The sequence below is a fragment of the Modestobacter sp. VKM Ac-2982 genome, from assembly GCF_026967935.1.
In the GTDB taxonomy this organism is placed as follows: domain Bacteria; phylum Actinomycetota; class Actinomycetes; order Mycobacteriales; family Geodermatophilaceae; genus Modestobacter.
In genome coordinates, this window is record NZ_JAPVBL010000007.1 from 1 (window position 1) to 56,636 (window position 56,636).

General features: G+C 73.7%; 55 protein-coding genes. 27 read left to right on the forward strand and 28 right to left on the reverse strand.

Translation table 11 applies throughout. From position 1 onward, the window contains the following. Positions 1-610, reverse strand: a 610-nt coding sequence (locus O2W20_RS21510; RefSeq protein WP_331254135.1) for a sigma-70 factor domain-containing protein, incomplete at its 3' end; no start/stop codon positions are given. 331 nt (positions 611-941) lie between these two features. Next, positions 942-1,685, reverse strand: a complete 744-nt coding sequence (gene ppgK, locus O2W20_RS21515) for a polyphosphate--glucose phosphotransferase (protein WP_269173879.1) — start codon at positions 1,683-1,685, stop codon at positions 942-944. A 62-nt stretch (positions 1,686-1,747) separates the two neighbouring features. On the opposite strand from ppgK, the gene O2W20_RS21520 reads away from it, so the two are divergent. Then, the gene (locus O2W20_RS21520) at positions 1,748-2,575 is read left to right on the forward strand and encodes an inositol monophosphatase family protein (protein WP_269173878.1); all 828 of its coding nucleotides are present in this window, start codon (positions 1,748-1,750) and stop codon (positions 2,573-2,575) included. A 22-nt stretch (positions 2,576-2,597) separates the two neighbouring features. On the opposite strand, the gene O2W20_RS21525 is transcribed toward O2W20_RS21520, so the two are convergent. Together O2W20_RS21525 and O2W20_RS21530 are read right to left on the reverse strand one after the other, a co-directional pair. After that, a complete protein-coding gene (locus O2W20_RS21525; protein WP_269173877.1) occupies positions 2,598-3,146 on the reverse strand; it encodes a LytR C-terminal domain-containing protein in 549 nt (182 codons plus the stop codon). 58 nt (positions 3,147-3,204) lie between these two features. Then, positions 3,205-4,251, reverse strand: a complete 1,047-nt coding sequence (locus tag O2W20_RS21530) for a phosphotransferase family protein (RefSeq protein WP_269173876.1) — start codon at positions 4,249-4,251, stop codon at positions 3,205-3,207. Positions 4,252-4,583: 332 nt separating this feature from the next. On the opposite strand from O2W20_RS21530, the gene O2W20_RS21535 reads away from it, so the two are divergent. The 7 genes from O2W20_RS21535 to O2W20_RS21565 all read left to right on the forward strand — a co-directional run bounded on the left by O2W20_RS21535 (position 4,584) and on the right by O2W20_RS21565 (position 9,473). Further along, complete coding sequence (locus tag O2W20_RS21535) at positions 4,584-4,886, forward strand: DUF4193 domain-containing protein (RefSeq protein ID WP_036336978.1); 303 nt, start codon at positions 4,584-4,586, stop codon at positions 4,884-4,886. A gap of 90 nt (positions 4,887-4,976) precedes the next feature. Next, positions 4,977-5,924: a hypothetical protein gene (locus tag O2W20_RS21540; RefSeq protein ID WP_269173875.1), complete on the forward strand. Its 948-nt coding sequence runs from the start codon at positions 4,977-4,979 to the stop codon at positions 5,922-5,924. A 51-nt stretch (positions 5,925-5,975) separates the two neighbouring features. Next, the gene (gene dut / locus O2W20_RS21545) at positions 5,976-6,503 is read left to right on the forward strand and encodes a dUTP diphosphatase (protein WP_269173874.1); all 528 of its coding nucleotides are present in this window, start codon (positions 5,976-5,978) and stop codon (positions 6,501-6,503) included. A 2-nt stretch (positions 6,504-6,505) separates the two neighbouring features. Further along, positions 6,506-7,456 carry a DUF3710 domain-containing protein gene (locus O2W20_RS21550; RefSeq protein WP_269173873.1) on the forward strand — a complete coding sequence of 317 codons (951 nt, stop codon included), beginning with the start codon at positions 6,506-6,508 and terminating at the stop codon, positions 7,454-7,456. Then, positions 7,453-8,250 carry an alpha/beta hydrolase family protein gene (locus O2W20_RS21555; protein ID WP_269173872.1) on the forward strand — a complete coding sequence of 266 codons (798 nt, stop codon included), beginning with the start codon at positions 7,453-7,455 and terminating at the stop codon, positions 8,248-8,250. Before O2W20_RS21550 ends, O2W20_RS21555 begins: the two co-directional genes overlap by 4 nt. Beyond that, positions 8,247-8,648, forward strand: a complete 402-nt coding sequence (locus O2W20_RS21560; RefSeq protein ID WP_269173871.1) for an OB-fold nucleic acid binding domain-containing protein — start codon at positions 8,247-8,249, stop codon at positions 8,646-8,648. The genes O2W20_RS21555 and O2W20_RS21560 overlap by 4 nt, the downstream gene beginning before the upstream one ends. A 39-nt stretch (positions 8,649-8,687) precedes the next feature. After that, positions 8,688-9,473 carry a DUF3159 domain-containing protein gene (locus O2W20_RS21565; protein WP_269173870.1) on the forward strand — a complete coding sequence of 262 codons (786 nt, stop codon included), beginning with the start codon at positions 8,688-8,690 and terminating at the stop codon, positions 9,471-9,473. 27 nt (positions 9,474-9,500) lie between these two features. Here O2W20_RS21565 and O2W20_RS21570 read toward each other — a convergent pair whose 3' ends face one another. Further along, positions 9,501-10,169, reverse strand: coding sequence for a potassium channel family protein (locus O2W20_RS21570; RefSeq protein ID WP_269173869.1), 669 nt, complete (start codon positions 10,167-10,169; stop codon positions 9,501-9,503). Continuing rightward, on the reverse strand, positions 10,169-10,837 hold the full coding sequence (locus tag O2W20_RS21575) for a potassium channel family protein (protein WP_269160478.1): 669 nt from the start codon (positions 10,835-10,837) through the stop codon (positions 10,169-10,171). Before O2W20_RS21575 ends, O2W20_RS21570 begins: the two co-directional genes overlap by 1 nt. Before the next feature lie 188 nt (positions 10,838-11,025). On the opposite strand from O2W20_RS21575, the gene O2W20_RS21580 reads away from it, so the two are divergent. After that, a complete protein-coding gene (locus O2W20_RS21580; RefSeq protein WP_269173868.1) occupies positions 11,026-13,056 on the forward strand; it encodes an APC family permease in 2,031 nt (676 codons plus the stop codon). Beyond that, a complete protein-coding gene (locus O2W20_RS21585) occupies positions 13,049-14,338 on the forward strand; it encodes a class I SAM-dependent RNA methyltransferase (RefSeq protein ID WP_269173867.1) in 1,290 nt (429 codons plus the stop codon). Before O2W20_RS21580 ends, O2W20_RS21585 begins: the two co-directional genes overlap by 8 nt. A gap of 16 nt (positions 14,339-14,354) precedes the next feature. Here the strand turns inward: O2W20_RS21585 and O2W20_RS21590 are convergent, their stop codons facing one another. After that, positions 14,355-14,492: a hypothetical protein gene (locus tag O2W20_RS21590; RefSeq protein ID WP_269173866.1), complete on the reverse strand. Its 138-nt coding sequence runs from the start codon at positions 14,490-14,492 to the stop codon at positions 14,355-14,357. A 208-nt stretch (positions 14,493-14,700) separates the two neighbouring features. Between O2W20_RS21590 and O2W20_RS21595 the strand changes: the two genes are divergently transcribed. Continuing rightward, complete coding sequence (locus O2W20_RS21595) at positions 14,701-14,970, forward strand: hypothetical protein (RefSeq protein WP_269173865.1); 270 nt, start codon at positions 14,701-14,703, stop codon at positions 14,968-14,970. Here O2W20_RS21595 and O2W20_RS21600 read toward each other — a convergent pair. Next, entirely contained in the window at positions 14,946-15,608 is a 663-nt protein-coding gene (locus tag O2W20_RS21600) for a class I SAM-dependent DNA methyltransferase (protein WP_269173864.1), read from the reverse strand. The two genes, O2W20_RS21595 and O2W20_RS21600, sit on opposite strands and share 25 nt — an antisense overlap. 190 nt (positions 15,609-15,798) lie before the next feature. On the opposite strand from O2W20_RS21600, the gene O2W20_RS21605 reads away from it, so the two are divergent. From O2W20_RS21605 to O2W20_RS21620, 4 genes are all read left to right on the forward strand, one after another. After that, complete coding sequence (locus O2W20_RS21605) at positions 15,799-16,248, forward strand: hypothetical protein (RefSeq protein WP_269173863.1); 450 nt, start codon at positions 15,799-15,801, stop codon at positions 16,246-16,248. Between the two features lie 213 nt (positions 16,249-16,461). Next, positions 16,462-16,830, forward strand: coding sequence for a hypothetical protein (locus O2W20_RS21610; protein WP_269160465.1), 369 nt, complete (start codon positions 16,462-16,464; stop codon positions 16,828-16,830). A 102-nt stretch (positions 16,831-16,932) separates the two neighbouring features. Continuing rightward, positions 16,933-18,852 carry a 1-deoxy-D-xylulose-5-phosphate synthase gene (gene dxs / locus O2W20_RS21615; protein WP_269173862.1) on the forward strand — a complete coding sequence of 640 codons (1,920 nt, stop codon included), beginning with the start codon at positions 16,933-16,935 and terminating at the stop codon, positions 18,850-18,852. After that, complete coding sequence (locus O2W20_RS21620) at positions 18,849-19,139, forward strand: thiamine-binding protein (RefSeq protein WP_269173861.1); 291 nt, start codon at positions 18,849-18,851, stop codon at positions 19,137-19,139. Before dxs ends, O2W20_RS21620 begins: the two co-directional genes overlap by 4 nt. A gap of 140 nt (positions 19,140-19,279) precedes the next feature. Here O2W20_RS21620 and O2W20_RS21625 read toward each other — a convergent pair whose 3' ends face one another. Further along, a complete protein-coding gene (locus tag O2W20_RS21625; RefSeq protein ID WP_269173860.1) occupies positions 19,280-21,358 on the reverse strand; it encodes a 3-hydroxyacyl-CoA dehydrogenase NAD-binding domain-containing protein in 2,079 nt (692 codons plus the stop codon). Next, positions 21,355-22,560, reverse strand: a complete 1,206-nt coding sequence (locus O2W20_RS21630; protein ID WP_269173859.1) for a thiolase family protein — start codon at positions 22,558-22,560, stop codon at positions 21,355-21,357. Before O2W20_RS21630 ends, O2W20_RS21625 begins: the two co-directional genes overlap by 4 nt. 253 nt (positions 22,561-22,813) lie before the next feature. Here O2W20_RS21630 and O2W20_RS21635 point away from each other — a divergent pair, with 253 nt between their 5' ends. The 3 genes from O2W20_RS21635 (at position 22,814) to O2W20_RS21645 (ending at position 26,052) form a co-directional block, all read left to right on the forward strand. Continuing rightward, positions 22,814-23,881, forward strand: coding sequence for a sugar ABC transporter substrate-binding protein (locus O2W20_RS21635; RefSeq protein ID WP_269173858.1), 1,068 nt, complete (start codon positions 22,814-22,816; stop codon positions 23,879-23,881). A gap of 137 nt (positions 23,882-24,018) precedes the next feature. Beyond that, positions 24,019-24,759 carry an ATP-binding cassette domain-containing protein gene (locus O2W20_RS21640; protein WP_269173857.1) on the forward strand — a complete coding sequence of 247 codons (741 nt, stop codon included), beginning with the start codon at positions 24,019-24,021 and terminating at the stop codon, positions 24,757-24,759. A 9-nt stretch (positions 24,760-24,768) separates the two neighbouring features. Beyond that, positions 24,769-26,052, forward strand: coding sequence for a sugar ABC transporter permease (locus O2W20_RS21645; protein WP_269173856.1), 1,284 nt, complete (start codon positions 24,769-24,771; stop codon positions 26,050-26,052). An 85-nt stretch (positions 26,053-26,137) separates the two neighbouring features. On the opposite strand, the gene O2W20_RS21650 is transcribed toward O2W20_RS21645, so the two are convergent. From O2W20_RS21650 to O2W20_RS21660, 3 genes are all read right to left on the reverse strand, one after another. Next, positions 26,138-27,397, reverse strand: coding sequence for a ribonuclease D (locus O2W20_RS21650; protein WP_269185531.1), 1,260 nt, complete (start codon positions 27,395-27,397; stop codon positions 26,138-26,140). Beyond that, positions 27,394-27,669: a response regulator transcription factor gene (locus O2W20_RS21655; protein WP_269173853.1), complete on the reverse strand. Its 276-nt coding sequence runs from the start codon at positions 27,667-27,669 to the stop codon at positions 27,394-27,396. The genes O2W20_RS21650 and O2W20_RS21655 overlap by 4 nt, the downstream gene beginning before the upstream one ends. A gap of 126 nt (positions 27,670-27,795) precedes the next feature. Beyond that, the gene (locus O2W20_RS21660) at positions 27,796-28,413 is read right to left on the reverse strand and encodes a DUF3000 domain-containing protein (RefSeq protein WP_269173852.1); all 618 of its coding nucleotides are present in this window, start codon (positions 28,411-28,413) and stop codon (positions 27,796-27,798) included. A gap of 145 nt (positions 28,414-28,558) precedes the next feature. On the opposite strand from O2W20_RS21660, the gene hemE reads away from it, so the two are divergent. Both hemE and hemG read left to right on the forward strand, forming a co-directional pair. Continuing rightward, entirely contained in the window at positions 28,559-29,605 is a 1,047-nt protein-coding gene (gene hemE / locus O2W20_RS21665) for a uroporphyrinogen decarboxylase (RefSeq protein WP_269173851.1), read from the forward strand. Next, positions 29,602-30,975: a protoporphyrinogen oxidase gene (gene hemG, locus O2W20_RS21670; RefSeq protein ID WP_269173850.1), complete on the forward strand. Its 1,374-nt coding sequence runs from the start codon at positions 29,602-29,604 to the stop codon at positions 30,973-30,975. The genes hemE and hemG overlap by 4 nt, the downstream gene beginning before the upstream one ends. A gap of 70 nt (positions 30,976-31,045) precedes the next feature. Here the strand turns inward: hemG and O2W20_RS21675 are convergent, their stop codons facing one another. Continuing rightward, positions 31,046-31,516: a Dps family protein gene (locus tag O2W20_RS21675; protein WP_269173849.1), complete on the reverse strand. Its 471-nt coding sequence runs from the start codon at positions 31,514-31,516 to the stop codon at positions 31,046-31,048. A 160-nt stretch (positions 31,517-31,676) separates the two neighbouring features. Between O2W20_RS21675 and hemQ the strand changes: the two genes are divergently transcribed. Then, a complete protein-coding gene (hemQ, locus tag O2W20_RS21680; protein ID WP_269173848.1) occupies positions 31,677-32,393 on the forward strand; it encodes a hydrogen peroxide-dependent heme synthase in 717 nt (238 codons plus the stop codon). Positions 32,394-32,656: 263 nt separating this feature from the next. On the opposite strand, the gene msrB is transcribed toward hemQ, so the two are convergent. Both msrB and O2W20_RS21690 read right to left on the reverse strand, forming a co-directional pair. Further along, complete coding sequence (msrB, locus tag O2W20_RS21685) at positions 32,657-33,076, reverse strand: peptide-methionine (R)-S-oxide reductase MsrB (protein WP_269173847.1); 420 nt, start codon at positions 33,074-33,076, stop codon at positions 32,657-32,659. 88 nt (positions 33,077-33,164) lie between these two features. Further along, the gene (locus tag O2W20_RS21690; RefSeq protein WP_269173846.1) at positions 33,165-33,701 is read right to left on the reverse strand and encodes a hypothetical protein; all 537 of its coding nucleotides are present in this window, start codon (positions 33,699-33,701) and stop codon (positions 33,165-33,167) included. Between the two features lie 223 nt (positions 33,702-33,924). On the opposite strand from O2W20_RS21690, the gene O2W20_RS21695 reads away from it, so the two are divergent. Next, positions 33,925-34,383 carry a hypothetical protein gene (locus O2W20_RS21695; protein WP_269173845.1) on the forward strand — a complete coding sequence of 153 codons (459 nt, stop codon included), beginning with the start codon at positions 33,925-33,927 and terminating at the stop codon, positions 34,381-34,383. A 98-nt stretch (positions 34,384-34,481) separates the two neighbouring features. On the opposite strand, the gene O2W20_RS21700 is transcribed toward O2W20_RS21695, so the two are convergent. The 3 genes from O2W20_RS21700 to O2W20_RS21710 form a co-directional block, all read right to left on the reverse strand. Then, on the reverse strand, positions 34,482-34,685 hold the full coding sequence (locus O2W20_RS21700; protein WP_014741881.1) for a cold-shock protein: 204 nt from the start codon (positions 34,683-34,685) through the stop codon (positions 34,482-34,484). Positions 34,686-34,834: 149 nt separating this feature from the next. Continuing rightward, complete coding sequence (locus O2W20_RS21705; RefSeq protein WP_269173844.1) at positions 34,835-35,272, reverse strand: hypothetical protein; 438 nt, start codon at positions 35,270-35,272, stop codon at positions 34,835-34,837. Positions 35,273-35,386: 114 nt separating this feature from the next. Continuing rightward, positions 35,387-36,241: a LysR family transcriptional regulator gene (locus O2W20_RS21710; protein WP_269173843.1), complete on the reverse strand. Its 855-nt coding sequence runs from the start codon at positions 36,239-36,241 to the stop codon at positions 35,387-35,389. A gap of 68 nt (positions 36,242-36,309) precedes the next feature. Here O2W20_RS21710 and O2W20_RS21715 point away from each other — a divergent pair, with 68 nt between their 5' ends. Then, on the forward strand, positions 36,310-37,239 hold the full coding sequence (locus tag O2W20_RS21715) for an EamA family transporter (RefSeq protein WP_269173842.1): 930 nt from the start codon (positions 36,310-36,312) through the stop codon (positions 37,237-37,239). 22 nt (positions 37,240-37,261) lie between these two features. On the opposite strand, the gene O2W20_RS21720 is transcribed toward O2W20_RS21715, so the two are convergent. From O2W20_RS21720 to treZ, 7 genes are all read right to left on the reverse strand, one after another. Further along, positions 37,262-38,026, reverse strand: coding sequence for a hypothetical protein (locus O2W20_RS21720; protein ID WP_269173841.1), 765 nt, complete (start codon positions 38,024-38,026; stop codon positions 37,262-37,264). Between the two features lie 30 nt (positions 38,027-38,056). Continuing rightward, on the reverse strand, positions 38,057-39,124 hold the full coding sequence (locus O2W20_RS21725; RefSeq protein WP_269173840.1) for a DNA polymerase domain-containing protein: 1,068 nt from the start codon (positions 39,122-39,124) through the stop codon (positions 38,057-38,059). Positions 39,125-39,180: 56 nt separating this feature from the next. Further along, positions 39,181-40,743: an alpha/beta hydrolase gene (locus O2W20_RS21730; RefSeq protein WP_269173839.1), complete on the reverse strand. Its 1,563-nt coding sequence runs from the start codon at positions 40,741-40,743 to the stop codon at positions 39,181-39,183. An 86-nt stretch (positions 40,744-40,829) separates the two neighbouring features. Then, positions 40,830-41,903: an ATP-dependent DNA ligase gene (locus tag O2W20_RS21735; protein ID WP_269173838.1), complete on the reverse strand. Its 1,074-nt coding sequence runs from the start codon at positions 41,901-41,903 to the stop codon at positions 40,830-40,832. A gap of 126 nt (positions 41,904-42,029) precedes the next feature. Further along, positions 42,030-43,556, reverse strand: coding sequence for an HNH endonuclease signature motif containing protein (locus O2W20_RS21740; RefSeq protein ID WP_269173837.1), 1,527 nt, complete (start codon positions 43,554-43,556; stop codon positions 42,030-42,032). Positions 43,557-43,720: 164 nt separating this feature from the next. Next, positions 43,721-44,431, reverse strand: a complete 711-nt coding sequence (locus O2W20_RS21745) for a dihydrofolate reductase family protein (protein WP_269173836.1) — start codon at positions 44,429-44,431, stop codon at positions 43,721-43,723. Positions 44,432-44,433: 2 nt separating this feature from the next. Then, positions 44,434-46,185 carry a malto-oligosyltrehalose trehalohydrolase gene (gene treZ / locus O2W20_RS21750; RefSeq protein WP_269173835.1) on the reverse strand — a complete coding sequence of 584 codons (1,752 nt, stop codon included), beginning with the start codon at positions 46,183-46,185 and terminating at the stop codon, positions 44,434-44,436. A gap of 216 nt (positions 46,186-46,401) precedes the next feature. Between treZ and O2W20_RS21755 the strand changes: the two genes are divergently transcribed. Genes O2W20_RS21755 through O2W20_RS21765 form a run of 3 tightly spaced genes read left to right on the forward strand, consistent with a single transcriptional unit; the run spans position 46,402 to position 49,360 of the window. Then, the gene (locus O2W20_RS21755) at positions 46,402-47,427 is read left to right on the forward strand and encodes an efflux RND transporter periplasmic adaptor subunit (protein WP_269173834.1); all 1,026 of its coding nucleotides are present in this window, start codon (positions 46,402-46,404) and stop codon (positions 47,425-47,427) included. Further along, positions 47,424-48,152, forward strand: coding sequence for an ABC transporter ATP-binding protein (locus tag O2W20_RS21760; RefSeq protein ID WP_269173833.1), 729 nt, complete (start codon positions 47,424-47,426; stop codon positions 48,150-48,152). Before O2W20_RS21755 ends, O2W20_RS21760 begins: the two co-directional genes overlap by 4 nt. After that, positions 48,149-49,360: an ABC transporter permease gene (locus O2W20_RS21765; protein ID WP_269173832.1), complete on the forward strand. Its 1,212-nt coding sequence runs from the start codon at positions 48,149-48,151 to the stop codon at positions 49,358-49,360. The genes O2W20_RS21760 and O2W20_RS21765 overlap by 4 nt, the downstream gene beginning before the upstream one ends. A 47-nt stretch (positions 49,361-49,407) precedes the next feature. Here the strand turns inward: O2W20_RS21765 and treY are convergent, their stop codons facing one another. Next, positions 49,408-51,756 (reverse strand): malto-oligosyltrehalose synthase, encoded by a 2,349-nt coding sequence (gene treY, locus O2W20_RS21770; RefSeq protein WP_269173831.1) that lies wholly within the window; start codon positions 51,754-51,756, stop codon positions 49,408-49,410. Beyond that, positions 51,753-53,861: a glycogen debranching protein GlgX gene (glgX, locus tag O2W20_RS21775; protein WP_269173830.1), complete on the reverse strand. Its 2,109-nt coding sequence runs from the start codon at positions 53,859-53,861 to the stop codon at positions 51,753-51,755. The genes treY and glgX overlap by 4 nt, the downstream gene beginning before the upstream one ends. 596 nt (positions 53,862-54,457) lie before the next feature. Between glgX and uvrB the strand changes: the two genes are divergently transcribed. Further along, positions 54,458-56,581: an excinuclease ABC subunit UvrB gene (gene uvrB / locus O2W20_RS21780; RefSeq protein WP_269173829.1), complete on the forward strand. Its 2,124-nt coding sequence runs from the start codon at positions 54,458-54,460 to the stop codon at positions 56,579-56,581. Positions 56,582-56,636: the final 55 nt, after the last annotated feature.

The window sequence follows — 56,636 nt, forward strand, 5'->3', positions numbered from 1 at the left end:
TCTTGGCGCGCTCGCCGTCCCGGATGATCCAGTTGAGGTCACGCCGCATCTGCGGGGAGAGCTTCTGGCCCTCCTCCTCGACCTGGCGGAGCCGCTCGGCGCCGTAGAGGCCGGCCTCGATCCGCTTGGCGAGGTCGACCTCCTCCTCGGCGGTGAGGAGGGCGACCTTGCCGATCTGCTTGAGGTAGGCGCGGACGGAGTCGGCGGACGCGGTGAGCTCGGCGTCCTTGCGGGCCTGCCGCAGCGCCTCGGACTCCTCCTCGTCGTCCCACTCGAAGTCGCCGGTGGTCTCGGCGTCCTTCTCCTCGTTCTCGGTGACGGCGACGCCGTCCTTGCCGGTGACGACGGTCTCGTCGAGCTTGAGGCCCTCGGCGCCGGCGTCGACGACGGCGACGGTCGCCCCGTCGGAGGCGACGGCGGTCAGGACGGTGCCCTCACCGGCGCCGGGGGAGGGGGCGATCGTCGGCTTGCGGGCTGCGGCCTTCTTCGCGGGCGCCCGCTTGGCCGGGGCCTTCTTGGCCGCCGCGGTCACCGGCGCGGTGGTCGACGACGAGGCGCTGCCACGGGCGGCGACCGTCCTGCTTCGACCCTGGCTGCTCACCGTGGTCACGTCCGGTCCTGGCTGGTCGGCGGGCACTCGGGGTTCCTTCCCGTACTACTGCGGTGCGTTCCTGGAGGGCCGTTACGGCCCGACGGGCAGCGGCTCCGGACGACGTCCCGACGAGGCAGGGCCCCACCTGCCGGCCGGGCGACACACCCCCCGCGCGGTGTTTGACCGGGCTGGGAGTGGGGATGACCTGCTGGCTGGGGGAGCGACGCGGTGGAGCGTGACCATTGTAACGGCGCGCACCCGGGGGTCCACCGGTTCTGTACCGGGCGCGGCTCGATGACCGAGACGCCCGGTCGACACCGGTGACACCGCGACCACCGTCAGCCCGGCGTCACTGACCGATGTGCTGCTCGGCCGCCAGGGCCGCGCCGACGATCCCGGCGTCGTTGAGCAGCTCGGCGGGGACGACCCGGGTCCGGGTCGACAGCAGCGGCACCCACTTCTCCGCCTTCTTGCTCACCCCGCCGCCCACGATGATCAGGTCGGGCCAGAGGCTGGCTTCCAAGGTGTCCAGGTACCGGTCGACGCGCTTGGCCCACTGCGGGTAGCTGAGGTCCTCGCGTTCCCGAGCCGATGCCGACGCACGCTTCTCGCCGTCCTGGCCGTCGACCTCGATGTGGCCGAACTCGGTGTTGGGCACGAGCGTGCCGTCGATGAACAGCGCGCTGCCGATGCCGGTGCCGAAGGTGAGCATCAGCACCAGGCCGCGCTCACCGCGGCCGGCGCCGTAGGCCATCTCGGCGATGCCGGCGGCGTCGGCGTCGTTGAGCGTCTGGACGGTGCCGGGGATGACCGCCTCGAGCCCGGCGGCCATGTCGGTGCCGATCCAGCTCGCGTCCATGTTGGCGGCGGTGAAGGCCTCGCCGTGCTTCATCACCCCCGGATAGGTGACGCCGATGCGCCCCTCCCAGCCGAACCGACCGACGATCTCGGACACCACGCCGTAGACCGGGTCGGGCAGGGCCGGCTGGGGAGTCGGGATCCGCACCCGGTCCCCGACCAGCTCGCCCTTGTCCAGGTCGACCACGCAGCCCTTGATGCCGCTGCCACCGATGTCCACTCCGAAGCCCTGCACGGGGGCAGGCTAGCGACCCCGCCCACCGAGGGTGCACCGGTCGGGCAGGATCGCTCTCCGTGATGACCTCCGGCGCCGCCGCACCCGACCTGTCCACCGAGCTGCTGGAGCTGGCCCGGGCCACCGCCGAGGAGGCCGCGGTCCTCGTCGGGGCGGGGCGCAGCAGCGCCGCCGAGCAGGTCGACACCAAGTCGAGCCCGGTCGACGTCGTGACCGCGGTCGACACCGCGAGCGAGGCGCTGATCGTGCGCCGGCTGCTCGAGGCCCGGCCCGACGACGGGGTGCTGGGGGAGGAGGGCGCCTCCCACGAGGGGACCAGCGGCGTCCGCTGGGTGGTCGACCCGATCGACGGCACCGTCAACTTCCTCTACGGCCTGCCCGCCTACGCCGTCTCCATCGCCGGTGAGGTCGACGGCCGTACCGAGGTCGGCGTGGTGCTCAACGTCGGCACCGGGGAGCTGTTCACCGCCGTCCGCGGCCAGGGTGCCTGGCTCACCGCGCCGGGGGCGGCCGCGATGCAGCTGCACGGCAGCTCACCGGCCTCGCTGGAGCAGACGCTGGTGGCGACCGGCTTCGGCTACCGGGTGGAGCAGCGCCGCGCCCAGGGGGCGGTCGTCGCCCAGCTGCTCCCCGAGGTCCGCGACATCCGGCGCTGGGGGTGCGCCTCGCTGGACCTCTGCGCCGCGGCGGCCGGCCGGGTCGACGCCTACTACGAGCTGGACCTCAAGCCCTGGGACCACGCCGCCGGGGCGCTGATCGCGGCAGAGGCGGGCCTGGTGGTCACCGGGACCGGTGGGCGCCCGTTCGCCGAGCCCATGGCGGTCGCCACGGCCGCGTCGGTCGCCGAGCCCCTGGTGGCCCTGCTGGAGCGGCTGCACGCCGACGGCTGACCGGGCCGCCCCCGGTCGTCGGTCAGCAGTCCGCTTCGACGCTCGCCGCCGCGACCAGCGCGGCAGCCACCTCTTCCTCGCTGGCCAGCCCGGCGAAGTCCGGCCCGATCACGAGGTCGACGAGGCCGGTGGAGCGGGTGTCGACGCGGTCGGTGGCGCCGGGCAGGTACAGCCGCAGGAACTCGGCGGCCTCCCGGCCCGGGCCGCCGAACCGCAGCTCGCCGACGCCGGTCACCTCGGCGCTGCTGGGGTCGTTGGCGGTCTCGTTGACCACGAACCCGCGGCTCTCCAGGGTCGTGGTGACCTCACCGGCCAGCCCGGGGGTGTCCGTGGCGTTGTAGACCCTGATCGACACCGTGGCCGGGTCCAGCTCGGTCGGCACGTTGCTGGCGCTGCTGCAGACCGCTGCCTCGGCCTGCTCCCGGGCCCGCTCGTCGCCGAGCACGTTCCACCACACGCCCATGGCGGCCAGCGCCAGCACCAGCAGGAACACCAGGGCGGGGACAGGCCGGCGGTTGCGGCGCGGGGCGTCGGGTCCGCGCTCGGCGGTGTCGTCGGCGAGCTCGGTCACTGGGTCCTCACGGCGGCCGGCACGTACACGGAGTCGACCCTAGCGGCGTCCGGAGCGGCTACAGCGCACCGTCCTCGAGTGCGGCGCGTCCCAGCTCGACGCAGGGGTCGATCTTGTCGGCGTAGCCGGTGGTGTCCTTGCCGGCCATCGCACCGGCCGCCGACCGGGCCACGATGCCGGCGACGATCGCGGCGAACTTGAAGTAGGCGAAGCCCACGTACCAGTTCAGGTCCGACAGGTCGGCGCTGCTGCTCGCGGCGTACCGCTCGGCCAGCTCGAGCCGGGTCGGGAAGCCGGGCAGCGTGGTGACCTGCGAGACCGAGACGGCCCGCTCCTCGCCGGCCTGGGGCCAGTAGACGAAGAGCATCCCGAGGTCGGTGAGCGGGTCGCCCAGCGTGGACATCTCCCAGTCCAGGACCGCGCGCACCCGGCCGGGGGTCTGCGGGTCGAGCAGGCAGTTGTCCAGCCGGTAGTCGCCGTGCGTGATGCCCGTGCGCCGGGTGGCGGGCACCGTCTCCGCCAGCCGGGCGGCCAGTGCGTCCAGCGCGGGCCGGTCGGTGTCGCGGGTGGCGTCCCACTGCTTGGTCCAGCGACGCACCTGGCGCTCCAGGAAGCCCTCGGGCCGCCCGAAGTCGCTCAGCCCGACGGCGGTGGGGTCGACGCTGTGCAGGGCCGCGAGGGTGTCCATCAGGCCGTCGGCGACCGCCCGGCGCTGGGCCGGCTCGTCGGCGTACCCGGGTGGGAGCTCGCTGACCACGTGCACGCCGGCCACGCGCTCCATCACGTAGAACGGGGCGCCGAGGACCGTGGTGTCGGTGGCCAGGTGCAGCGTGCGGGGGACCGGCACCGGGGTGCCGGCGAGCGCGGAGATCACCCGGTGCTCGCGCACCATGTCGTGCGCGGTGGCCAGCACGGCACCGGTCGGCGGCCGCCGCAGGATCACCGCGTCGTCCTCGGAGCCGCCCTCCGGGGTCACCACGTAGGTGAGGTTCGACATGCCGGCGGCGATCAGCTCGACCCGGACCGAACGCCACTTCTCGTGCCCGAGAGCACCTGCCAGGTAGGGGCCGACGACCCCCGGATCAGCACCCACTGGAGTCCCCACGGCGGCAGGGTAGCCTCTGGCGCTCCCCGCCTCGACCGGCCTCCCGGAGGGCCGGATGTGTCGGTCTCCCGCAGGCGGGCACAAACCGGGGCCGGACGGCGTTGGGCGGCTGGCTGGGTGCAGGACGAGCAGCAGGCGTGCTCGTCCACCAGCCGAGCCGGACGTGGTCCGGTGCACGACCGAGCGACCCGGGAGGGGGGCCACGTGGCCCCCGGACCGGCGCGAGATCCCCGGCCGCCCTGGCGGCCGGCACCACCGCCGTCGGCGCCTGTTGCCGACGGCAGACGAGCGGGCCCGTGGGCCCGCGACGAAGAGAGAGTGAGGGGCACCCCATGGCCCAGGACTACGACGCCCCCCGGCGCAACGAGGCCGACGAGCTCGGCGAGGACTCCCTGGAGGAGCTGAAGGCCCGCCGGGCCGAGGCGCAGTCCTCCTCGGTGGACGTCGACGAGACCGACTTCAACGAGGCCCTCGAGCTCCCCGGAGCCGACCTGTCGAACGAGGAGCTCACCGTCCGGGTGCTGCCCAAGCAGGAGGACGAGTTCACCTGCTCGCGCTGCTTCCTCGTGCACCACCGCAGCCGGCTGGCCGCCACCCGCAACGGGCAGCCGGTCTGCCGCGACTGCGCGGCCTGAAGAAGGACCCCCGTGCCCCCACCGCTCGCCAGCTCACGGCGGGCCCCTGCACGGGGGCCGTTCCAGCACGTCACCGTTGGAGGGGAACCGATGAGCCAGCAGCCGCGTGACGTCCCGCCGACCCGCCCCGTGGGCGGGACGCCGGTCGAGGGCGAGGTCGTCGGCGCCGACGGCGGACTCGGTGCCGCCGCGCGGGCCCTGGCCGATGCCGTGGCCGGGCTGCTCGGCCGGGACGAGCCCGGCAGGGGCACCCGCGCACCGGACGGCAGCGGACCGGGCCGGTCGGCTGCCGGTGCCCGGGCGGCGGGCGGCGTCCTGGCCGACGTCGTCTCCGCGGTCGCCGCCGCGGCGCGGGACGCACGGACAGGCTCGGCGCGGGACGCGCGGGCCGGCTCGGGGCGGGAGCGCTCCGCCGGCACCGGTACGGACCCCCGCGGCGGCTCGGCGCCCTCGGGTCTGCTGAGCGACCTCCTGGACGCGGCCGCACCTCGCCTGCCGATCCGGGACGGGGCGCGGCTGCGACGGGCCCATCCGGGGGCCTCGGACGCGGAGATCGCCGACGCCCTCGTCGCCCGGGCGGCCCGGCTCACCGGTGGGGTCGGTGCCGCGACCGGTGGGCTGGCGGCGGCACAGTGGTTCGCGCCACCGACCCTGGTCGCCGTCCCCCTGGAGCTCGGTGCACAGACGGTGCTGGTGGCCGCCGTCGAGGTCGTGCTGGTCGGGGAGCTGCACGAGCTGGCCGGCCGTCCGGCCCCGGGCGATGCCCGCGCCCGGGCCGGTGCCTACCTGGCGAGCTGGAGCACCCAGCGGGCGGTGGGGAGCTCGTCGTCGGGTGGGCTGTTCGCCGCGTTGAGCACGGCCGGGACGACGGCGCTGCGGCGCCGGGTCACCCGGCGGCTGGCCCGGAGCACGACGTCGGTGGCCCCCCTGCTGGTCGGTGCGACGCTGGCCGCCCGCGGCAACCGCAAGGCGACGGCCGCGCTGGCCGATCGGCTGCGGTCCGACCTGGGGCTGCCCCCGGCCGGTCCGCGCACCTGACCGCCGGGTCGGCCCGCACGCGCACCGGTCGGCGCGGCTAGCCTCGCCGCCGTGCCCGTTCCCCTGCCCGACCAGCCGCTGGCCGGCGTCGCCGCCGAGGTCGACGTGCCCGTCGTCCTCGGTTCCGCCGCCGTCCTCCCGGCCTACGCCCTGCCCGGTGACGCCGGTGCCGACCTGTGCCTAGCCGAGGACGTGGAGCTCGCACCGCACCAACGCGCGCTGGTGGGCACGGGGGTCGCGGTGGCGATCCCCGAGGGGTTCGCCGGCTTCGTGCACCCGCGCTCGGGTCTGGCGCACCGGCTCGGGCTCAGCCTGGTGAACGCACCGGGCACGATCGACGCGGGCTACCGGGGCGAGATCAAGGTCAACCTGGTCAACCTGGACCCCACCACCACCCTCCGGCTGTCCCGCGGCGACCGCGTCGCCCAGCTGGTGGTCCAGCCGGTCGTGCGGGCCCGCTTCCTGCCGGTCGGAGAGCTGCCCGGCAGCGAACGTGGCAGCGGAGGGCACGGCTCCACCGGCGGCTCGGCCGCGCTGGCCGCCGACCTGACCCACACCTCTCTGGAAGGACGGGCCTGACGATGCCGTTCGGACGTCGACGCAACCGGATCGACCGCAGCCTCCGGGAGCGGGGAGTGCCCCCGGAACCCCAGGTGCGGGAGCGTGAGGAGACCGCGACCAGTGGGCCGTGGGACGAGGCCGACGCCCCGGAGGACGGTCGGCCGCGCGTCGACCTGGGCTCCCTGCGGCTGCCGGCTGCCGCGGGCATGGAGCTGCGGGTGGACGTCAACGCCCAGCAGCAGGTCGTCGGGGCCAGCCTCCGCGCCGGGGACTCCCTGCTGCAGCTGTCGGTCTTCGCCGCCCCGCGCGCCGGCGGACTCTGGGACGAGGTGCGCGCCGAGCTCATGCGCGGGGCGAGTGGGCAGGGTGGCCGGCTGACCGAGGTGGACGGGCCCTTCGGCCGTGAGCTGGTCGGGTCCATCCTGGTCGCCGCGCCGCCGCAGCAGGGGGAGACCGGGGCGCCGAAACCGGTGCGCCGTCCGGCCCGGTTCCTCGGCGTCGACGGCCCGCGGTGGTTCCTCCGCGGGATGATCAGCGGTTCGGCGGCCAGCACACCCGAGGCGGCTGCGCCGCTGGAGGCGGCGTTCCGGTCGGTCGTCGTCGTCCGGGGGGCGCAGCCGATGCCGGTGCGCGAGCAGCTTCCCCTCACGCTGCCCCCGCAGGCAGCCCAGCAGGTCGCCCGCAGGCAGGCCGCGGGCCAGGGTGCGCGCCCGGCTGCCCGCCGGCCCGCGGCACCGCCGGCTGCCCCGCCGCCTGTTGCCGCGCCCCCTGCCGCCGCGCCGGTCGCCCCGCCTGCCTCGCCGGTGGCGCCGTCTGCCTCGCCGGTGGCGCCGTCTGCCTCGCCGGTGGCGCCGTCTGCCTCGCCGGTGGCCCCGCCGCCGGCCGCACCTCCGGCGGCACCCCCCACCGAGCCACCCCCCACCGAGCCAGCCCCCACCGAGCCACCCACCGAGCCCCGGAACGCCGGGTGAGCGAGCCCGTCCGGCACGACTACGGCCCCGGGCCGGACCAGTTCGTGGAGGTGTCCCTGCCGGCCGGCGACGGTCCGGCACCGGTGGTGGTCGTCCTGCACGGCGGGTTCTGGCGGGCCCGCTACGGCATCGAGCTGGCCCGCCCGCTGGCCGCCGACCTGGCCGCTCGCGGCTGGGCCGCGGTGGCCGTGGAGTACCGCCGGGTGGGCGCCGGTGGTGGCTGGCCCACCACGCTGCAGGACGTCGCCGCGGCGGTGGACGCCCTCCCCGACGTGCAGGGCGCAGCGCGCCTGGACCTGACCGACGTGACCGTCCTCGGTCACTCCGCGGGCGGGCACCTCGCGGTGTGGGTCGCCGGCCGCGGCCGGTTGCCCGCCGGGGCGCCGGGGGCGGACCCGCGGGTCCCGGTGAGCGCGGTCGTCGCCCAGGCCGGGGTGCTGGACCTGGAGGCTGCGGTCACCGCCGACCTCGGCGACGGGGCAACGGTGGACTTCCTCGGCGGGACGCCGGCCGAGGTGCCCGACCGGTACGCCGTTGCCGACCCGGTGCGACTGCTGCCGACCGGACTGCCGGTGCTCTGCGTGCACGGCGCGGAGGACACCTCGGTGCCGCTGGACCAGAGCCGGCGGTACGCCGCCGCCGCGACCGCGGCCGGGGACACCGTCGAGGTGGCGGTCGTCCCCGGCGACCACATGGTGCTGATCGACGTCTCCGGTGCGGCGTGGAGACGCACCGTGGACTGGCTGGCCGAGCGTCGGACAGCGGCCCCTGGCAGCACTACCCTGGGATCGTGACCGAGACCAGGACCGGTGCCTCCACGGAGCCCGGCGCGCGGGGCTGGCTGTCCCGCAAGCTGCAGAAGCTCACCGCCGACGACCGGGCCGTGGACGCCCAGGAGCTGCGCTCCGGGGTGGCGTCGGCCGGCTGCTCGGCGGTCAGCACGTGCCGCAAGGGCGAGGTCGTCACGGTGACCGGGCGGATCAAGTCGGTGGTCTACACCCCGCGCGAGACGGTGCCGACCCTGGAGGCCGAGCTGTTCGACGGTTCCGGTTCGGTCACGCTCGTCTGGCTCGGCCGCCGCCGGATCCCCGGCATCGAGCCGGGTCGCCGGCTCACCGCGCGCGGGCGGTTCGCCTCCTTCGAGGGTCGGCAGGTCATCTACAACCCCTGGTACGAGCTGAGCGCCGGGTGACCCGGTCGTCGATGCGGGCATGACCGGAGGGACCCGCCGGTGAGCGAGCCCGGACGCGGGGGGGCGACGTTCGACCGCCACCTGGTGCTGGACCAGCTGGGTGGCTGGCGCGGCATGGTCGACGCCTCGCTGCCCACCATCGCGTTCATCGTGGCCAACTCGGTCGGCGGGCTCACCGTCGGCATCTGGGCGGCCCTCGCCTCCGCGGTGCTGGTCTTCCTGCTGCGGCTGCTCCGCCGGGAGAGCCTCCAGCAGGCCGTCAGCGGGCTGTTCGCCGTCGCCGTCGCCGTGGCGATCGCCGCGTACTCCGGGCAGGCCCGCGACTTCTTCGTGCTGGGCATCGTGCGCAACGCCGGGATCGCCCTGGTGCTGCTCGCCTCGATCCCCTTCCGGCGTCCCCTGGTCGGGGTGATCGCCGAGTTCCTGGCGCCCAGCCACCTGGGGGCCATGTCCACCCACCGGTTGCCGTCACTGCGTGACCGTGCGCGCCGGGACCCGGCCGCGACGGCCGTGCCGGTCGAGGGTGGCGCCACGGTGCCGGTGGCCGCCGGCGACCGGGTGCCGGACCCGGAGCCGGAGCGGCACTGGCGTGACGACCCGCGGATGCTGCGGGCCTACGGCTGGCTGACCGTGCTGTGGGCTGGGGTCTTCCTGTTGCGCGCGGTCGTGCAGGGCTTCTTCTACCTGCGCGACGAGGTGGAACTGCTGGCGACGTCCTCACTGGTGCTGGGTCTGCCGCTGACCGCAGCCGAGCTCGTGATCACCCTGTGGGTGGTGGCCCGGCTGCACCGGCACCGCTCGGAAACGCAGCCCCCGGCCGCCTGACGGCGCCGCTCCACGGGGGGTCTGCTGTCAGCAGCTCCCGTCGGGGCACATGACCGCCTGGAGCTGCTCCTCGATGTCGCCGTGGGTCACGAACAGCAGCTCGTCCCCGGCCTCCAGCGGTTCGTCGGGATCGGGGGCGATGACCCGGTCGCCACGCAGGATGGTGGTGAGCACCGTCTCCCGGGGGAACGGCACCTCGCGCACCGGCCGGCCCACCCACGGGGTGTCCTCGGCGAGGGTGATCTCGACCAGGTTCGCCGCGCCCTTGCGGAAGCTCATCAGCCGGACGACGTCGCCCACGGTGACCGCCTCCTCCACCAGGGCGGCGAGCACCCGGGGGGTCGAGACGGCGACGTCCACGCCCCACGCCTCGGTGTAGAGCCACTCGTTGCGCGGGTCCTTGACCCGGGCGACCACCCGGGCGACCGCGAACTCGGTCTTGGCCAGCAGCGAGACGACCAGGTTGGCCTTGTCGTCACCGGTGGCCGCGATGACCACGTCGCAGGTGGCCAGCTGGGCCTCCTCGAGGGAGGAGACCTCGCAGGCGTCCGCCTGCACCCACTCGGCGCCCGGGACCGCCCGAGGCTTGACCCGGGAGCCGTTCTTCTCGATGAGCATCACGGCGTGGCCGTTGCCCAGCAGCTCGGTGGCGATGGACCGGCCGACCGCGCCGGCCCCCACGATGGCGACGCGCATCAGTGCTGCCCTCCCGCGGGGCCCTGCTCGACGGCCTGGTGCACCCGGTGGGTGAGCTCGTCGGTGGCGGCGACGACGAGGTGGTCGCCGGTCTGCAGCACCGTGGTCGGGGTGATGAGCTGGGCCTCGCCGAAGCGCACCAGCCAGGCGGCCCGGGCACCGGAGGCGTTCTCCAGCTCGGCCAGCGGTCGGCCGACCCAGACATCGGTCACGGTGATCCGCATCAGCAGGACCGTGCCGGTGGGCTCGCGCCAGATCTCGGTCACCTTCACCGAGAGCAGCTCCCGCATCAGCCGGCTGACCGTCCACGGGACGGTGGCGACGCTGGGGATGCCCATCCGCTCGTAGACCTCGGCCCGCTTGGAGTCGTAGATCCGGGCGACGACGTGCTCGACACCGAACGTCTCGCGGGCGACGCGCGCGCCGATGATGTTGGAGTTGTCCCCGCTGCTGACCGCGGCGAAGGCCCCGGCGGAGTCGATGCCGGCGTCCAGGAGGGTCTGCCGGTCGAAGCCGAGGCCGGTCACCTGGCGGCCGCCGAACTCGGGGCCGAGCCTGCGGAAGGCCTCGGGGTCCTGGTCGATCACCGCGACGCTGTGGCCGATCACCTCGAGTCGCCGGGCGATCGCCGAACCGACGCGGCCGCAGCCCATCACGACCACGTGCACCTGTGTCCCACCCGTCTGCCGAACCCTGCCGCCCCCGCGGACCGCCGGGGCGTACAGCGCGCGAACGTACACCCGAAGCGGGGCCGTGGTGGCGCACCGGGGCGTGCCGGGCACCGCAGGTTGCCCATGTGAGTGAGGTCGCCCCGTCCCGGCCCACGGGTGGTCCCGGCGTCCGTACCATCGCCGCCGTGCCGACCCTGTCCGACCTCGGACAACTCCCGAAACGACTCGTCCTCGGCCGGCCGGTCCGTAGCGACCGTGCCGGCGAGTCGCTGCTGCCCAAGCACCTCGCGCTGCCGATCTTCGCCAGCGACCCGCTCTCCTCCGTCGCCTACGCGACGCAGGAGATCCTCATCTTCCTGACGCTGGCCGGGACGACGTTCCTGTTCCTCACCCCGTGGCTGGCCGCGCTCGTGGTCCTGCTGCTGGCCGTCGTCGTCCTCTCCTACCGCCAGGTGGTGCACGCCTACCCCTCGGGGGGCGGCGACTACGAGGTGGCGATGAAGAACCACGGCCAGTTCGCCGGCCTCGTCGTCGCCAGCGCACTGCTCGTGGACTACGTGCTCACCGTCGCGGTGTCGGTCAGCTCCGGCACGGACAACATCATCTCCGCGTTCCCCGAGCTCGCCGAGCACCGCGTCCTCATCTCCGTCGGGCTCGTCGCCCTGCTCGTGGCGATCAACCTGCGCGGGGTGCGGGAGTCGGGGCGGACCTTCGCCTTCCCCACCTACGCGTTCATCGCCTGCATCCTGGTGATGATCGGCACCGGGCTGATCCGGGAGCTCGTCACCGGCGGCGACGTGGTGGCCGAGAGCGCGGGCTACGCGATCCAGCCCGAACCGGGCTACGAACAGGTGACCGGCCTGGCGCTGATCTTCTTCGTGCTGCGGGCCTTCGCCTCCGGGTGCACGGCGCTCACCGGGGTGGAGGCGATCGCCAACGGCGTGCCGGCGTTCCGCCCCCCGAAGAGCCGGAACGCGGCGACGACCCTGGCGCTGATGGGCGGCATCGCCGCCACGATGTTCGCCGGCGTCACGGCGATGGCGCTGCTGGCGGACGTGAAGTACGTGGAGAACGCCTGCGACCTGGTGGGCTTCGACTGCGAGAACCAGCCGCAGCGGACCGTGATCGCGCAGGTGGCCGCGGCGACCTTCGGCGGCGCGGACTCCATCGGCTTCTACCTCGTCCAGGCGGCGACGGCGCTGGTGCTGATCCTGGCGGCCAACACGGCGTTCAACGGCTTCCCGCTGCTCGGCTCAGTGCTCGCGCAGGACCGGTTCATGCCCCGCCAGCTGCACACCCGCGGCGACAAGCTGGTCTACAGCAACGGGATCCTGCTGCTCGCCGGCTTCGCGATCCTGCTGCTGATCGTCTTCGAGGCCGACTCCACCCAGTTGATCCAGATGTACATCGTGGGCGTCTTCACCAGCTTCTCCATCGGCCAGTGGGGCATGGTGCGGCACTGGAACCGCGAGCTGCGCAGCGAGACCGAGCCCGCCGCGCGTGGCCGGATGCAGCGCTCCCGGTTGATCAACGCCGTCGGCGGCACGCTGACCAGCGTCGTCCTGTTCATCGTCGTGGTGACCAAGTTCGTGGGTGGAGCCTGGATCGTGCTCGCCGCGATGCCGGTGATCTTCCTGCTGATGCGGGCGATCAACCGGCACTACTCGCAGGTGGCCGCGCAGCTGGTGCCCGACAGCGACGCGCGGACCAAGCCCAGCAGGGTGCACGCGGTCGTCCTGGTCTCCAAGGTGCACAAGCCGACGCTGCGGGCGCTCGCCTTCGCCCGCGCCACCCGGCCCGACGTGCTGACCGCGCTGACGGTCAACGTGGACGGCGCCGAGACCCGCGCTCTGCAGCGGGACTGGGAGCGCTACGACATCCCGCTGCCGCTGACCGTGCTCGAGTCGCCGTACCGGGAGATCACCCGCCCCGTCCTGGACTTCGTCAAGGACATCCGGCGCGCCGGCCCGAGGGACCTGGTCGTGGTCTTCGTGCCGCAGTACGTGCTGGGCCACTGGTGGGAGAACGTGCTGCACAACCAGAGCGCGCTGCGGCTGCGCACCCGGCTGCAGTTCCTGCCCGGGGTCATGATCACCAGCGTGCCGTGGCAGCTGGAGGGCTCCCATGACCGCGAGGGCGGGGACGGGAGCGGCCCGGCCCCCGGCGACCTGCGGCGCGGGCTGACGTCCGAGACCGAGCAGACGCCGTATGGCTGAGCGCCGCCGCCGTCCCGCTGCCCGGCCGCAGCGGCAGGCGCCCGACTCCGGCGGCGGCTGGGTGGGTCGCCGCTTCGAGGTGACCGTGGGCCCGGTGGCGCACGGCGGGCACTGCGTGGCGCGGCACGAGGGCCGGGTGGTCTTCGTGCGGCACACGCTGCCCGGGGAGCGCGTGGTCGTCGAGGTGACCGAGGACCGGCAGAAGGGCTTCTGCCGCGGCGACGCCGTCGAGGTGCTGGAGGCGGCCCCGGAGCGGGTGGAGCGCCCGTGCCCGTACAGCGGACCGGGGAAGTGCGGCGGCTGCGACTGGCAGCACGTCAGCCACGCCGGCCAGCTGGTGCTCAAGGCCGACGTCGTCCGCGAGCAGCTGTCCCGGCTCGCCGGGCTGGACGTCGACGTCACGGTCGAGGCGCTGCCCGGCGGGCCGCTGCGCTGGCGGTCCCGGGCCCGGTTCGCCGTCGACCGCACCGGTTCGCCCGGGTTGCGCCGGCACCGCTCGCACGACGTCGTCCCGCTCGACGACTGCCCGATCACCGCCGAGCCGGCCGCCCAGGCGGTGCTGGCCCGGCGCTGGCTGGACGCCGGGGCCGTCGACGTCGCCGTCGACTCGGCCGGCGTGGTGACCACGACGACGCTGGACCGCCGCGGCCGGCCGCTGGACACCCAGGTGCTGCGGCCCGGGGCCGAGGTGCCGGAGGAGCCGGCCGGGCGGGCGCAGCGGACCGCGGGTGGCCGGGACTGGGAGGTCGAGGGCACCGGCTTCTGGCAGGTGCACCCGGCCGCCGCCGACGCGCTCGTGGACGCCGTCCTGGGCTTCGCCGCGGTGCAGCCGGGGGAGACGGTGCTGGACCTCTACGCCGGTGCCGGCCTGTTCGGCGGGGCGCTGGCGCCCGGGGTCGGTGCCGCGGGCCGGGTGGTCTGCGTCGAGTCAGACGCCGCGGCCTGCGCCGCCGCTGACGTGAACCTCGCCGACCTGCCGCAGGCCGAGATCTGGCAGGGCGACGTGGACGCCCCGGGTCTCACCGAGCTGCTCGGTGACCTCGGCCGTCCCGACGTCGTCGTCCTCGACCCGCCCCGGGCCGGGGCCGGCAAGGACGTCAGCCGGGTGCTCGCCGGCTCCGGCGCCCGCGCCGTGGTCTACGTCGCCTGCGACCCGGCGTCCCTGGCCCGCGACGTCGCCGCGTTCGCCGGCGCCGGCTACCGACTGGCGGACCTGCGGGCCTTCGACTGCTTCCCCATGACCGCTCACGTGGAGTGCGTCGCCCTGCTGGTCAGGGCGTAGCAGGGCGCGGCGAGGGTCAGAGCGGGCTGGGGCTGGTGTCCTCGCGTGGCAGGACCCACCGGTCGTCGGCCTTGCGGATGAGGAAGTCGGCGAGCAGGAGCGCTTCGTGAACGGCCTCGGTGAGCAGGTCACGGACGTTGCGGTAGGTGGTCACGTCAGGGCCTCCAGTACTGCCGAGTGAGCGGGTCAGGCGTCCCCGGGGCGGATCGTCGAACGATCCGTGTGTCCTGGGTCACGGTCGTCATCGGCACCTGCGCGCGTCGCCCGTACTGCGATCCAGTGCGCTCTCACTCGGCCGTGGTGGTCGGTCCAGGCCTGTCCGCCGGCCTGGCCGGTCAGGTCGCTGGGCCTACGCTGGCGCTGTGGCTGATCCGGCGAGTGGTGAGCGGCTGGCCGACTGGGCGCGTTCGGCACACACCTGGCTGTTGCTGCGCCCGGTGAGCCGCGGGTTCTGGGCCGTGGCAGCGGTCTTCCTCGTCGGGACCGCCGTCGCCAACGCGGCCGACGGCAACTGGCTGTCGGCGGTGTTCGGCGTCCTGCTCGCCGGGGTCGCCGGCTCCCGGCTGTGGGCCCTGCGCGGGACCGGCGAGGACCGGCCGCCGTCGGGTCAGGCGCGCACGGCCAGCAGGTAGGCCTGGCGGCTCTTCTCGTGCGGGGGCTCCGGCTCGCGGAGCACCCGGGTCCGCACACCGCACCCCGCGGTGGTGAGCTGCTCCTCGACCCGGTCGGGGTCCAGCCGCCAGCCGTGCAGCGAGATGTCGTGCCCGTAGCCCTGCCGGTGGTGCACGGGATCGTCGTCGCCCGCCTGGAACGCGACCAGCAGTGGCGCGCCCGGCCGCAGCACCCGGGCCAGCTCGCCGAACACCTGCGGCTGCCGCTCCGGCGCGGTGTGGATCACGGAGTACCAGGCGAGCGCCCCGGCCAGCCCGCCGTCCGGCAGCGGCAACCCGGTCAGCGAGCCGACCTCGAAGCGCAGCTGCGGGTGGCGCCTGCGTGCGATCTCGACCATGCCCGGGGAGAGGTCGACGCCGAACGCCTCCACCCCCAGGGCGTCCAGGTGGGCGGTGATCCGGCCCGGTCCGCAGCCGAGGTCGCCGACCGGGCCGCCACCGGCGGCTCGGACCTGTTCGGCGAGGACGCCGAGCAGGGCCCGGTCCATCGGGCTCTCCGCCAGCGCCGTCCGGACCAGCTCTTCGTAGGAGGCCGCCACCGTGTCGTAGGCGGCGCGGGTCTCGGCCAGGTGGTCGGTGGCGTCGCCCAGCTCGGTCACGCCGGGGACCGTACGGCGCGGTGCCGACAGGTCACGGTACGGACAGCGGGCGGTCCGAGGCCCGCTCTCGGCGGTCACCGGACCCGGACCCGGACCCGGACCCGGTTCCGGCTCGTCGACGGATGGCAACGCTCTGCAACGACGTCCCGCGCATGTCGAGAGTCCGCCACCGACTGGCCTGGTGGAACCGGTGACCACCCGGACACTGGCCGCCCTGGTCGCTGCGGAACGCGTGACCTCGAAGAAGGGACTCCGTATGCGCATTCGCCGCCTGTTCTCCGCCGTCCTGGTGGGCGCCGGTCTCAGCGTCGCCGTGGCCACACCCGCCCAGGCCGATCACGTCCTGCAGATCGTCACGATCGCCGGCGAGGACACGTGCCGGCTCGGCGGCACCCTTCTCGGGACCGGAGTCAACGTCGAAGGCAGGCTGGTGCAGCGCAAGGTCGAGGACGGCGTCACGACCAGCTACCGGTGCCAGTTCCGCGGGATCTCTCCGGAGGACGGCGAGGGATTCGTCATGCCGCGGAACGGCCTCCGGCTCACGGTGCCGTGCTGGCTGGAGCCCGGTGACGACGAGGCGCAGAGCGTCGGGCGTCTGCGTGTCACTCCGAGCGGGAACGCCACCGCCGACTGCCGGTAGCCGCACCTGACCACCGTGTGAAGGTGACGGGGCCCTGAGCCGTTCGATCATGGAGTCCCGGTGGCGACCCGCCGAGGACGGCCGGCGCGCCGCCCCGCTGGCTCCATGATCGCGCGGGCGGGATCCGTCGCACACCGGGTCCGGCAGGTCACGCTTCGAACACACGTGCGATCCGCGGTCGAGGTCGCCGCGGCGTCCGCGCACACTGACCGGGTGGACGTCGCACTGCCACCGGGCTGGCCGGACGAGGTCTGGCCGCCCGGCGCCCCGGACTGGGAGCGGACCGCGGTCAGCTGGCTGTTCGACCTGGTGCCGCCGGACTACCGGGCGCACGAGGTGCTCCGGCGGTACCCGGTGCTGCTGGCCCGGTTCGCCGGTGACCACGTCGCCGCGGGGCTCGAGGCGGCGCGGGCCGGCTGGCGGACCGTCCGGGTGGAGCTCGCCGACCAGCTGCCGCCAGAGGCCATGGAGGCGGCGATCAGCGCCTACGAGCGAGAGGGGGCGCGGCTCACCCGGGCCGCGCGGGGGGTCGAGGTGGTCGCGGGGGCACTGCGGGGTGAGCGCTGGGTGCCCCGGCTCTGAGTCCGCTGTCCACAGGGCAGGCCGCCGGTTCGCCGTTACAGTGGGGTTTCACCGGTTGCGCCCCACCGGACGCCGCCGTCGTCGAGAGGACCCTGCCCCGTCGTGTCGTTGCTCAGCTCGTTGACCGGGCCCGCCGACCTCCGGGCACTGCGCCCCGACCAGCTGCCGGTCCTGGCCGGCGAGATCCGCGATGCGCTCGTGGCCGCGGTCGCCAAGACCGGTGGCCACCTGGGCCCGAACCTCGGTGCGGTCGAGCTGACGATCGCCGTCCACCGGGTGTTCGAGTCCCCGCGCGAGCCGATCATCTTCGACACCGGCCACCAGGCCTACGTGCACAAGCTGCTCACCGGCCGGCTCGACGGCTTCGCCCAGCTCCGCCAGCGGGACGGGCTGTCCGGCTACCCCAGCCGGGCCGAGAGCGAGCACGACTGGGTGGAGAACAGCCACGCCTCGACGTCGCTGTCCTACGCCGACGGGCTGGCCAAGGCCTTCGCCGTCCGCGGTGACACCCGCCCCGTGGTGGCGGTGATCGGCGACGGTGCACTCACCGGCGGGATGGCCTGGGAGGCGCTGAACAACATCGCCGCCGCGCAGGACCGCCCCGTCGTCATCGTGGTCAACGACAACGGCCGCTCGTACTCCCCGACGATCGGTGGGGTGGCCGACGCACTCGCCACGCTGCGGCTGCGTCCGGGGTACGAGGAGGCGCTGGCCGCCGTCCGGCAGGCCCTGCACCGCGCACCCGTCGTCGGCACGAAGCTCTACGACGCGCTGCACGCGATCAAGAAGGGGCTCAAGGACGTCCTGGCCCCGCAGGGCATGTTCGAGGACCTCGGCATGAAGTACGTCGGCCCGGTCGACGGCCACGACGTGGAGATGATGGAGTCGGCGCTGCGCCGAGCCCGCTCCTTCGGTGGGCCGGTCATCGTGCACGCCGTCACCACCAAGGGCTTCGGCTACCCGCCGGCGGAGACCGACACCATCGACGCCTGGCACTCCACCGGCGTCTTCGAGCCCGACAGCGGGCTCTCCTCGGCCGCCAAGGGCCCGGAGTGGACCGACGTCTTCGCCGACGAGCTGGTGCGGATCGGCACCGAGCGCTCCGACGTCGTGGCGATCACCGCGGCGATGCTGCACCCCACCGGTCTCGCGCCGTTCGCCGAGCGGTTCCCGGAGCGCACCTACGACGTCGGCATCGCCGAGCAGCACGCGCTGACCTCGGCCGCCGGGCTCGCGATGGGCGGCCTGCACCCCGTCGTCGCGATCTACTCGACCTTCCTTAACCGCGCCTTCGACCAGCTGCTGATGGACGTCGCGCTGCACGGCCAGCCGGTCACCCTGGTGCTCGACCGGGCCGGCGTGACCGGCTCCGATGGCGCCTCGCACAACGGCATGTGGGACATGTCGATCTGCTCGATCGTCCCGGGGCTGCAGCTGGCGGCGCCGCGTGACGAGGCCACGATGCGGGAGGCGCTCCGCGAGTCTGTGCAGGTCTCCGACGGGCCCACCGTCATCCGCTTCCCGAAGGGCGCGCTGCCGCCGGAGGTGCCGGCGATCGAGCGGCGCGGTCGGGTCGACGTGTTGCGCCGCGGCACGACCCCCGAGGTGCTGCTGGTCGCCGTCGGCTCGCTGGTGCCGATGTGCCTGGCGGTCGCCGAGCGCGCCGCCGACCACGGCATCGAGGTCACCGTCGTCGACCCGCGCTGGGTGATGCCCGTCGCCGACGAGCTGGTCACGCTGGCCGGTGAGCACCGGCTGGTGGTCACCGTCGAGGACGGCGGCCGGGCCGGCGGGGTGGGCACGTTGCTGTCACAGGCACTGCAGGACGCCGACTGCGACGTGCCGGTGCGCACGCTGGGCCTTCCGCAGCGGTTCTTCGACCACGGCAGCCGCGGTCAGGTGCTCGCCGACGTCGGCCTCACCGAGCAGGACGTCGCCCGGCGGATCGTGGAGTGGGCCGCCCGCGTGGCCGACCGCGCCGCGGTCCCGGCGGAGACCGAGCCTGCCGAAGGGCAGCAATGAGCGATCAGGTCATCGCCGAGATCCAGGTCGCGCCGTCGCCACCCGGCACCCCGGACGACCCGCACGCCTTCGTCGAGGCGGCGATCCGGGTGATCCAGGCCTCCGGGTTGCGGTCGGAGGTCGGCGCGCTGGGCACCACGCTGGAGGGCGACGCCGACACGGTGTGGGCGACCCTGCGGGCCGCGCACGAGGCGATGATCGCCGCCGGCGCCAAGGCCGGGATCTCGCACGTCAAGATCGCCTCGGTGGATCGCACGATGGACAGCCTCACGCACAAGTTCCGCTGACCGACGCACGAGAGCGCCGCACCCACCAGGGGTGCGGCGCTCTCGTCGTCTCCGCGCCATGATCGCCGTCCTCACGCGCCGGTCGCCGACCTCACGCTGTGACGTGAGGTCGGCGACCGGGAGGTGAGTCCGGCGGTCCGCTACGCGGGGAGGGAGGCCACGCTCCTCGGGAGGAACCGCTTCCCGGTGACGGCCTCGGAGACGCCGGCCCGGTCCAGGTAGGCGCTGATCCCGCCCAGCCAGAACGGCCAGCCGGCGCCGAGCAGCATCGCCAGGTCGATGTCCTGCACGGCCTGGACGACGCCCTCCTGCAGCATCAGCCCGATCTCCTCGGCCAGCGCCCGCTCGGCCCGGGAGCGCAGCTCCTCTGCGGTCAGCGGGGAGTCACCGGCGTCGATCCCGGCCAGCTCCGGGTCGATCACGCCGGGTTCGACGAAGACCGAGGTCTTGCCCAGCTCGACCATCCGCCGCAGCCCCGCACCGACGCCGAAACGGTCGGGGAACGCCTCGTGCATCCGCTCGGCCACGTGCAGCGCGACCGGTGGGCCGACCAGCGTGAGCAGCTCGAACGGCGTCATCGGCAGGCCCAGCGGCTCCAGCGCCGTCTCGGCGACCGCCACCGGGGTGCCGGCGTCCACGGCCGCGGTGACCTCGCCGAGGAACCGGGTGAGCAGCCGGTTGACCACGAAAGCCGGGGCGTCGGCGACCAGCACGCAGGACTTGCCCAGCTGCTTGCCGACGGCGAACGCGGTGGCCAGCGTGGCGTCGTCGGTCCGCTCGGCGCGCACCACCTCCAGCAGCGGCAGGACGACGACCGGGTTGAAGAAGTGCAGGCCCACGACCCGTTCGGGGTGCTGCAGCCCGGCGGCCATCTCGGTCACCGAGAGCGCGGAGGTGTTGGTGGCCAGCACGCACTCAGGCCGCACCACCGCCTCCACCTCGGCGAAGACCTGCTGCTTGACCGACAGCTCCTCGAACACCGCCTCGATCACCAGGTCGGCGTCGGCGAAGGCGGCCTTGTCCAGCGAGCCGGTGACCAGGCCGCGGAGCCGGTTCAGTGCGTCGGGGGAGAGCCGCCCGCGGCCGGCCAGCTTCTCCAGCTCGGCGTGCACGTAGCCGACGCCCTTGTCGACGCGCGCCTGGTCGACGTCGGTGAGGACGACGGGCACCTCCAGCCGGCGGACGAACAGCAGCGCCAGCTGGGAGGCCATCAGCCCGGCGCCGACGACGCCGACCTTCGTCACCTTCCGGGCCAGCTTGCGGTCCGGCGCACCTGCCGGGCGCTTGGCCCGCTTGTTGACCAGGTCGAAGGCGTACAGGCCGGCCCGCAGCTCGTCGCTCATCAGCAGGGCGGTCAGCGCGTCGTCCTCGGCCGCCGTCCCGGCGGTGAAGCCGGCGTCGCCGGCCCTGGCCAGGTCGAGCAGTTCCACCGCGCGCAGCGCACCGGGGGAGGCGTTGCGGGTCCGGGCGGCGACGAGCTGCCGGGCCCGGCCGATCGCGTCGTCCCAGGCCGACCGATCGACCTCGGGACGGCGGACGGTCACGTCGCCGGCGAGCACGCCGGCCGCCCACTCCAGCGAGCGCTCCAGGAAGTCGGCCGGCTCGAACACCGCGTCGGCGATCCCCAGCTCAGCCGCCTTCGGCCCGGGGGTGACCTTGTTCTGCGCCAGCGCGTTCTCCACGATCACGGTGACCGCGGCGTCGATGCCGACGAGCTCCGGCAGCAGCTGCGTGCCGCCCCAACCGGGCACGAGGCCGAGGAAGACCTCGGGGAAGGCGACGACCGCGGTGCTGGCGATCGTCCGGTGGTGGCAGTGCAGCGCCAGCTCCAGGCCACCGCCCATCGCCGCACCGTTGACGAACGCGAACGTCGGGACAGCCGAGTCCTTGAGCCGGCGGAACACCCGGTGCCCGGTCTCCGCGATCTCCCGGGCGTCGGCAGCCGAGGTGATCGACGGGACGCCGGAGAGGTCGGCGCCGACGGCGAAGATGAACGGCTTGCCGGTGACGGCGACGGCCGCCGGGGCGGGGGAATGGGCCTCGATCTCGTCCAGTGCGGTGTCCAGCGAGGCGAGCCCACCGGGGCCGAACGTGGAGGGCCGGGTGTGGTCGTGCCCGTTGTCCAGCGTGATCAGCGCCAGCTCACCGGCCAGCCCGGGCACCCGCAGGTACCGCACCTTGGCGACGGTGACGACCTCGTCGGCGAACACTGCACTCACTTCGCTGCACCTTCCCAGTTCGGGTTCTCCCAGATCACGGTGCCGCCCATGCCGATGCCGATGCACATGGCGGTGAGGCCGTAGCGGACGTCGGGCCGCTCGGCGAACTGCCGGGACAGCTGGGTCATCAGCCGCACACCGGAGGAGGCCAGCGGGTGGCCCACGGCGATCGCGCCGCCCCACGGGTTGACCCGCGCGTCGTCGTCGGCGATGCCGAAGTGGTCCAGGAACGCCAGCACCTGGACGGCGAAGGCCTCGTTGAGCTCGAACAGCCCGATGTCGGTGATGGTGAGCCCGGTCCGGGCCAGCGCCTTCTCCGTCGACGGGATCGGCCCCACGCCCATCACCTCGGGCTCCACGCCGGCGAAGCCGAAGCCGACCAGCCGCATGCCGACGTCCAGCCCCAGCTCCTCGGCGACCTCCTCGGCGGCGAGCAGGCAGCCGGTCGCGCCGTCGTTCAGCCCGGCCGCGTTGCCGGCGGTGACGTGGCCGTGCGGGCGGAACGGCGTCTTCAGCGCCGACAGCCCCTCCAGCGTGGTGTTCGGCCGCGGCGGTTCGTCGACCGTGGCCAGCCCCCAGCCGGCCTCGGCGGAGCGGGTCGCCACCGGCACCAGCTCCGGGCCGATCCGTCCGGCGGCCACCGCCGCGGCGTACTTCTGCTGGCTGGCCAGGGCGAAGGCGTCGGCCCGCTCCTTGGTCAGGTGCGGGAACCGGTCGTGCAGGTTCTCCGCGGTCGAGCCCATCACCAGCGCGGAGCCGTCGACGATCTTCTCGCTGACGAACCGCGGGTTCGGGTCGACGCCCTCGCCCATCGGGTGGTGCCCCATGTGCTCGACGCCGCCGGCGATCGCGACGTCGTAGGCGCCGAAGGCGATGCCGCTGGCCGTCGTCGTCACCGCGGTCATCGCCCCGGCGCACATCCGGTCGATGGCGTAGCCGGGCACGCTCTTCGGCAGCCCGGCCAGCAGTGCAGCGGTGCGGCCGATGGTCAGGCCCTGGTCGCCGATCTGGGTGGTGGCGGCGATGGCGACCTCGTCGACCCGCTCGGCCGGCAGCGACGGGTTCCGGCGCAGCAGCTCGCGGATGCAGCGCACGACCAGGTCGTCGGCGCGGGTCTCGGCGTAGATGCCCGCCGGACCCGCCTTGCCGAACGGGGTGCGCACGCCGTCGACGAAGACGACCTCACGCAGTTGGCGTGGCAACCGCTCTCCAGATGACACAGGACCTCCGCGATGAGCTCGGTGCCGCCCTGGACAGGGCGGCACCGCGAAGTTACCCGCTGGTAACCGCAGGCTCCACACCCTCCGGGGTGACCGGCCGGTTCTAGATCACGGTCCGGCAACAGTGCCGCCATGTGCTTGCGGTCACACCCGAGGCAGTAAACGATCACTTCCGGAAAACTCCCGGATCCAACGAAGGAACGGCAGGTCGAACATGGCGCGACAGCGCACCCTGATGACTGCTCTCGCAGCCTCACTCGTCTTCTCGATGGCCGCCTGTGGCAGCGACGACGACGGTGGTGGTGGCGGCGGCGGTGGCGGCGGCGAGGCCGCCGGCAAGGTCGGGGTGATCCTCCCCGACACCGCGTCCTCGGCGCGCTGGGCGAGCGCGGACGCCCCGCTGCTGGAGGCAGCCTTCGAGGAGGCCGGCGTCGAGGCCGACATCCAGAACGCGCAGGGCGATGCCCAGCGGATGGCGACGATCGCCGAGCAGATGATCACCGGTGGGGTCACCGTCCTGGCGATCGTCAACCTGGACTCCGCCTCCGGCGCCGCCATCCAGCGGCAGGCCGAGCAGCAGGGCGTCCAGACGATCGACTACGACCGGCTCACCCTCGGTGGGGAGTCCGACTACTACGTCTCCTTCGACAACACCGAGGTCGGCCGCCTGCAGGGCGAGGGCCTGGCCCAGTGCCTCGGCGACGAGCCGGCGAACATCGCGTTCCTGAACGGGTCGCCGGACGACAACAACGCCACGCTGTTCTCCGAGGGCGCGCACGAGGTCCTCGACCCGATGACCCAGTACACGCAGGTCGCCGAGCAGGCCGTGCCCGAGTGGGACAACCAGCAGGCCGCGACGATCTTCGAGCAGATGTACACCCAGGCCGGCGGTGACATCCAGGGCGTGCTGGCCGCCAACGACGGCCTCGCCAACGCGGTCATCTCCATCCTGGGCCGCAACAACGTCGCCGGCACCGTGCCGGTGACCGGGCAGGACGCCACCACCGAGGGCCTGCAGAACATCCTGGCCGGCAACCAGTGCATGACCGTCTACAAGCCGATCGAGGCGGAGGCCACCGCACTGGCCGAGCTCGCGGTGGCCCTGGTCAACGGTGAGACCCCGGAGGTCGACGGCGAGGTGGAGGACGTCGAGGGCGACCGCACCGTCCCGGCCGTGCTGCTGGACCCGGTCTCGGTCTTCCGGGACAACGTCAAGGAGGTCGTCGACGACGGCTACGTCGACGCCGCCGACCTGTGCACCGGTGAGTACGCCGCCGCCTGCACCGAGCTCGGCATCCAGTAGTCCACCTGCCAGCAGGGGCGCCCTCTCCGGGGGGCGCCCCTGTCGGCCTGTCCAGCCGAGAAGGGACCCACGTGTCCGCTCCAGAACGCGATCACGGCACCACGGCCGTCGGCCGACCCACCCTTGAACTGCGGGGGGTGGACAAGAGCTTCGGCGCCGTCCAGGTGCTGCACGACGTCCACCTCACCGTCTACCCCGGGAAGGTCACCGCACTGGTCGGTGACAACGGAGCGGGCAAGAGCACGCTGATCAAGGGCATCGCGGGCATCCACCCGTTCGACTCGGGCGAGGTGGAGTTCGAGGGCGAGCGAGTCACGCTGCACAGCCCCCGGGACGCCGCCAAGCTCGGGATCGAGGTGGTCTACCAGGACCTCGCGCTGGCCGACAACCTCGACGTCGTCCAGAACATGTTCCTGGGGCGGGAGCGCAAGCGCGGCGTTCTGCTCGATGAGCAGTCGATGGAGGTGGCGGCCCGGGAGACGCTGGCCAAGCTGTCGGTCCGCACCCTGAAGTCCGTCCGGCAGCTGGTGTCCAGCCTCTCCGGCGGACAGCGGCAGACCGTGGCCATCGCCAAGGCCGTGCTGTGGGAGTCCAAGCTCGTCATCCTCGACGAGCCGACCGCGGCACTGGGCGTGGCGCAGACCCGGCAGGTGCTCGACCTGGTCCGCCGGCTGGCCGACGCCGGCCACGCCGTCGTCTTCATCACGCACAACATGGTCGACGTGTTCGAGGTCGCCGACCGGGTGGCCGCGCTCTACCTGGGGCGAGTGGCCGCCGACGTCCCGATCGACCAGGTCGACCGCACCCAGGTCATCGAGCTCATCACCTCCGGCCGATCCGGTGACCTGGGCCTCTCGGCCGAAGACCTCGAGGACTGAGAGGACGTCATGTCGAGCAACACATTGACCGCCGCCGAGGCGAGCGGTCCGCAGAAGCCCGCGGCGGGCTTCGAGGGCGACCGGCAGGACAACACCCTCGGCGGCGCCGTCCGGGGCTACCTGGACAAGCTCCGCGGCGGTGACCTGGGGGCGCTTCCGGCCGTCCTGGGCATCATCACCCTCGGCATCCTGTTCACGGTGCTGCGGCCGGGCACCTTCCTGACCCCGCTGAACCTGGCCAACCTCGCGGTGCAGGCCACCCCGATCATCGTGCTCGCGATGGGCCTGGTCTTCGTCCTGCTCCTGGGCGAGATCGACCTGTCGGCCGGCGTGGTCAGCGGGGTCTGCTCGGCGGTCCTGGCCCAGGTGCTGGTGCAGAGCGGGTTCGGCTGGCCGGTCGCCGTCCTCGCCGCGATCGCCACGGGTGCGGTGATCGGGGTGTTCACCGGCAGCCTGGTCGGCATGGTCGGCATCCCGTCGTTCGTGGTGACCCTGGCGCTGTTCCTGGGCTGGCAGGGCGTGACCCTGCGGCTGATCGGCCAGGGCGGCACCGTGCCCGTGCGGGAACCGGTGATCCGGGCACTGGCCAACGAGAACCTGCCGCTGGCGGTCGGCTGGGCGCTGGCCGTGCTGGTGGCGGTGGCCTACGCGGTGATCGAGCTCTGGCGCTGGCGGGCCAAGCGGGCCCGCGACCTGGCGCACCAGCCGCTGGTGCTGGTCGTCCTCCGGGTCGTGCTCATGGCCGTGGTGGTGCTGGGCGTGACCTCGATCCTCAGCCAGGACCGGGCGCTGTCGGCGGCGGTCGACCTGGCCGGCATCCCGTACGCCATCCCGCTGGTCATCCTGCTGCTGCTGGTGGTCACGTTCGTGCTGTCCCGCACCAGCTTCGGCCGGCACATGTACGCGGTCGGCGGCAACGCCGAGGCAGCCCGCCGGGCCGGCATCAACGTGACCCGGATCCGGGTGCTGGCCTTCGTGATCTCCTCCAGCCTGGCGGCGATCAGCGGCATCCTCGCCACCTCGCGGCTGAGCTCGGTGACACCGGACGCCGGCGCGGGCAACACGCTGTTGTACGCGGTCGGTGCCGCGGTCATCGGTGGCACCAGCCTCTTCGGCGGTCGCGGACGGGCCCGCGACGCGCTGCTCGGTGGCCTGGTCATCGCGATCATCGCCAACGGGCTGGGGCTGCTCGGTGTGGCGGCGTACCTGAACTTCGTCATCACCGGCGGGGTGCTGCTGCTGGCGGCATCGGTCGATGCACTGGCCCGGCGGCGGGCGGCCACGGCGCGCTGACGCAGGGACGACGACCCGGCCCACGGCCCGGCGCGCAGTGTCGCGCGCCGGGCCGTGGGCCGTCGTCGTCCTGCCGGGTCGGAGATCAGCCGGCGATGGCCTCGGTGAGCAGGTCGCAGGTCAACTCGACCTGCCACTCCCGCGCACCACCGGCACGCAGCGCCTCGGCCACGGCCGCAGCGTCGGCCGGCCGGGGTGGCGCCCACATCAGCCGCCGGACCAGGTCGGGGGAGAGCACGTTCTCCACCGGCACGGACCACTGCTCCGACACCTGCGCCAGGGCGGCGCGGGCGGCCTTCAGCCGGGCTGCGGCGTCGGGGTCGCGGTCGGCCCAGCGGTTCACCGGCGGCGGCCCGTCACCGGGGCGGCTGTGCGGCGGCAGCTGGTCCTCCGGCAGCTCCCGACCCCGGACCAGGGCGCCGAACCAGGTGGTCACCAGCTTCCGGTTGGCCCGGCCGCGGAACACCGGGAGCTCCAGCAGCGCGCCCTCGCTCTTCGGGTCGGCCTGCACGGCCGAGACGATGGCGGCGTCGGGCAGCACGCGGCCGGGGGCGATGTCGCGTCGCCGGGCCAGCTCGTCGCGGGCCTGCCACAGCGCCCGCACCATGCTCAGCTGGCGCCGGCTGCGCAGGCCGTGCATCCCGGAGGTCTTCCGCCACGGGTCGACCTTGGGCGCCGGGGGGCCGGCGGTGAGGATCGCCGCGAACTCCTGCCGGGCCCACTCGGTCTTGCCCTGCTCCTCCAGGATCTGCGCCAGGGCGTCCCGCAGCTCGACCAGCACCTCGACGTCCAGCGCCGCGTAGACCAGCCAGTCCGCCGGCAGCGGGCGGGTGCTCCAGTCTGCTGCGGAGTGCCCCTTCTGCAGGGAGAGGCCCAGCAGCGACTCGACGACGGCGCCGAGCCCCACGCGGGGGAGCCCGGCCAGCCGGGCGGCGAGCTCGGTGTCGAAGAGCCGGGCGGGCACCAGGCCCAGCTCGGCCAGGCAGGGCAGGTCCTGGTTGGCCGCGTGCAGCACCCACTCGGCGTCGCCGATCGCGGTCTGCACGGCGGTCAGGTCCGGCAGCGGCACCGGGTCGATCAGGCCGGTGCCGGCGCCGGCCCGGCGCAGCTGCACGAGGTAGGCGCTCTGGCCGTAGCGGTAGCCCGAGGCCCGCTCGGCGTCCACGGCGACCGGGCCGCTGCCGGCGGCCAGCGCATCGGCGTAGGCGACCAGCGCGGTGGAGGTCTCGATGACGGGCGGCAGCCCGTCCCGCGGGGCGAGCAGCGGGGTCGCGGGCGGGCCCTCGTCGACGGCGGGCTCCACCGCCGGGTCGGTGGGCAGCTCGGCGACGGGGTCGGTGCTCACTGGAGGAGCCCCGAGCGGAGGCTCCGGGGCACCGGGTGCGCCTGGTCGCCGGTGCCTGCGCGCGGGCGGTGCGCCAGGTGGCTCTTCACGGTCAGTGCGGACAGGTCCACCTTCTCGCCGATCTCCTCGTTCGTGTGCCCGCCGGCGACGAGCCGCAGGGCGTCCCGTTCCCGGGCGGACAACTCCCCGACAGCTTCCTCCACCCCGGTGTGGGCGGCGCCGGCGAGCGGGCGGGCGAGGACGCCGTCGGACCACTGCTGGCCCTGGGGCATCGGCCCTCCCGTGCTCGGACCGGACCGACGGCACAGGTGATCAGCAGCTGACCACCTGGCGAGCGGCCCGGCGTGTCCGCGCACTCAGCGACGTCTGGTCACGCCGAGTGCAGTACGGGCCGGAGTCTAGGCCCCGTCGGTCGGGGCCTGCTCGATCGCGGCGATCAACCGGATGCCGGGCGGGGGCAGGCCGGCGGCCGTGCCCAGCACCTCGAGGAAGGCGGTGAGGTGCCGGTCCAGGTCGGTGCCCTCCGCGGTCCAGGAGGCCCGGATCTCCACGTCGACCGAGTGCTCCGGGGCGGCGATGGATCCGAAACGGGTGGAGGCGGTGCGGGTGACCGTGCCACCGACGGAGTGGTGTGCGGCCCCGGACTCGGCCAGCGCGTCGATCAGCCAGCTCCAGGCGACCTCGGAGAACATGCTGTCGTCGACCATGTCGGAGTCGGTGCTGGCCGAGACGTAGCCGACGCAGCGGGTGGTGCCCTGCCAGGCCTCGTGGCCCTCCGGGTCGAACAGCAGGATGAACCGGCCGCTGGCCAGCTCCTCCTCCTCGTCCTCGGGGTGGCCGACCCGCAGGCCGATCGCGTGGGACCAGGGGGCGAGCCGCTGCGGCGCCGGGATGTGCTCGACGACGACCTCCGGGCGGGGGCGCACCGTCGCCAGGGCCTCCAGCGCGGCCTGGAACGCAACCGGTCGCTCCGGCGGCGGGGCGCCGTCGTCGAGGCGCTTGCGCTGCTGGGCCACCTGGGCAGGGTAGGTCGCCCGTCACCGCAGCGGAGGCCCCGACGCGCCGCCCCGCCCAGCCGACGCACAGCCGTGACCTCCGCCCGTGCCCGGCCCGGTGGAGGGGCGGAGCCGACCCCGCCGACGTCTGGGAGGATCGGCGTCCGTGGGAACAGCAGCAGGACCGGCCGCCGACTCCGATCTCGTCCGAGCGACCAGGGGCCTCCCGGTGTCGCGCACACCGGTCTGGTTCATGCGCCAGGCGGGGCGGTCGCTGCCCGAGTACCGCGCGCTGCGCGAGGGCACCGCGATGCTCGAGGCCTGCCAGGACCCCGACCTGGTCACCGAGATCACCATGCAGCCGGTCCGCCGGCACGGCGTCGACGCGGCCATCCTCTTCTCCGACATCGTGCTGCCCCTGGTGGTGGCCGGGGTCGACATCGAGATCAAGCCGGGCGTCGGGCCCGTGATCGCGTCCCCGCTGCGCACCGTCGCCGACGTCGACGCACTGCCGCCGCTGGAGCCCGACCGGCTGGACTTCCTCGCCACCGCCGTCCAGCGGCTGGTGGGCGAGCTCGGTGCCACGCCGCTGATCGGCTTCGCCGGGGCGCCCTTCACCCTCGCGACCTACCTGATCGAGGGCGGGCCCTCCAAGGAGCACGCCCGCACCAAGGCGTTCATGTACGCCGAGCCGGCGGCCTGGCAGCGGCTGCTGGAGCGGCTCGCGGTCAGCGCCGCGACGTTCCTGCGGGTACAGGTCGACGCCGGGGCCAGCGCGGTGCAGCTCTTCGACTCCTGGGCCGGGGTGCTCTCGGCGGCCGACTACGCCGGCCGCGTGCTGCCGCACTCGCGTGCCGTCTTCGACGGGCTGGCTCGCCCAGAGGTGCCGAAGGTGCACTTCGGGGTGGGCACGGGGGAGCTGCTCCCGTTGATCGGGGACGCCGGTGCCGACGTCGTCGGTGTCGACTGGCGGGTCCCGTTGGACGAGGCCGCCCGTCGCGTCGGCCCGGGGTACTCGCTGCAGGGCAACCTCGACCCCGCCGTCCTGCTGGCCGACCGGGAGACCGTCGACCGCGAGGTGCGCCGCATCGTCGAGCAGGGCCGGGCCGCCCGCGGGCACGTGTTCAACCTGGGCCACGGCGTGCTGCCGGACACCGACCCCGGCGTGCTGACCCACGTCGTGGAGCTGGTGCACGAGCTCACCGCGAGATGAGCGTTCTCCGGCTGGTCGTGGTGGGCACCGGGATCACCGGGCTCACCGCGGCGTTCGAGTGGCGCCGCGCCCACCCGGACGGCGAGGTCGTCGTCCTGGAGGCCGGCAACCGCATCGGCGGCAAGCTGGACCGGGTCGACCTCGCCGGTCGCTGGTACGACACCGGCCCCGAGGCGGTGCTCGCCCGGGTGCCCGAGGCGGTCGAGCTGATCGAACAGCTCGGCCTGGCCGACCAGCTGGTGCCGGCGCGGACCACCCAGGCCGCCATCGTGCTGCCCGAGGGCCGGTACCCGCTCCCGGCCGGCACGCTGCAGGGGGTGCCGACGACCGCCGACGGCCTCGACGGCGTGCTCACGCCCGCCGGCGTCGCCCGGGTGCGGGCCGAGGCGGAACTGCCCCCGCTGCGGCTGGACGGCGACGTCTCCGTCGGTGGCCTGCTGCGGGAGCGGCTGGGCGACGAGGTGGTCGACCGGCTGGTCGAGCCGCTGCTCGGCGGCGTCTACGCCGGTCGCCCCGACGACCTCTCCCTCGCCGCGACCATGCCGGCGCTCGCCGCCGAACTGCCGACGGCCACCTCGCTGCTGGGCGCCGCCGTCGCCGCCCGGGACGCCGGGGCGCGCAGCCGCGGCGACGTCGACGGCCCGGTGTTCGTCACCGTCCGCGAGGGCGTCGGCTCGCTGCCCGCGGCTCTGGTGCGGGCCTCGGGTGCCGACGTCCGGCTGCACACCCGGGTGACGGCGCTGCGCCGCACCGCGGGCGGGTTCGAGCTGGACGTCGACGGCGGCGGGACGCTGACCGCGGACGCCGTCGTGCTGGCCACGCCGGCCGGCCCGACCGCGCGGCTGCTCGCCGACGTCGCCCCGGATGCGGTCGAGCCACTGGAGGGCATCCCGTACGCGTCGATGGCCGTGGTCGCGATGGCGTTCCCCGACCAGCCGGTCGCCGCCGGCTCGGGGCTGCTCGTGCCTCCGGTGACCGGCCGGCTGGTCAAGGGCGTCACCGTCTCCTCGTCGAAGTGGCCGCACCTGTCCGGTCCCGAGGGCGCGCCGGTGCTGCGGGTCCGGTCGTCGGTGGGTCGCTTCGGCGACGACGCCGCCCTGCGGTGGGACGACGCCGAGCTCACCGCCGCGGTGGTCGCCGACGTCGCCGAGCTCCTCGACCTCGAGCGGCCCGAACCTGTGCAGACCGAGCTGGTGCGCTGGGTCGACGGGCTGCCGCAGTACCTGGTCGGCCACCCGCAACGCGTCGCTGCGATCCGCTCGGCGGTCGACGCCGTCCCCGGGCTGGCCGTGGCCGGGGCCGCCTACGGCGGGGTCGGGGTGCCCGCCTGCATCCGCGACGCCCGCCGGGCGGTCCAGGCGCTGGGCTGAACGCCGCCCGGACGCACCGGAGGCCGGCACCCCGATCGGGGTGCCGACCTCCGGTGGGAGTGCAGCGGGCTCAGTTCTGCGCTGCCTCGGCCTGCCACATCCAGTGGTGCTTCTCGAGTGCGCCGGTGATCTCGATGATCAGGTCCTGGGTGACCTCGTCGTCCTCGGTCGCCTCGATGCGGTCGCGCATCCGCGCCACGATCAGGCCGAACACCTCGACGAAGTAGCGGATCGCGTCGTCGGCGTGCACCCACTCCACCGGCGGCTGCGGGATGCCGCTGGACTGCACCGTGCCGGCGCGGCCGTCGGGCAGCACGCCGATCGCGGCGGCCCGCTCGGCGGCGGTGTCCTGGTACTCGCGGGCGGTGGCGACGACGTCGTCCAACTGCAGGTGGATGCTGCGGAAGTTGCGGCCCACCAGCGTCCAGTGCACCTGCTTGCCGACCAGGCTGAGGTCGATCAGGTCGACGACGGCGCCCTGCAGCGCCTCGCCGGTGACCTTCTGGACGTCTTCGGACAACGGGCTCTGGATCACGGCCATGCTGTTCCTCCTACGGTCGGGAAGGTGTCCTCCGGTACAAGATCCGGATGGAGGGTGTTGTTCCCGGCCCCGGCGGCCGGATGCACGCGTGTCCGGCCTCACGGCCGGGGTGGACCGACGTCCCGCATCGCGCCGTCGGCCGGCGGTCCACAATGAGGACATGAGCGAGCAGACCGAAGAGCGCAGCATCGGCAAGCGGGCGAACGAGCTGAACGCCCTCATCCGCTACACGATGTGGTCGGTGTTCAAGCTGGCCCGCCCCCTCGACGACGACCAGCGCAGCGCCGCTGCCGACGAGGTCACCGCGCTCTTCGACGAGCTGGCCGGCAAGGACGTCGTCGTCCGCGGTGTCTACGACGTCGCCGGTCTGCGCGCCGACGCCGACCTGATGATCTGGTGGCACGCCGAGACCCCGGAGGCGCTGCAGGAGGCCTACGGCCGGTTCCGCCGCACCACCCTGGGTCGCCGGCTCGACCCCGTCTGGTCGCAGATGGCGCTGCACCGCCCGGCCGAGTTCAACCGCAGCCACGTGCCGGCGTTCCTCGCCGACGAGGAGCCGCGCCGCTACGTCTGCGTCTACCCGTTCGTGCGCTCCTACGAGTGGTACCTGCTCCCCGAGGAGGAGCGGCGGGACATGCTCAAGGAGCACGGCATGCAGGCCCGGCCCTACCCCGACGTGCGGGCCAACACCGTCTCCTCCTTCGGGCTCGGCGACTACGAGTGGATGCTCGCCTTCGAGGCCGACGAACTGCACCGCATCGTCGACCTCATGCGCGACCTGCGGGCCAGCCGCGCCCGCCGGCACGTGCGCGAGGAGGTGCCGTTCTACACCGGCACCCGCAAGGAGATCGCGGAGCTGGTGGCGGACCTGCCCTGACTCTGGCGATCCTCCGGATCGCACCGCGGCCAGGAGCCGTGCCCCGGCTGCGTTGAGCCGTTGGCCGTGATCCGGCAGGGAGCCTCCGGCCCCGCGTCCGGATCACGGAGCCGCTGGCCGCGGTTCCCGGCGGGACCCTCCGGGCCCGCGCCGGGTCCCGCGGGGTCGCTGGCGCGACAGAGCGGCGGGTCCGTACTCGTGCCCGACACACGAACGGCGCGTTCCCCGGTCAGGGAACGCGCCGTTCGTGTGCTGCTGGGTGCTCAGGCGTCGGGGGAGTCCAGCTTGATGCTCACGGAGTTGATGCAGTAGCGGTCGCCGGTGGGGGTCTGGGGGGCGTCGGCGAAGACGTGGCCCAGGTGGCTGTGGCAGCTGCCGCAGAGCACCTCGGTACGCACCATGCCGAGCGCACGGTCCTCACGGAGGACGACGTTGTCCTGCTCCGACGGCTCGTAGAACGACGGCCAGCCGCAGTGCGAGTCGAACTTGGTCTCGGAGCGGAAGAGCTCGGCGCCGCAGGCTCGGCAGGAGTAGGTGCCGACCGCCTTCGTGTCGACGTACTCACCGGTCCAGGGCCGCTCGGTGCCCGCCTGGCGGAGCACGGCGTACTCCTCCGGCGACAGCTGGGCGCGCCACTCCTCGTCGCTCTTGACGACCTGGGGCTGGTGGGCGGATGTGGTCATGGCCCCACGGTACGGCGGCTCCGCCACCTCCGCCGGGGCCCGTGCCGCCCCGGTCGACAGCGCCCCGACCTGCTGCCGGAGCGTGCGCTCAGCCGCGCGGCCACCAGCGGGCGAGCCGGGTGAGCTGGTCCTCGACCAGCGGGCGGAGCTGGATGCTCGTGCTCGCGGTGGCACCCGACGTCCCTCGGAGCAGCACCTCGTGCGCGCCGGCCTGGAGCACCATCGGCGCCCTCACGGTGAGGGAGAGGCTGCCGTCCGGACCGGCCACCCCGGAGCCGAGCTGCCCCCGCAGGCGCGCGGGGAGTTCGGCGGTGACCTTCTCCTCCGGCGAGAACCCCGTTCCCAGGACGGTCACCGGCTCCTCCCGCAGCGGCCACGGGTCGGTGACCGTCGCGGTCGGGCCGTCGTCGACGACGTCGGCAGTCGGATCGGGGTCAGCGGCCGGGGAGGGCTCGAGGTCGATGGGGTCGGTCAGCCCGTCTGCCACGGCCACCACCACGGTCGACGGGCCGGCGGTGGCCGAGGCCGCACCGGCCGCGCCGATGGTGGACGCGGCCAGGGCCAGACCGAGGACGGGACCGAGGACTCGGCCGCGGACGGCGCGGGACGTGCTGCGTCGGGACACAGGTCTCCTCGGACGGGCGGACGGAGGGTCCGCGTGCTGGGCGGCGGACCCATCGATCCTGTCATCGCCCAGCGCAAGGGTCGATCAACATCCGGTAACGAAGTTCGCTCTGCTAACCAGCCGTCGGACGCCCCGGGCTGTGCGGCCGCGGTGCCGCGGCCAGGTGCTCGTACCGTGAGCCCGGCGCCGCGTCCGGTGGCGCCGCCGTCCGCCGAGAGGAACCATGAGCACCCCGCAGCCCCTGGCCGACACCTGGTTCACCCGCGATCTCCCTGTGCTCCGGGCGATCGCCCGGCTGATCGACGAGCCCCCGCACGGCAGCGCCCCCTACCTCGGAGCCGTCGTGCCGGCCAGCGGCCTGCCCAAGCCGCAGGTCGTCTCCGCGGCCAACGCCCTGGTCACCGCCGGCTACGCCGAGGCGCTCACCAACCACGCCGGGGAGATCGTCCGGTTCACCGCCGTCTCCGGTGAGGCCCGCCGGCTCACCGGTCTCTGGCCCACGCCGCAGAGCGAGTGGGACCGGCTCCTGGAGCAGGTCCGCGCCCGGGCCGCCGGAGCGATGACCGACGTCGAGCGGGAACGCTGGCGCACGTTCGCCGACGCCGCAGCTGCCATCGGGCCCGACGACGGGGCGTTGCTGATGGCCGCCCTGATCGGCGGGTACGTGCCCCGGGCGCGCTGACCACCGGGGCCGGACGCGACAGTGCCCCCGCCCGATTGCTCGGGCGGGGGCACTGTCGGTGGTTCGAGAGGGCTGCGTTCAGCTCCTCGGTCTATGGATCAGACCGGGTTGACGTTCGCCGCCTGCGGGCCCTTCTGGCCCTGCTCGATGTCGAACGAGATGCGCTGGCCCTCATCGAGCGAGCGGTACCCGCTGGTCTGGATGGCCGAGTAGTGGACGAAGACGTCCGGGCCGCCGCCGTCCGGGGTGGCGAAGCCAAACCCCTTCTCTGCGTTGAACCACTTCACTGTTCCTTCGGGCATTGCTCGCTCCTAGCTGAGGTCGTGCGTCGGGGTCCTGCCAATGCGCAGGGCCTTCCCGACGAGTACGACCCTAGCGGGTTCTGGCGATCTGTGGGAGGTCAGGGGCACAAAGATCCCCGGCGAGCCGATCCGGGCCGTCCTGCGGAGGGTCAGAGCAGGCGTCCGGAGGCGTCCCGGGCGGCGTCCTCGGACCAGGCCTGGCGGGCGTAGGCGTTCGGTGCGTAGGCATCCGGAGCGGCGCCGGCCCGGGGCCGGGCACTCCCCGTCGGACGGGGTGGGGCAGCGGTCAGCGCCAGGGGCCCCGGCCGCCAGGCCTGCACGGTGAGTGGCTCGGGGGCCGCCCACTCCTCGAGCGCCAGCCGGGCGCGCTCGAGCGCGACCGCCCGCAGGTGGCGGCGCCAGCGGTGTCCGGCGAGGTCGATCCCGACGAGCACGGCGACGAGGACGGCGACGGTCAGAAAGGCGTTGGTCAGCGCGCTGGCCACGTCCAGGCCCGTGAGCTCGGGCCAGCTGACCTGCTCCAGCTGGTAGCCGACGACCTCGATGACGACGTACAGCACGCCGTACACCAGGAACGCGACCCGCATGACCCCGCTCCTGTCGCTGTCTGACCGTGGGACCGAACGCTTTCTCAACGACAGGAACCGCCGCACGCGACAGCCGAGGACGGCCGGCTCACCCCTGCGGGGGAGGTGGCGGCGTCAGGTGCGCCGGTAGAGCTCGGTGAGCAGGGCGATGGCGGCCGGGGACGCCGGGTGCGGGTCGTCGCGCCACCAGGCCAGCCGGACGGCGACCGGCTCGGCGTCCCGGATCGGCCGGTAGGCGACCCCGGGGCGTCGGTACTGGGCGGCGGTCGCCTCCGCGGTGACCCCGACGCAGCGGCCGGTGGCGATCGCGGTGAGCCAGTCGTCGACGTCCTGGGTGTGCACGATCTCCGGGCGCGCGTCCTCCGGCCACAGCTCCGGCGTCGTCGTCCCGGTCCGGCGGTCGACCAGCAGGGTCCGCTCGGCGATCTGGGCCATCCGCAGCGAACGGCGGCGGGCCCAGGGGTCGTCGGCCGCGACCGCGCACACGCGCCGTTCCATCCCGACCAGCGCGCTGCCGAAGCGGTGCGGGTCCGGCGGTACCCGGAGCACGGCCACGTCACAGGCGCCCTCGGCGAGGCCGGCCGTGGGGGAGTTGGTGCGCACCAGTTGGAGTTCGGTGCCCGGCTGCTGGGCAGCCCAGCGGCGCTGGAAGTCCAGGGTGTGTCGGCCCATCGCGGACCAGGCGTGCCCGATCCGCAACCGGGTCGCGGTGCCGCCGGCTTCCTCGACCAACTGGCCGACCTCCGTCAGGACCCGGCGGGCGCGGTCGAGGACCCGCTGCCCGGCCGCGGTGAGCGAGACCTCGCGCGCCGTGCGCCGCAGGAGCCGGGTGCCGAGCTCGGCCTCGAGGGCGGCGAGGCCGCGGGACACGGCGGCCTGGGAGACGCCCAGCTCGATCGCGGCGTCGGTGAACGTGCCGGTGTCCACGATGGTGACCAGGCACCGCAGGTGTCGTAGCTCGACGCTCATGCGCTCAGCGTATGCATGAGCCATCGGTTGCATTTTGCGCATGCACCCGCGCGAGCGATGGTCGACCGGTGACCAGCACCCGGCAGATCGACCAGCCCGCGGCGGAACGCCTCGCCCAGGTCGCCGGACGTCCGGCCGGCCGCATCGCCCTCGGGACCGGCGGGGCGGGCGCCGGTGTGGCGCTCATGCTGAGCAGTGCGCTGGCCAACCAGGTCGGCGCGGCGGTCGGTGCACTGGCGTTCCCGGCGATCGGTGCCGTCGGGGTGGTGGCCGTGCGGCAGTGGGTCGCCGGGATCGTGCTGGTGGGCGTCGTCCGCCCCCGGCCATGGCGGCTCACCGCCGCCCAGTGGCGGCCGGTCCTGCTGCTGGCCGTGGTGTTCGCGACGATGAACCTGTCGTTGTACGCGGCCATCGAGCGGATCGGTCTGGGACTGGCGGTGACGCTGGAGTTCCTCGGCCCGCTCGGTGTGGCGCTGGCCGCCTCGCGGCGGCGACGCGACCTGGTCTGCGCGCTGGTGGCCCTGGCGGGGGTGGTCGCCCTCAGCCGGCCGCAGCCGACGACCGACCACGCCGGGATCGCCCTGGGCCTGCTGGCCGCCGCCTGCTGGGCGGGTTACATCCTGGTCAACCGGCAGCTGGGTGCCCGGGTCCCCGGCGGTACCGGCCCGGCGACTGCGGCAGGGCTGTCGGCGCTGGTGTTCCTCCCCATCGGCATCGCGGTGCTGGTCGCGCACCCGCCGTCGCTGGTGACCGCGGGGTACGCCGTCACCGCGGGCGTGCTGGCCTCAGCGGTACCGCTGTTCGTCGACCTGCTGGCGCTGCGCCGGGTGCCCGCCGGCGCCTACGGGGTGTTCATGAGCATCCACCCGGTGATCGCCACCGTGGTCGGCCTGGTGGTGCTGGGCCAGGAGCAGCCCTGGGACGCGTGGCTGGCCATCGCCGCGATCGTCGGCGCCAACGTCGCCGGTCAGCTCCCGGCCCGGCACCGGGCCGGCTGAACGCCGTCCGGCGACCGTCCCGTCAGGCGGACGCCGGCCGGTCGTCGTCCCCGGTGCCGGCCTCTGCCTGCTCCTCCGCCCGGCGCTGTGCCCGCAGGGCGTCCTGCTCGCGCCGGCGCCGGATCTCCCGCCGCGCCAGCACCCACGCCAGCAGGATCGGCCAGACGTACTGCGCCTTGTCGGCGACCCACCGCACCCAGGCGGGGGCCTGCCAGTCCGGCAGGTCCACGTCGGGCCAGGGGATCGACGGCAGGTCGACGTCCGGCCACGGGATCGACGGCAGGTCCCAGTCGGGCCAGGGGAGGGCCACGGTCAGCCGGACGACGAGCAGTCCGAGCAGCAGCGGGAGGACCACCTTCGCGACGCCCCCGACCACGGCGAGCACCGCGTACCGACGGGGTCGCTGCCGGATCCGCTCCTCCCGGAGCGCGGCCGGCGACCCCGCCTCCGGTTCCAGGTCGATCCCGCCGGTGCCGAAGGCCGCGCCCACGCTGCCGCCGGGGTGCCAGGTCGCCCGCTTCGGCTTCCCGAGGGCGGTGTACTGCACCGTCACCGAGCCGAGGTCCGGATCCGCGCGGGCCGGCTGGTCGTCCGGGCCGGCGTCGGGCTCGCCCTTGAGCCGGTCACCGGGCTTGAGCCGCAGGGTGTCCTCGGCGGACTTCTTGGCCGCCACCACCTGCCCGTCGACGCTCCACCGGACCGTCCGCGACACCGAACCGGTCCCCTCCACCCGGTGCCGGCGCTCGTGCGCCACCAGGTCCCAGGCCTGGGTCGGGTGTTCGGCCACGGTGCGACGTTAGCGCGGCGAGCCCTCGCCTCAGTCCTCCGCGGCGGGGACCTTCTTCGCGCGGCTGGGCTGCACCCGCATCGGCTCGCCGGGCATCTTCGGGTAGTCGGGGGGATAGGGCATCTCGCCCAGTCCCAGGTCCCGCTCCTGCTGGTCGGCCAGCTCGACCAGGGGGGTGAGGTCGAAGGCGTGGTCGGCGAGGCCGGCGTGCTTGTCACCGACGGCGGCGAAGCGGGCCGGCATGGTGCGGACGTCGAAGTCGAAGGGCGAGACGTCGGGCAGCTCGTCCCAGTCGACCGGGGCGCTCACCGGGGCGTGCGGCTTCGGCCGGATCGAGTAGGCGCTGGCGATCGTGCGGTCCCGGGCCATCTGGTTGTAGTCGATGAAGATCTTCTCGCCGCGTTCCTCCTTCCACCAGTTCATCGTGACCCGGTCGGGGATGCGGCGTTCCAGCTCCCGGCCGAACGCGATCACCGCCCGGCGCACCTCCGGGAAGGTCCAGCGCGGCTGGATGGGGACGTAGACGTGCACGCCCCGACCGCCGGAGGTCTTCGGCCAGCCCTCCATGCCGAACTCGTGCAGCAGTTCGCGGACGTGCGGGGCCACCCACACGGCGTCGGAGAAGTCGGTGCCCGGCTGCGGGTCGAGGTCGATCCGGACCTGGTCGGGGGACTCGACGTCACCCTTGGACACCGGCCAGGGGTGGAAGGTGAGCGTCCCCAGGTTCGCGCACCAGGCGACGACGGCGACCGAGTCCGGGGCGATCTCGTCGGCGGTCCGTCCGCTGGGGAAGCTGATGTGCGCCGTCGGCACCCACTCGGGGGCGTTCTTCGGCACCCGCTTCTGGTAGAACGCGTCGCCGGTGTTGTCGGCCCGGGTGGACATCCGGGCGCCCTCGAACACCCCGCCCGGCCACCGCTCCAGCGTCGTCGGCCGGTCGCGCAGGGCGAACAGGATGCCCTCGCCGACGGCGACGAAGTACTCGACGACGTCGATCTTGCGGATGCCCTTGTCCCCGAAGTAGGGCTTCTCCGGGCTGCTCACCCGCACCTCGTGGCCGTCGAGCTCCAGGACGACGGCGTCCTTGCTGCTGGCCATGAGGCTCCGTTCGGGTCAGGCAGGACCGGGTGCGGGGTCGATCCTGCCCGAGCCGGTCACGCCGGGCAGGTCGCCCCGTCCTGCGGGACGGCGAGGTCGATCAGGTACGCGTTCACGGCCGCCGTCACGCACTCGGTCTTGGGGTAGGCAGTGTGCCCGCTGCCCTGCCAGGTGAGCAGCACCCCGTTCTCCAGGTCCTCCGCGAGGTCGACCGCGCCGGTCAGCGGGGTCACCGGGTCGCCCTGCGTGCCGATGACCAGGATCGGCGCGCTGCCCGCGGCGTCCCGCTCGGGCAGGGGCGTGCGCGGGGCGTCCCACGCCGAGCAGGTGTAGAGGCCGAGTGCGGCGTCGGCGCCGAAGAGCGGGTAGCGCGCGTTCCAGTCCGCGACCAGGGCCTGCACGTCGGAGGCGCTGAACTCCTCGTCGGTGTCGGCACAGTTCACCGCCAGGTTGGCGTCGACCACGTTGCTGTAGGTGCCGTCGTCGTTGCGGCCGGTGTAGGTGTCGGCCAGGGTCAGGATCCCGGCGGAGTCACCGTTCCGGGCGGCAGCCAGCGACTGGGCCAGCTGCGGCCAGGCCGAGGGCTGGTAGAGCGCCGAGCGGACGCCGCCCAGGATCAGGCCCGGCGTCGCCTGCCGGGTCTCGCCCTCCCGGCTGCTCGGGATCGGGGCGGTGGCGGCCTGGGTGAGCAGGTCGTTGAGGAACGCGCGCGGGTCGGGCCCGAGCGGGCAGCCGCTGATCAGCGACAGGCAGTTGGCGGCGAAGGCGTCGTAGGCGGCCTCGAAGCCCTGGGCCCGCGCCTCGGCCGCCTCCTGCAGGGTGGCGTCGGGGTCGACCGCGCCGTCGAGCACCATCGCCCGCACCTGCTCGGGGAACAGCTCGGCGTAGGTGGAGCCCAGCGTGGTGCCGTACGAGTACCCCAGGTAGTTGAGCTGGTCGTCACCGAGGGACCGCCGGACCAGGTCCAGGTCGCGGGCCGCGTCCACCGTGGAGAAGGCGCCCAGCGCCTCCTGGTACTCCTCGCTGCAGCCGGCCGCGACCTCCTCGACCTGGGTGAACAGGGCGTCCTGCGCGGCGGCGTCGGTGGCCCGCGGGTCGGCCGCGAAGAGCTCGTCCTTCTGCTCGTCGGAGATGCACTCGACCGGGGTGGACAGCCCCGTCCCCCGCGGGTCGAGGCCGACGATGTCGAACTGGTTGACGACCGCCTCGGGGAGGGTCAGCGCCGCCTGGATGGCCGCGTCGGCGGCGGACTGCCCGGGGCCACCGGGGTTCACCATCAGCGAGCCGATCGGGTAGGTCTGCCCGGCGAGGCTGGCCCGCACCAGGAACAGCTGCAGGGTGCCGCCCTCGGGGTCCTCGTAGCTGACCGGCACCGTCGTCGTCCCGCAGGAGAAGAGGAGGTCGCGCTCCGAACCGGGTCGCCCGGCGATGATCGGGTCGATCTGGCTGTCGCAGTCGGTCCACTCGATCAGCGGCGCCTCCAGCTCGGCCGGCGGGGCCTCCGAGGACGAACCGGCCGCGGCCGTCTCCTCCTCTCCCGAGGAGGTGCACCCGGCGAGGGTCAGCGCGAGAGCGAGGAACGCTCCTCCGGAGGTGGCCAGGCGGCGGTGCGCGGTCATGATCGGCAAGGGTAGGAGCCGAACCTGGGAGCGGCAGCCAGGTTCGGCGTGAGGATGCGCTCAGTCCCCGCGGACCCGGCTGCTCCTCAGCCGCCGAGGACCTCGGCGAGGTCGTAGCGGACCGGGACCTCCAGCTGCTCGTAGGTGCACGACCGGGGGTCCCGATCGGGGCGCCAGCGCAGGAAGTGGCCGGTGTGCCGCAGCCGGCTGCCCTCCAGCTGGTCGTACTTGACCTCCACCACCAGCTCGGGCCGCAGCGGCACCCAGGACAGGTCCTTGCCGGCGTTCCAGCGGCTGGTGGCCCCCGGCATCCGGTGCTCGCCGTCCGTGTCCGTCTGGGCGTTCGCCCAGTCCTGCCAGGGGTGCCCGTCCAGCGCCTCGGCCCGGTGGGGCGCCAGCTCCTCGACCAGTTCGGCCCGGCGCTTCATCGAGAAGGACGCCGCGACGCCGATGTGCTGCAGCGCGCCGGCGTCGTCGTAGAGGCCCAGCAGCAGCGAGCCGACCACCGGCCCGCTCTTGTGCCAGCGGAAGCCGGCCACCACGCAGTCCGCCGTCCGGACGTGCTTGACCTTGGTCATCACCCGCTGGTCGGGGGAGTAGGGCTGGTCACCCCGCTTGGCGATGACGCCGTCCAGGCCGGCGCCCTCGAACTCGGCGAACCAGCGCTGCCCCACCTCGGCGTCCGAGGTGACCGTGGTGACGTAGACCGGTGCCTGCGCACCGGCCAGCGCCTCGCGCAGCCGGGCCTGCCGCTCGGCGAACGGCGTGGCCAGCAGCGACTCGTCGCCCAGTGCCAGCAGGTCGAACGCGACGAAGGACGCCGGGGTCTCGGTGGCCAGCCGGGTCACCCGGGAGGCGGCCGGGTGGATCCGCTGCAGCAGCGACTCGAAGTCCAGCCGGTCCCCACGCGGGACGACGATCTCGCCGTCGACCACGCAGCGCTCGGGCAGCTGCGCCTTCACCGCCTCGACGACGTCGGGGAAGTAGCGGGTCAGCGGGCGTTCGTTGCGGCTGCCCAGCTCGACCTCGTCGCCGTCCCGGAAGACGATGCACCGGAACCCGTCCCACTTCGGCTCGTAGAACCAGCCGTCACCGGTGGGGAGCTTCGCCACGGGCTTGGCGAGCATCGGCTTGACCGGAGGGCTCACGGGCAGGTCCATGCCGGCCAGTCAAGCAGTCGGGACGACGCCGAGGCAGCCGGTCCGCGCCGCGAGAAGCGGGCAGCAGGCATCGGCGGCACGATCGAGCCGCGCAGGTCGGCTGCGCAGCCCGGCCTCGTCGACGGATCAGAAGGGCGGTGGGTCGTCGGCCGGTGGTACTGCTCCCGGTGGTGGTCCGGACTGCCGCGTGGGGGTGTCCGGTGGTCGGGAGTCGGGTGGGCGCTGGCCGGGTGGTCGGGTGATGCGGGTGACCCCGGAGGGGGTGGTGACGTGCAGGGTGCCGTCGCGGTCGAGGCGGTACTGCCAGCCAGGGGCGAAGGTCTTGAGTCGGTGGTGAGAGCGGCACAGGCAGCAGAGGTTGGTGCAATCGGTGGGGCCGCCGCAGGCGTGGGCGGTGACGTGGTCCAGGTCGGTCCAGCCGACCCGTTGCCCGCAGTTGGGGAACCGGCAGCGCCGGTCGCGGGTGATCACGAACGACCGCTGGCGTTCGGTGGGGGTGTAGGCGGTGGTGGCCGGTGGCGGGCCGAGCACCGGACAACCGCACGGCTGGCTGGCGCTGCCATCGCCGCTGCCATCGCCGCGGTCGGGGTGGTGCGGGCAGCCACGGCGGGCGAGGCGGCCCAGTTCAGCCGGGGTGATCGTGGCCAGCAGCTGCCCGTCGGGTCCGATGAGGGCGTAGGTGAGGCTGCCGCCGTCGGGGGTGGTGAGCCCCAGCGCACCGACCCGGGCCAGTAGTTCGCGGAGGTGGGCGGCGGTGATCGGCAGCCCGTTCACCTCACCCGGGGTGCTGCTCGCACCGGCCAGGGCGTCCAGGTCCGCGGTGACCGTGACGTTCGCGGCCACCGCGGGCAGCCCGGAGTCGGCCGGGCGGCGGATCAGCGTGGACAGGACGTGTGCGCGGAGTGCGCCGATGGGCCGCTGGTCGCCGTCGGCCTTGAGCATCCGGGCCAACTGGTCGACGAGGTCGTGGCACTCCACGGCCTCGTCGGTGGGCAGGTCCGCGGCCAGCGTCGATCGCCCGTCGGTGGGGGAGGGGAAGATCCGCACGTCGGCGTTCTTCGCGGCGGCCTCCCGGCGTTCCTCGGCAGCGGCGGCATCGAGACGAAGCAGTTCCTCGGTGGCCCGTTTCTCCAGCCGGGCCACCGAGAGATCGCGCGCCTCACCCAGCAATGCGGCCTCGACCTGCCCGGCGATCTCGGCCGGGGTGTGTTCCAGCACGTCGGCGAGCACCTGGGCCCGGCGTTCGTCCAGCTGCCCGGTGGAGAGGGCGGCGAAGGTGGCGGGCAACTTCTCCGACCAGGTCAGCGCCCGCCGCAGCCGCACCGCCGCCGTCCCACGGCCGAGGTTGAGGACCGCGGACAGCTCGGCGAGGAAGAACTCGCTGATCTCCGCGCCACCGGTCTCACTGGCCCAGCCCGGCCGGCGGGCACCGGGGCCATCCGGGTCCAGCGCCGCCGGCCGCCGGCCAGCCAGGGCCAGGATCAGCTCAGCCTCCTCCGCGGCGCCCATCGCCCGCTGGCGCTGCACCGACCGCAGTCGGACAGCCAGCTGCTCATCGGAGGGAGCAGCCTCCCGCGCGCCGTGCGCCGTGCCCGTGAAGAAGACGTCGACCGCCACACCCCAGAACCCCGGAGGCATCGCCGTCGTCGTCACGCATTCGAACATACGTACGAGGTCTGACAGTCTTCGGCCCGACGAAGTGGGGGCGGTGAACAACCCAGGGATCTGCCTGCCGGCTGGGAGCGATTGGCCGGCCCCGCCGCGTCGTCGGCTTCGCGCGCCCACGTCCTGCACCACGTGGTGCTGAGGCCCGGGCCTCAGCGCAGGGAGTAGCGGGTGAACAGGACGCCGTCCTCGGTGAGCGCCTGCACGAGCTCGGCCCGGGGCGGTGCCGGGAGAGCCGACGGCAACAGACCGGGGCCGCCGCCGACCAGCAGCGGGGCGATCGACAGGTCCAGCTCGTCGACCACCCCGGCGGCCAGGGCGGCGGTGAACAGCGCCGGACCGCCCTCGCACAGCACCTGCTCGTGACCCCGTTCGGCCAGGGCGTCCAGCGCGGTCGGCAGGTCGACGTCGTCGTCGCCGCAGACCAGCAGCACGACGCCGGCGCCGGTGAGCGCCGCCCGCCGGTCGGCGTCGGCCGCGGCGCAGGTGACCAGCAGGGTCGGCGTGACGGCAGCGGTGGCCAGCTGGTCGTCCGGTCGCAGGGACGCCCGCCGGGACACGACCACCACCGGGGCGACCGCCGGGCGGCCGAGCTGAGCCCGCAGCCGGCCGACGGCGGAGTCGGGGAGCACCGGCCGGTAGCCCTCGGCCGCCGCCGTCCCGGCGCCGACCAGGACGGCGTCGGCGAGCGCGCGCAGCGTGCGGAACACCCGCAGGTCGCCGTCCGACCCCAGCCCGCCGCTGCGGCCGTCGACACTGATCGCGCCGTCGAGCGAGGCCACGAAGTTGACCCGCAGGTGCCGGCCGGCCGGCAACCGGTAGGCGTCGGCCAGCTCGGCCGGGTCCTGCGGGAGCGGCGGCACGCTCAGTGGGTGGCCAGGACGACGGCGCTCTCCGCCGGCACCGTCACCTGCGCCCCGTCCAGCTCGGGCAGCTCCCCGCTGGCGAACAGCACCTGGGTGGCCGCGGTGTCCAGGTCGATCTCCCGCGGCTCCTCGGACAGGTTGGCGACGACCCGCAGCGACCCGCGGTGCACGACCAGCCACCGGTCCGCGTCGTCCCAGTGCACCTGCACCGCGGACAGGTCGGGGTCGACCAGCTCCGGGTGCCGGCGGCGCAGCGCGAGCAGCGCCTTGTGCACCGCGAACACGTGCGCGTGCGGCTCCCGGTCCAGCTCCGACCAGTCCAGCTTCGAGCGGGTGAAGGTCTCCGGGTCCTGCGGGTCGGGGACCACGGCGGCGTCCCAGCCGTGCTCGGCGAACTCGCCGATCCGGCCTTCGGCGGTGGCCCGGCCCAGCTCCGGCTCCGGGTGGCTGGTGAAGAACTGCCACGGGGTGGCGGCGCCCCACTCCTCGCCCATGAAGAGCATCGGGGTGAAGGGGCTGGTCAGCACCAGGGTGGCGCCGACGCCGAGCAGGCCGGGGGAGAGCGAGGCGGAGATCCGGTCGCCGACCGCCCGGTTGCCGATCTGGTCGTGGTCCTGCAGGTAGGCGAGGAACTTCCAGCCCGGCAGGGCCGCGGTGTCCACCGGGCGACCGTGGTGCCGCCGACGGAAGCTGGACCAGTCACCGGCGTGGAAGAACGCGCCGGTGAGCACCTTCGCCAGCCCGCCGAGCCCGGCCGCCTCGAAGTCGGCGTAGTAGCCCTGCCCCTCGCCGGTCAGCTGGGCGTGCAGGGAGTGGTGGAAGTCGTCGCTCCACTGCGCGTCCAGGCCGGTGCCGCCGGCCACCCGGGGCGTGACCATCCGCGGGTCGTTGAGGTCGCTCTCCGCGATCAGGGTGAGCGGGCGGCCCTCGGCGACCGAGAGCCGGGCGACCTCGGCGGCCATCTCCTCGAGCACGTGCGTGGCCCGCTCGTCGACGAGCGCGTGGACGGCGTCCAGCCGCAGGCCGTCGGCGTGCATGTCGCGCAGCCACATCAGCGCGTTGTCCAGGATGTGGCGCCGCACCTCGTCGGAGTCCGGACCGGAGAGGTTGATCGAGTTGCCCCAGGTGTTCGCCCCCTCGGCGAAGACCGGGAAGAACTCCGGGAGGTAGTTGCCCGACGGCCCCAGGTGGTTGTAGACGACGTCCTGGATGACGCCGAGGCCGCGCTGGTGGCAGGCGTCGACGAAGCGCTGGTAGCCCGCGGGCCCGCCGTAGGTCTCCTGCACCGCGTACCAGGCGACGCCGTCGTAGCCCCAGTTGTGCGTGCCGTTGAAGCCGTTCACCGGCAGCAGCTCGACGAAGTCGACGCCCAGGTCGACCAGGTGGTCCAGGTTCCGGATCGCCGCGTCGAAGGTGCCCTCGCGGCTGAAGGTGCCGATGTGCAGCTCGTAGACGACGCCACCGGCGAGCGGGCGCCCGGTCCAGGCGCCGTCGCCCCAGCGGTGGGCGGACGGGTCGAAGCGGCGGGAGAGACCGTGCACACCGTCGGGCTGACGGCGGGAGCGCGGGTCGGGGCGCGGCGTCGGGTCGTCGCCGAGCAGGTAGCCGTAGTCGGAGTCGGGGGAGGCGGGGACCGTGGCGTGCCACCAGCCGGCGTCGTCCCGCTGCATGTCGTGCACCTCGCCGTCCACCTGCAGGCGGACCCGCGCGGGCAGCGGCGCCCAGACGGTGAACTCGACGGGCTCGGACATGCGGGGGCCTCCAGGGCGGTGCGGGGGACGGGCAGGTCGATCATGCCCGGGCGCCCGGCCGTCAACCGTCGCCGGTGCGCACGTCTCGGGCCGGACCGCGTCCACCTGGAGGACGACCTGCTCAGGGCGGCGATCCCGTCGCCGGGATGACCACAGGGTGGCCTCCCGGCCGCTAGGTTCTGCACGCTTCCGTTCCGCGCGACGAAGAGAGCCGACATGACGGTGGTCCGGACCTGGGTCCTGCCCGTGCTGCGCATCCTGATCTGGGCGGTGATCGCGGTGGCGCTCGTCGTCCTCGCCTTCCGCGGCAGTGGCGGGACCGACCCGACCGGCGCCACCAGCGCCCCCGGCGTGGACCTGGGGTCGCCCTCGATCCCGGTCGCCCGCGGCACGGTGACCAACACCGTCTCCGTGCAGGGCTCCATCGCCGCCGACCCGGCGGTGCCGGTCAAGGCGACCGCAGCCGGGACGGTGAGCCGGCTGCACGTCAGCGCCGGGGCTCCGGTGGCGGTCGGCGACGAGCTGCTGGACGTCCGGTTCGAGGAGGAGCGCGACCCGGTCGTCGGCTCGGACGCCGAGGGCAACCCGACCTCGACCCCGCGCGACCCGCTGGTGAAGGTGGTGACGGTCACCGCGACGGCGGCCGGCCGGCTGGCCACCCTCGACGTCCTGAAGGACCAGGTGGTCGCCGTGGGGGACGCCGTCGGCACGATCTCCCCCGGCACCCTCTCGGTGACCGCATCGCTCTCCCAGGCCGACCAGTTCCGGCTGCTGAGCCCGCCCGCCACCGCCGAGGTCACGGTCACCGGCGGTCCGGCGCCGTTCACCTGCACCGGGCTCACCCTCGGTGCCCCGCCGAGCGGGGAGGACCAGGCCAGCGCGGGGGTGGACCCGATGACCGGCATGCCGATCACCGCCACCACCACCGCCCGGTGCGCCGTCCCGGCCGGGGTGACCGTCTTCTCCGGGATGGCGGCGACGGTGGCCGTCCAGGCCGGCGAGGTCGCCGACGCGCTGGTGGTGCCGGTGACCGCGGTGCAGGGCTCGGTGCAGAACGGCGTGGTCTGGGTGCCCGGCGCCGACGGCGCCCCCGAGGAGCGACCGGTCACCCTGGGGCTCACCGACGGGCAGCAGGTGGAGATCACCGGCGGCCTGACCGAGGGGGAGTCGGTGCTGGAGTTCGTCCCGGTGCCCGACGACGCGGCCGCCGACCCCTACGGCATGGGCGGGCCGTACGGGTGAGCCTGCTGGAGCTGTCCGGGATCGGCCGGGACGTGCGGCTGCCCGACGGGAGCCTGCTGCCGGTGCTGGCCGGCGTCGACCTGAGCATCGCGGCCGGCGAGCACGTGTCGATCGTCGGCCGGTCCGGTTCGGGGAAGTCCACGCTGCTCAACGTGCTGGGCCTGCTGGACAGCCCGACCGCCGGCACCTACCTGCTGGACGGGCAGCCGACCGACGCTCTCGGTGGACGGCGGCGGTCCCGGCTGCGGGGGGAGACCTTCGGCTTCGTCTTCCAGCAGTTCAACCTGCTGCCGCGGCGCACCGCCGAGGAGAACGTCGCCGCGCCGCTGCTCTACGCCCGCGGCCGGGACTTCCTCACCCGCAACCGGACCGCCCGGGCGATGCTCGACCGGGTCGGCCTCGGCCCCCGTGCGCTGTCGGTGCCGGAGAAGCTCTCCGGCGGTGAGCAGCAGCGGGTGGCGATCGCCCGGGCACTGGTCCGCGGGCCCCGGGTGGTGCTCGCCGACGAGCCGACCGGTGCGCTGGACGTCGAGACCGGGGCTGCCGTGATGGCGCTGCTGGCCGAGGTGACCGCCGAGAACGGTGCCGCCCTGGTGACGATCACCCACGACCTCTCGGTGGCCGCCCTGGCCGGGCGCCGGTTCCGGCTCGACCACGGCCGGCTCACCCCGGTCCCGGCCGGGGACGCGCTCGCTGCGGCGACCAGTGACCGGACCGACGCATGACCGGGCTGCTGGGCACGCTCAGCGAGGCGTGGGGCGAGGTCCGGGTGCACAAGGCCCGGGTGCTGCTGTCGCTGGTCGGGGTCTTCCTGGCCGTCCTGGCGATGACCACGGTGACGGCGCTGGGCCAGATCGCCGCGCAGGTGCAGCAGGAGCAGGCCGAGGCCAGCGGCGGGCGGACGGCGACCATCGGCGTCTCCGCCTACGACCCGATGACCGGGAGCGTGCCGCAGCAGCAGTGGGACGCCGGGGTCGATGCGCTGGTGACCCGGTACGGGCTCCCCGAGCAGGCGGTGGCCACCCTCGCCCAGGAGAACGGGCTCTACCGGTTCCCCGGGGGCACGCAGGCCGTGGAGACCAGGCGCGTCTCGCCGTCCTACGGACCGCTGCACCGCATCCAGCCGGTCGAGGGCCGCTGGTTCCGCGACGGTGACCGGCAGAGCCTGTCGCCGGCGCTGGTGGTCAACCGGGACTTCCTGACGCTGCTGGGCGTGCCGGACCTCAGCACCCGGCCGACCGTGGTGATCGGTGGCCCCCAGCCGGTGCTGGCCACGATCGTCGGGGTGCTCGACTGGAACGAGGGCTTCCCGAGCGCCTACCGGATCGACTCCTCGGCCGGTGACGCCGTCACCGCGGCCGGGGTCCCGGGGTTCTGGTCGCCGCCCACGCTGGAGCTCTGGGTGCCCTCCGCGCAGGCCGACGCGGTCGTCACGGCGGTCCAGGCAGACCTGGCGCGGCTGCTGCCCGGTGCGGAGGTGCAGGCTTACCGGCAGGACCCGGAGAACCTGGAGGACACCATCGCAAAGCTCCGGCTCGCCGTCCGCGCCGCCGGGCTGGTGGTGCTGGCCCTCGGTGGTCTCGGGGTGCTGAACATCGGGCTGGTCACCGTCCGCCAGCGGATCCGGGAGATCGGCGTCCGGCGGAGCTTCGGGGCGACCTCGGCGCGGGTCTTCTCCGCGGTCGTGCTGGAGAGCGTCGTGGCCACCGCCCTGGCGGGGCTCGCCGCTGTCGCGCTGTCGGTGGCGATCGTCCGGAACCTGCCGCTGGAGCGGTGGCTGGCCGGCGGCGTCCCGCTGGTCGACGCACCCGGTTTCCCGGTCTCGGCGGCGGTCGAGGGGCTGGTCGCGGCGACCGCCGTCGGCGCGCTGGCCGGCCTGGTGCCCGCGTTGATCGCCGTCCGGGTGAAGGTGATCGACGCGATCCGGTTCTGACCGTCCGGTCCTCGCCACCCCGGTCTGGTGGCGAGGACCGGGCCGGGTCAGTCCCGGACGAGCAGGGCGACCGGCAGCTGTGCGCAGAGCTCGCTCAGCCGGATGCCGCCGGAGTCGGAGACCAGCCGGGTGCCGGTGAGCAGGTCCCGCCAGGCCCCGGTCCGCGAGCCGACGGAGGTGTCGCCCCAGCCGGTCTCGGCCAGGTGCACCGGCCGCCGGGTCGCCACGGTGACCACGCCGCCGCGGTCGAAGGCGACGACGGAGTCGGCCGCTGGACCGCGGGCCGGCACCGGGGTGTACCCCGACCAGGCCTCGGGGACGTCCCGGCGGTGCCGCAGCGTCCGGGAGACCACCAGGAGCTTGGCCGCACCGGTCTCGTCGACCGGCGGCACCCAGCCACCGTCGAGCCGGGCCAGCAGCTCGCGGCGCAGCCCGTAGTCGACCGGACGCCGGTTGTCCGGGTCGACCAGCGAGAAGTCCCACAGCTCGCTGCCCTGGTACACGTCCGGGACCCCGGGGGCGGTCAGCTGCAGCAGCTTCTGCGACAGCGAGTTCGACCAGCCGAAGGGCGCGATCCGGGCCACGAACCGCTCGATCTCCGCGTGCGTGGTGGCGTCGTCGAACGCGGCGTCCACCAGGGCGTGCAGCTGGTCCTCGAACTCCTGTACCGGGTTGGTCCAGGTGGTCGAGGTGCCCGCCTCCCGGGCTGCCTTCTCCACGTAGGCGTGCGCCCGCTCCCGGGACAGCGGCCACGCGCCGATCAGGTTCTGCCACACCAGGTGGGCCAGCGGGCGGTCGGCCAGCGGGTGCCGGTCCAGCCAGCCGTGCACCAGGCCGGCCCACTCCGACGGCACCTCGGCGAGCACGGCCAGCCGGGCCCGCACGTCCTCGCTGCGCTTGGTGTCGTGGGTGGACAGCGTCGTCATCGACGCCGGCTTGACCTCCAGGCGGTGCTGCTGGGCGGCGTGGAACTCCTCCACCGTCGTCCCGAACCGGGCCGGGTCACCGCCCACCTCGTTGAGCGCGACGAACCGCGACCACCGGTAGTAGGCGCTGTCCTCGACCCCCTTGGCCATCACCGGGCCCGAGGTCTGCTCGAACCGGGTGGCCAGCTCGGTGCCGGCCGAGCCCAGCAGCGGGTGCAGGGCGTCCACGGCGGCGGTGAGGTCGGGTCGGCGGAGCTTCACCGCGGCCACCGTGGCGTCCAGGTGCTCGCGGCCGTCGGGCAGGTAGCTGCGGTAGACCGGGAAGCCGGCCAGCAGCTCGGCCAGGCCCTCGGTGACCTGCTCGGCGGACACCCCGGGCAGCTCACCGACGATCCGGTGCAGCCGGGCCACCTCCGACCCCAGCATGCCGTCGGTGACCTCGCGCTTGCAGTCGTGCACGAGCTGGGCATAGTCGACCGGCCCGCCGGCCAGCTCGGAGTCCAGCGCGGTGACCAACGCCTCGCCGGCGGGGTCGACGAGCACGTCGTCGACCTCGGCGAGCGCGTCGTACCCCGTCGTCCCGGCCGTCTTCCAGCTCTCCGGCAGCTCCTCGCCGGGCTCGAGGATCTTCTCCACCACGGTCCACCGGTCGCCCGTCGCCTCGGCCAGCAGGTCCAGGTAGCCCTTCGGGTCGGCCAGCCCGTCAGGGTGGTCGATCCGCAGTGCGTCGACCGCGCCGTTCTCCACCAGCTGGACGATCAGCGCGTGGGTGGCGCGGAAGACGTCCCGGTCCTCCACCCGCAGTCCCGCCAGGGTGTTGATCGCGAAGAACCGCCGGTAGTTCAGCTGGTCGTCCGCGCGCCGCCAGTCGACCAGCTCGTAGTGCTGCCGGTCGTGCACCTCCTGGGGCGTGCCCCCGGCGGTGCCCGGGGCGATCGGGAAGCGGTTGTCGTAGTAGTGCAGCTCGGGGCCGTCGGCGGTCTCCGCGACCTGCAGCTCCGAGACGTCGTCCGCGCTGCCCAGCACCGGGATCCGGATCCTGCCCCCGCCGAAGTCCCAGTCGACGTCGAAGGCGTCGGCGTGGGCCGACTCCTTCCCGTGCTGGAGCAGGTCCCACCACCAGCGGGACTCGGCCGGGTCGCTGACGCCCATGTGGTTGGGCACCAGGTCCAGCACCAGGCCGAGCCCGTGCTCGTGCAGCGCGGTGACGAACCGGTCGAGACCGGCCCGCCCGCCGCGCGGCTCGTCGATGTGCGCGTGGTCGACCGTGTCGTAGCCGTGCGTGCTCCCCGCTGCCGAGCGCAGCAGCGGGGAGGAGTACGCGTGGGTCACGCCGAGGTCGGCCAGGTAGCCGGCCACGGCCGCCGCGTCGTCGAGGGTGAAGTCGGCGGTGACCTGCAGCCGGTAGGTGCTCGCCGGCACCTCCCGGCGTCGGCTCTCGGCCGGGCGACTCGCGGCCGGCTGGGTCACGGGGCGGCCTGCAGGACGACGGTGGCGCGCGCCGCGACGGTCAACGTGTCACCGGCCTTCACCACCAGCGGATCGACCTCGCTCATCTCCGCGGTGTCCACCACGACCGTCCAGCCCTCGGCGTACTCGCTGCTGGGCAGGGTGAACTCGATGTCCTCGTGCCAGGCGTTGAACACCAGGTAGAAGCAGTCGTCGACGACGGGCTCGCCCCGCTCGTCGGTGGACCGGATCCCGTGGCCGTTGAGGTACACGCCGATGGACTTGGCGTAGTGGGCGTCCCAGTCCTCCTCGCTCATCAGCTCACCGGCGTGGGTGAACCAGGCGACGTCCTGGACCGGGTCGCCCTCCGCGCGGCGCACCGGGCGGCCGTGGAAGAACCGCCGACGGCGGAACGTCGGGTGGTCGGTGCGCAGCTTGGTGACCAGCTTGGTGAACTCCAGCAGGCCCTCGTCGATGTCCTCCCAGTCGATCCAGGTGAGCTCGGAGTCCTGGCAGTAGCCGTTGTTGTTGCCGCCCTGGGTGCGGCCGAGCTCGTCGCCGTGCAGCAGCATCGGGACGCCTTGGGACAGCATCAGCGTGGTGATGAAGTTGCGCCGCTGCTGGGCCCGAAGCGCCTTGATGGCGGGGTCCTTGGTCTTGCCCTCGACCCCGCAGTTCCAGCTGCGGTTGTGGCTCTCGCCGTCGTTGTTGTCCTCGCCGTTGGCCTCGTTGTGCTTCTCGTGGTACGAGACCAGGTCGTTCAGCGTGAACCCGTCGTGCGCGGTGACGAAGTTGATGCTGGCCACCGGACGCCGGCCGGAGTGCTGGTAGAGGTCGGCCGAGCCGGTGATCCGGCTGGCGAACTCACCGATGGTGGCGTTCTCGCCCCGCCAGAAGTCGCGAACGGTGTCGCGGTACTTGCCGTTCCACTCCGTCCACAGCGCCGGGAAGTTGCCGACCTGGTAGCCGCCGTCACCGATGTCCCACGGCTCGGCGATCAACTTCACCTGGCTGACGATCGGGTCCTGGTGGCAGAGGTCGAAGAACGCCGACAGCCGGTCGACCTCGTGGAACTGCCGGGCCAGGGACGACGCCAGGTCGAAGCGGAACCCGTCGACGTGCATCTCGGTGACCCAGTAGCGGAGCGAGTCCATGATCAGCTGCAGGGACTGCGGCGTCCGGACGTTGAGCGAGTTCCCGGTGCCGGTGGTGTCCATGTAGTACTGCTCGTCGTCCTCGACCAGCCGGTAGTACGCCGAGTTGTCGATGCCCCGGAAGGACAGCGTCGGGCCCATGTGGTTGCCCTCGGCGGTGTGGTTGTAGACGACGTCGAGGATGACCTCGATGCCCGCCTCGTGCATGGCCCGGACCATGCCCTTGAACTCCTGCACCTGCTGGCCGTCGGTCTGCTGCGCGTACTCGTTGTGCGGGGCGAAGAAGCCGATCGTGTTGTAGCCCCAGTAGTTGCGCAGGCCCTTCTGCAGCAAGGTGTCGTCCTGCACGAACTGGTGCACCGGCATCAGCTCGATCGCGGTGATCCCGAGCTCCTGCAGGTGCTCGATGATCGCCGGGTGGGCGACGCCGGCGTAGGTGCCGCGCAGGTCCTCGGGGATCCGCGGGTGGGTCATCGTCAGGCCCTTGACGTGCGCCTCGTAGATGACCGTCTTGTTGTACGGGGTCTTCGGTGGACGGTCCACGCCCCAGTCGAAGTAGGGGTTGATCACGACGGACTTCGGCATGTGCGCCGCGGAGTCGTCGTCGTTCTTCTTGCCGGTGGCGAAGTGGTAGCCGAACACCGCCTCGTCCCAGTCGACCTGGCCGTCGATGGCCTTGGCGTAGGGGTCGAGCAGCAGCTTGTTCGGGTTGCAGCGGTGCCCCTGCCCGGGGTCGTGCGGGCCGTGCACGCGGAAGCCGTAGCGCTGGCCGGGCTGGACGCCGGGGAGGAACGCGTGCCAGACGTAGGCGTCCATCTCGGGGAGGCGGATGCGCTCCTCGTTCCCTGCCTCGTCGAACAGGCACAGCTCGATCTTCTCGGCCACCTCGCTGAAGATCGCGAAGTTGGTGCCGGTGCCGTCGTAGGTCGCCCCGAGGGGATATGCGGAACCGGGCCACACCTGGGTGGTCATGAAAGTTCGTCCTCCTGAGCTGGTCGCCCCTGGGCTCGGGGCGGGGGGCGCGGGTCGTCACGGCTGAACCGGGGGGTTCGTCGTCGGATGCCCGCGTCCGGTCCTCCGCACACCTGTGACGCGCAGGACACCGTCGGCGTTCGGAGGACGATCGCGGGCGGTCCTCGGGGTGAGTCTGCCAAGGCCGGTCCACCCGACCCCGCCGCACGACCCGCCGGGCCGACCCGAGGGCTCCGCTGCGGCGCCGACGACGCCCGCCGCCCCCCGGGACGACGACGCCCTCCGCGGCGGGCCGGGAGGGCGTCGGCGCCCGGGTGCGGCAGGGTCTGCGCCGGGCTGGCCGGGCGCAGCAACCCGGCGCCGCCGACCTCGCCCGGTGACCCGGGTGGCACTGGCGGCGACCGGCGCTGCTCGCTCCTGCGGGCGCTGACGGTAGGGGTCCACCGGCGTGTCGACAAGGCCCCACGGCGGCGGCGACCCGATCTCCCGTCCCACGGGCCCCATGCGGCCCGTCCGGACGGGGTCGTGCCCGGGACGCCGCGGCCGGGACGGCGCTCGGGCCCCTTCTGTCACAGGCCCGTCGTACCGTCGTCGGCGTGCGTGCATCCACCGACATCCGGCCCACCCAGGGGCGGTTCCGTGTCGTCAGCGAGTTCCAGCCCTCCGGCGACCAGCCCACGGCGATCAAGGCCCTCGCCGAGCGGGTGAACGCCGGCGATCAGGACACCGTCCTGCTCGGCGCCACCGGCACCGGCAAGTCGGCCACCACGGCCTGGCTGATCGAGCAGGTCCAGCGCCCGACCCTGGTGATGGCGCCGAACAAGACCCTCGCCGCGCAGCTGGCCAACGAGTTCAAGGAGCTGATGCCCGACGCCGCCGTCGAGTACTTCGTCTCCTACTACGACTACTACCAGCCCGAGGCCTACGTCCCGCAGACCGACACCTACATCGAGAAGGACTCCTCGGTCAACGACGAGGTCGAGCGGCTGCGGCACTCCGCGACGAACAGCCTGCTCACCCGGCGCGACGTGGTGGTCGTCTCGACGGTCTCCTGCATCTACGGCCTGGGCACGCCCGAGGAGTACGTCGAGCGGGCGCTGAAGATCAAGGTGGGGGAGGAGCGCGACCGCGACGAGCTGCTGCGCACCCTGGTCACCGAGCAGTACACCCGCAACGACCTCGCCTTCACCCGCGGCACGTTCCGGGTCCGGGGCGACACCATCGAGGTGTTCCCGGTCTACGAGGAGCTCGCCTGCCGGATCGAGATGTTCGGCGACGAGGTCGAGCGGCTGTACTACCTGCACCCGTTGACCGGCGAGGTCATCCGCGAGGTCGACGAGCTGTTCGTCTTCCCCGCCACCCACTACGTCGCCGGACCCGAGCGCATGGAACGGGCCATCGGTGGCATCGAGGCCGAGCTCGAGCAGCGGCTGGCCGAGCTGGACAAGCAGGGCAAGCTGCTGGAGGCCCAGCGGCTGCGCATGCGCACCACCTACGACATCGAGATGATGCGACAGGTCGGGTTCTGCTCGGGCATCGAGAACTACTCACGGCACATCGACGGCCGGGCGCCCGGCAGCGCCGGCGCCTGCCTGATCGACTACTTCCCCGATGACTTCCTGCTCGTCATCGACGAGTCGCACGTGACGGTGCCGCAGATCGGCGGCATGTACGAGGGCGACATGAGCCGCAAGCGCACGCTGGTCGAGCACGGCTTCCGGTTGCCCTCGGCGATGGACAACCGCCCGCTGCGCTGGGAGGAGTTCACCGACCGCATCAAGCAGACCGTCTACCTCTCGGCGACCCCGGGCCACTACGAGCTCGGCCGGGTCCAGGGTGACGTGGTGGAGCAGGTGATCCGCCCGACCGGGCTGGTCGACCCGGAGGTCGTCGTCAAGCCGACCAAGGGCCAGATCGACGACCTGGTCCACGAGATCCGGCTGCGTACGGAGAAGGACGAGCGGATCCTGGTCACCACGCTGACCAAGAAGATGTCCGAGGACCTCACCGACTACCTGCTCGAGCTCGGCATCAAGGTGCGCTACCTGCACTCGGAGGTCGACACCCTGCGCCGGGTCGAGCTGCTGCGGGAGCTGCGGCAGGGCGAGTACGACGTGCTGGTCGGCATCAACCTGCTGCGGGAGGGCCTCGACCTGCCCGAGGTGTCGCTGGTGGCGATCCTCGACGCGGACAAGGAGGGCTTCCTCCGCTCGGGCACCTCGCTGATCCAGACCATCGGCCGCGCCGCGCGCAACGTCTCCGGCCAGGTGCACATGTACGCCGACAAGATCACCCCGTCGATGGCCCAGGCGATCGACGAGACCAGCCGGCGGCGCGAGAAGCAGATCGCCTACAACACCGAGCACGGCGTCGACCCGCAGCCGCTGCGCAAGAAGATCGTCGACATCCTCGACGGCATCTACAAGGCCGCCGAGGACGCCGAGGACATGACCTCGACCGAGCTGCTGGGCGGTTCGGGGCGGCAGCAGTCGCGTGGCAAGTCGCCGGTGCCGGGGCTGTCGTCGCGGAGCAAGGCGAAGGCCGGCTCGATCGACGTCCAGGGGCTGCCGCGCAACGAGCTGGCCGACATGATCACCTCGATGAACGAGCAGATGCTGGCTGCGGCCCGTGAACTGCAGTTCGAGGTGGCGGCCCGGCTGCGCGACGAGCTGACCGAGCTGAAGAAGGAGCTGCGGCAGTTCGACGCCGCGCACGCCTGACCCGGGTCCGAGGTCCTCACCGTTTCCGGGAACTCAGCGGGGCGGCCGTTCGTAG

Bases quoted from the DNA above. Each gene is read 5' to 3' on its own strand.
- O2W20_RS21520 (WP_269173878.1), top strand. From the start codon at position 1,748: ATGACCTCCGGCGCCGCCGCACCCGACCTGTCCACCGAGCTGCTGGAG.
- O2W20_RS21535 (WP_036336978.1), top strand. From the start codon at position 4,584: ATGGCCCAGGACTACGACGCCCCCCGGCGCAACGAGGCCGACGAGCTC.
- O2W20_RS21540 (WP_269173875.1), top strand. From the start codon at position 4,977: ATGAGCCAGCAGCCGCGTGACGTCCCGCCGACCCGCCCCGTGGGCGGG.
- O2W20_RS21550 (WP_269173873.1), top strand. From the start codon at position 6,506: ATGCCGTTCGGACGTCGACGCAACCGGATCGACCGCAGCCTCCGGGAG.
- O2W20_RS21570 (WP_269173869.1), bottom strand. From the start codon at position 10,169: ATGCGCGTCGCCATCGTGGGGGCCGGCGCGGTCGGCCGGTCCATCGCC.
- O2W20_RS21585 (WP_269173867.1), top strand. From the start codon at position 13,049: ATGGCTGAGCGCCGCCGCCGTCCCGCTGCCCGGCCGCAGCGGCAGGCG.
- O2W20_RS21620 (WP_269173861.1), top strand. From the start codon at position 18,849: ATGAGCGATCAGGTCATCGCCGAGATCCAGGTCGCGCCGTCGCCACCC.
- O2W20_RS21635 (WP_269173858.1), top strand. From the start codon at position 22,814: ATGACTGCTCTCGCAGCCTCACTCGTCTTCTCGATGGCCGCCTGTGGC.
- O2W20_RS21645 (WP_269173856.1), top strand. From the start codon at position 24,769: ATGTCGAGCAACACATTGACCGCCGCCGAGGCGAGCGGTCCGCAGAAG.
- O2W20_RS21655 (WP_269173853.1), bottom strand. From the start codon at position 27,669: ATGCCCCAGGGCCAGCAGTGGTCCGACGGCGTCCTCGCCCGCCCGCTC.
- hemG (WP_269173850.1), top strand. From the start codon at position 29,602: ATGAGCGTTCTCCGGCTGGTCGTGGTGGGCACCGGGATCACCGGGCTC.
- O2W20_RS21675 (WP_269173849.1), bottom strand. From the start codon at position 31,516: ATGGCCGTGATCCAGAGCCCGTTGTCCGAAGACGTCCAGAAGGTCACC.
- hemQ (WP_269173848.1), top strand. From the start codon at position 31,677: ATGAGCGAGCAGACCGAAGAGCGCAGCATCGGCAAGCGGGCGAACGAG.
- msrB (WP_269173847.1), bottom strand. From the start codon at position 33,076: ATGACCACATCCGCCCACCAGCCCCAGGTCGTCAAGAGCGACGAGGAG.
- O2W20_RS21695 (WP_269173845.1), top strand. From the start codon at position 33,925: ATGAGCACCCCGCAGCCCCTGGCCGACACCTGGTTCACCCGCGATCTC.
- O2W20_RS21700 (WP_014741881.1), bottom strand. From the start codon at position 34,685: ATGCCCGAAGGAACAGTGAAGTGGTTCAACGCAGAGAAGGGGTTTGGC.
- O2W20_RS21705 (WP_269173844.1), bottom strand. From the start codon at position 35,272: ATGCGGGTCGCGTTCCTGGTGTACGGCGTGCTGTACGTCGTCATCGAG.
- O2W20_RS21710 (WP_269173843.1), bottom strand. From the start codon at position 36,241: ATGAGCGTCGAGCTACGACACCTGCGGTGCCTGGTCACCATCGTGGAC.
- O2W20_RS21725 (WP_269173840.1), bottom strand. From the start codon at position 39,124: ATGGCCAGCAGCAAGGACGCCGTCGTCCTGGAGCTCGACGGCCACGAG.
- O2W20_RS21730 (WP_269173839.1), bottom strand. From the start codon at position 40,743: ATGACCGCGCACCGCCGCCTGGCCACCTCCGGAGGAGCGTTCCTCGCT.
- O2W20_RS21735 (WP_269173838.1), bottom strand. From the start codon at position 41,903: ATGGACCTGCCCGTGAGCCCTCCGGTCAAGCCGATGCTCGCCAAGCCC.
- treZ (WP_269173835.1), bottom strand. From the start codon at position 46,185: ATGTCCGAGCCCGTCGAGTTCACCGTCTGGGCGCCGCTGCCCGCGCGG.
- O2W20_RS21755 (WP_269173834.1), top strand. From the start codon at position 46,402: ATGACGGTGGTCCGGACCTGGGTCCTGCCCGTGCTGCGCATCCTGATC.
- O2W20_RS21765 (WP_269173832.1), top strand. From the start codon at position 48,149: ATGACCGGGCTGCTGGGCACGCTCAGCGAGGCGTGGGGCGAGGTCCGG.
- glgX (WP_269173830.1), bottom strand. From the start codon at position 53,861: ATGACCACCCAGGTGTGGCCCGGTTCCGCATATCCCCTCGGGGCGACC.